We start from the raw sequence: 48,801 nt of genomic DNA, 5'->3' as shown, positions 1-48,801 counted from the left end.
CTCATGACGTATTTGAAACCTGTGATGCCTCAGCTTGCAGAGCGTGCCGAAGGATTCTTGAATGACACCCTGACTTGGGAAAGCATTGCTCAGCCACTGACAGGCCACGCTATTAACAAGTTCAAAGCGCTGTTTAGCCGTATCGATCCGAAAGCAGTGGATGCCATGATTGCCGACAGCAAAGAAGATGTCGCGGCGGAAGAGGCAGAAAAAGCGAAAGCGCAAGGTCCTTTAGCGGATGATCCTATCGCTGAGGAAATTGAGTTTGGCGATTTTGCAAAAGTCGATCTGCGTGTGGCTAAAATTTTGGAATGTGAATCCGTGCCTAAAGCGGACAAGCTGCTCAAGTTTAAGCTCGATATTGGTGGTGAAACTCGCCAAGTGTTCTCTGGGATTAAATCGGCTTACAAGCCTGAGGATTTAGTCGGTAAACACACGGTGATGGTCGCAAACTTGAAGCCACGTAAAATGAAATTTGGCATGTCAGAAGGCATGATCCTCGCTGCGGGACCGGGTGGCAAAGAGTTGTGGATCCTTGAACCACACGAAGGCGCCCAAGCCGGCATGCGTGTGATGTAAGCCAAGACTCACTGGCACCGCGCCACCTTGCGGTGCTGAGATGAGCGTAAAAGAGAGCCTTGATGGCTCTCTTTTTTATGCGCGCTTTTTATCAGGTATCAGTGAAACATTCGCCAATGCGTCAAAACAGTGCATCACTTCACCAGCACAGTGCGAAAACGGCGCAGTTTTCTTTCATTGTCGGCTGCCTAGCCCCTTGCTCAGGGCGTGATAAATCTCTCATTTTAGGCACGATTCCTGCTGGATAGGTCATATCAGCGACTGAAACGCAGGGAGCGACTATGGAATGGCTATTAATGGTAGGAACATTAGCATTGAGCATCGCGGTGGTGGTAGCGGTACAGCTTTTCCGTCAGCGCCCAGATTTGCATTTACACCAACTGCATGAACTACGTGTGCTGTTACAGCATGCTCAGCACTTAGCCACCCAACCCAGTATTAGCTCAGACGACTACCAAGTACTGTTAAGCCAAACACGTCACCTTCACCAACTGGCTCCTCAAGCGCAAAAGCCGATGTATCGACTCTTTTTTCACCACCTTCATGCCTTACCGTCTTACGACAACGACACCCAAACCCGTATGAAAAATCGGGCCCTGCAGCATATCGTCTACTTGGTGGATGAAGCAGTCCCGCCAGCATTGATTGCGCAACGCGACGACACCCGTTTGGAGAGCTATCAGCAAATCTGGTATGCGATTTTAGAACTACTGCAAGCAAGGCAGCGTTACAGCCATGCGGCATACCAAGAGCAACAATCCGCGCGCAACGCCCAGCAATCTCTCACCTTGCACCAGCAAATACTCGCGAAGCGCTTACGTCAACTACACGCCTTGTCATTGGCCGACGACATCCAAAAAGAAATCACCGAGGTGTTAAACCAGCTCGCACAGTCAGAACAACTGCCCTTTGAGCATAAAGTTGCGCTATCGCAGCGCGTAAACCGAATTATGCTTCACGTGCTCGACAGCTTTATCGCACGTGTACTGACGCGCTATCCCTGCCAACACGATGATGCACTTAGCCCCATCGCGCCGTTTCCTCAATCAGGTTCGGGGCAATGACCTGCCTCAACAGCGTGTCTTCACCCGAATAAAAAAGGGCCGGCAATCATGCCGACCCTTTGTTCTTTAACCCTGACTCACTTCATTAGCCAATGTGCGTTTGACCGCCCATGTATGGACGCAATACCTCAGGGATTTCAATACGGCCATCTGCTTGTTGGTAGTTTTCTAAAATAGCTACCAGAGTACGACCAACGGCCAAGCCAGAACCGTTCAAGGTATGCAGTAACTCAGGTTTTTTCTCACCTTTGCGACGGAAACGCGCCTGCATTCGGCGAGCTTGGAAATCCATGGTGTTTGAGCACGAAGAAATCTCACGGTAGGTGTTTTGTGCAGGTAACCAGACTTCAAGATCATAGGTTTTCGCCGCACCAAAGCCCATATCGCCGGTACACAGCAACACTTTACGATATGGCAGGTTAAGCAGTTGTAACACCTTCTCTGCATCCGCAGTGAGTGATTCAAGTGCTTGCATAGAATCTTCTGGCTTAACGACTTTGACCAGTTCAACTTTGTCAAACTGGTGCATACGAATCAGGCCACGGGTATCGCGACCATAGGAGCCTGCTTCTGAACGGAAACACGGTGTGTGTGCCGTCATGCACAGCGGCAAATCCGCCTCATCGACGATTTCATCACGCACCATGTTAGTCAGCGGTACTTCCGCGGTTGGGATCAAGGACATCCCTACCCCTTCTTCGGTGGCCGGTTTGGTGTTAAACAAATCTTCACCAAATTTTGGTAACTGACCTGTGCCATAAAGACTGTCTGCATTCACCAAATAAGGCACGTACATCTCAGTATAACCGTGCTCGTTGGTATGTAAGTCGAGCATAAACTGGGTCAAGGCACGATGCATACGCGCCATCTGCCCTTTCATCACGATAAAGCGTGAGCCCGACAGTTTCACCGCACTGGCGAAATCAAGCCCGCCAGAAAGCTCGCCCAAATCAACGTGATCTTTGATTTCAAAATCAAACTGACGCGGCTCACCCCAACGAGACACCTCGAGGTTTTCAGACTCGTCTTTACCCGTTGGGACTTCATCGGCTGGCAAGTTTGGCACCGCCATTACCACGTCGTTCACTTTCTGTTGCAGTTCAGCCAGCTCGGCTTTTGCAGCGTCCAGCTCGTCACCCAAGTTCGCGACTTCTGCTAGTAGTGGCGCAATGTCCTCACCCTTCGCTTTAGCCTGGCCAATGGACTTCGATCGGGAGTTACGCTCTGCTTGCAATTGTTCGGTGCGAATCTGCAGGGATTTACGTTGTTTCTCGAGTTCACGTATAGCGTCAACATCGAGCGTAAAGCCACGACGAGCGAGTTTTTGAGCCGTTTCTTCCAGCTCAGTTCGAAGTAATTTGGAATCCAGCATGCTAATCCTGTGCTTTTCGGGTTGATTAGTTGATTATCACTTGTCATCACGATTTGAAGACAAGCTGCGATCGTGCGTATTGTATAACGCGATTGGCCGAGGGTGACCGTGGATGTCACCACTACTAGGCGACTGCGCCTTGATGGTGCAGCCGCACTTTAAACCTTACCCAAAAAGGGTGAAGTTGCCTAGCGCTTTTGCGGGCTTTTTGCGTCAAGCTCGTCCAGAAAGGCGAGCTTTTCAGCGATTTTAATTTCTAGCCCGCGATTAACGGGCTGGTAATAACGCACATCACTGACTTCATCGGGCAAATAACGCTCACCGGCGGCGTAGGCATTCGGTTCATCATGAGCATAACGATACCCGTCGCCATGTCCCAAGCTTTCCATCAGGGCCGTCGGTGCATTACGAAGGTGCATAGGGACAGGTGCATTCGCCGTCGCTTTTGCATCGCGCAGCGCTTGTTTCCACGCGGTGTAGACTGCATTGCTTTTAGGGGCACAGGCAAGATACACCGCAGCTTGTGCGATCGCGCGCTCACCTTCCGCTGGCCCGACGCGGGTAAAGCAATCCCATGCGTTCAATGCAACCTGCATGGCACGCGGATCGGCATTACCCACGTCTTCAGAGGCAATCGCTAACAATCGACGCGCCACGTACAAGGGATCCCCTCCCGCGGACACGATACGGGCATACCAGTACAAGGCTGCATCTGGGTTAGAGCCGCGCACGGACTTATGAAATGCTGAAATGAGGTCATACCATGCGTCGCCTTGCTTATCGAACTGTGCCACCTTCTCCCCAGCGACATCTTTCAGCATTGCCATAGTCACCGCACCATCAGCCATATCAGCCAACATTTCCAGCAGGTTCAAAGCCATGCGCGCATCGCCACTACAGATGTCCGCCAGAGCGTCTTTCACCCCCGTATCAAAACGTAGCTCTCGCTCGCCGAGCCCACGGTTTTTATCCGCCAATGCTTGGTCAATCACCGCAATCAAATCATCTCGCTCAAGCGCACTCAGCCGGTACACCCGCGCACGAGATAGCAAGGCGTTGTTTAGCTCAAAAGAGGGGTTTTCAGTCGTGGCACCAATAAAGGTGACTGTCCCCGCTTCAACATGCGGTAAAAACGCGTCTTGTTGGCTTTTGTTGAAACGGTGAACCTCATCAACAAACAGGACAGTACGTACTCCGGCTTGTTTATTCTGCTCTGCACGCAAAATCGCATCGCGAATTTCTTTCACGCCCGAGGTCACCGCAGACAATCGTTCGATTTCCGCATTGGCTTGACGAGCAGCGATATCTGCCAAGGTGGTTTTGCCGGTGCCCGGTGGCCCCCAAAAAATCATTGAATGCAGACTGCCAGATTCGATGGCGCGGCGAAGAGGCTTGCCCTCGGCCAATAAATGCTGCTGGCCAATGTACTGATTTAACGAAACCGGCCGCATGCGAGCAGCAAGCGGCCGAAAGTCGTCAGCAAAATCTAGCGGTAGTGTCGACAATCTTCTCTCCCGTGATTAACGCGGCTGACGTTGATCATCCACCAGCACCGAGTCCGGTGGCGTAAATTCAAACAAGGACGCATCCGGTGCCTGACGACTAAACTGGCTGAGCGTGAACTGGCTTTGCTGCCCATCTTGCTCGGTCACCCGAAAATGGGTCAAGGTGCCATCCGGTTTTACCGTCACGGCAAACGTGCCAATGCTCCCTACCGTTTTGGGGGTCAAGGTAAAGGTGTCACCTTGCTGGGTAATAGTGTACATCTGCCAATCGTCTGGCTGATTGCGGGTCAACAACACGAACGGGGTTTGTGCGGTCGCATCGTCTAACCACATGGCAGTGACTTGCTCGACAAACGGGCTGTAGTACCACAATGTTTCCCCATCAGAGATCATGATATTTTCATCAGGTGTGGTCGTGGTCCAATTGAACAAGTTGGGACGTTCAATGGATAGTCGTCCTTTTGCAGCGTGGATCTGCTCCCCTTCAGGGCTGATCACAGCCTGCTCAAAATTGGCGCTAAAGGCATCCACTTTACTCAATCGGTCCATCAGCTGCTGCTGGGCAGTGGATTGCGCTTGAACAGCAACCGCAAACATCAACGTCAGCATCACGATTAGGTGGCGATAAAAAGCTTTCATTTTCATACAACGTCCATCTGATTACGCTTTCGGTGGCGGTGGCGCCAACACTTCTCGGTTACCGTTATGGCCCGGAGAACTTACGACACCGTGTGCTTCGAGTTGTTCCACAATTCGAGCCGCACGGTTATAACCAATTTTAAAGCGGCGTTGCACCCCTGATACAGAGCCGCGGCGGCTTTCGGTGACAAACTCAACCACTTGGTCAAACAACTGATCAAGCTCTTCGCCATCCGCACCTGTCGGGGTTTCTCCCGGCAATAAGCTATCGGAACCCTGATCGCCATGAGTGATCTCTTCGAGATACTGCGGCTTACCACGCGCTTTCCAGTTGTTCACCACACGGTGCACTTCTTCGTCACTGACAAACGCGCCGTGCACACGGATAGGATGGTTAGAGCCGTTGGGCATGAACAACATATCCCCCATGCCCAACAGCGACTCTGCGCCCCCTTGGTCCAAGATGGTGCGCGAGTCAGTTTTCGTGGAGACGGTGAAAGCCATCCGGGTCGGAATGTTCGCTTTGATAAGGCCGGTGATCACATCAACGGATGGGCGCTGGGTGGCAAGCACTAGGTGAATACCCGCTGCTCGGGCCTTTTGCGCCAAACGGGCGATCAGCTCTTCCACTTTTTTGCCCACCACCATCATCAGATCAGAGAACTCATCAACGACCACGACGATATAAGGCAGCTTTTCTAGCGTAGGAGCCGTTTCATCCATGCTGTCACTCGGTTTCCAGAGTGGGTCTGGAATCGGGTTATTCGCCGCCTCAGCGGCTTTGACTTTCTCGTTAAAGCCTTTGAGGTTACGAACACCTAACGCCGACATTAGCTTGTAGCGTCGCTCCATCTCGCCAACACACCAGCGCAATGCATTGCCCGCATCCTTCATGTCGGTGACCACTTCGGTGAGCAAGTGCGGGATCCCCTCATACACGGAAAGCTCCAGCATTTTCGGGTCGATCATGATAAAGCGGACATCTTCCGGCGCCGCTTTGTAAAGCATACTGACGATCATAACGTTCACACCCACCGACTTACCCGAGCCAGTCGTACCGGCGACCAGTAAGTGAGGGGCTTTGCCTAAATCGGTCACAATCGCTTCACCGGCAATGTCTTTTCCTAATACCACAGAAATCGGCGACTTGCTGTTCTTAAAGCGCTCGCTACCAACCACTTCCGACATAAAGACGGTCTGTGGTCGACAAAGAACGCGCTAAGTCTTTCGACAATCCAGAAATGCGCGACACTTTGACACCCGGCGCTAAGTCCAACTCAAAACGCGTAATCACGGGTCCGGGATAAACCCCCACAACACGCGCTTGGATTTTATAATCCTCAAGTCGTGCTTCGACTAACCGCGCGATTTGTTCAAGCTCTTCCCGTGTCGCCTGTGAAGCGGTTTTTCGCGCAGGATCGAGCAAATCTAAGGTCGGGAAAGGCTCCGCAGGTTTTGGCAAGTTTGGCTCATCTTTGACTAAGAAAGGATGATCAAGCCCAGCAGCCTGTTGCTGGGCTTGCTGCGCTTTACGAATCGTTTCTTGGAACGGATCCTCATCGTCCTCAGCCGCCCCAGCGGCTTGCTCGGCACGCTCTAACTCAGATAAACCGTCTTGATTGCCATAGGTGGTTTCATGAGATACCGGCTCACTCGCTACCTCTTCACTTTCGTCACGTCCTTCACTTCCAACACTTCCATCGCTGGAAGCATCGGTCTCTTGCCACGGCGGTAATGTTTCATCCTCCGGCGCGTCATCCGACAGGGGTGCGTTCGGTTGGGTTGGTTCGTCTTCTGGCTCGACAACCCCTTGCCACTGTCCCAAGTTAGGCTCAGGGTCATCCAGTGTTTTGCCATCGTCATCGGCGGGTAAGGCTTGTCCCCCAAAGATAATCGGCGTGCTTGGTGCGGCTGATGCCCTATCCTCTGGGACTTCTTGCACACTCGGAGACGGGGTGAAGCGGCGCAAATCACTTAATTCCATCGGCTCTGCCGCGTCAGTCACCTTGTCTGACTCAGTAACGGTTTGTGCAGCAGGCTTGCCAAGCTCAGTCACCTTATCGCCACGGAGGCGGTTAACCAACCAAGTAGTGGCCTTTAAGGTCACCGACCCTAGATTATCCACAATGCTTAGCCAAGAGATCCCAGTAAACAATGTAAACCCTGCTGCCCAACAAAACAGCATCACCAATGTGGTGCCTAGTACGTTAAGCAGTGGCAATGCCAAACTGTTGGTGACATCGCCCATCACTCCCCCAGAGGAGAAATGCCAAAAATCATCAAAATTGAGATCGGCTAGCGAACAACTGGTTAGGAATAGAACGAAAAGCCCTAAGATCCTCGCGGCTAAAATCGTGTAGTTGAGTGGCTCGTCGTCGCCACGGCGGCGCAAGAAAACCCACCCCCCCAGCATGGCAGCTGGCGGTAATGGGTAGGCCAAAATACCGAAGGAGAAAAAGAGGCTGTCGGCGACCCACGCCCCCAATGAACCTGCCGCGTTGTGCACATCACCGTGCCAAGCAGTTTGTGACCAAGAGGGATCAGCCGGATTAAAAGACAGTAGCGCAACCATCACAAAGACGGCCGCTGCCAGCACCAAGATAAAGCCACACTCTTTCAAACGCTGAGCGCCATCCAATCGCACCTTGGGCTGAGCCGATTTGGGCTCACGACGCAAAGAAAACTCCATCATCACCTGTTTAATACTTTTCGTTATTCGCATTCCCCACCATGGTTTGAGGTTTGCATTCGCCACTGCACTGACTTTACCACATTCGTGCCTGAACGGCAGGCATGATGCGAGTCAGCGATGAATCTTTACCGAGATATCACATAATTGTTGCTGATTAAGACAAAAAAGAAACCGAGCACGGTGGCTCGGTTTCATCGTTTGGGGGATCGACACCAATGTGGCGATTGGCAAACAGGTTTAGCGGGTGCGAATCACCAAATGATTGCTCTGCTTCACCTCTTCCATTACCACGTAAGTGCGTGTGTCATTCACACCGGGCAAACGCAGCAAGGTTTCACCCAATAACTTGCGATATGCCGACATATCAGCTACTCGTGTTTTAAGTAAGTAGTCAAAATCACCGGAGACAAGATGACATTCTTGGATGTCTTCCAGTGTTTGAACCGCTTTATTGAATTGCTCAAACACATCTGGTGCGCCACGGTTCAAGGTGATTTCGACAAACACCAGCAATGATGCGTCGAGAAACTGGGGATTGAGCAGCGCCGTATAACCAGTGATATAGCCTTGGCGCTCCAAGCGACGGACACGTTCGAGACAGGGGGTAGGAGAAAGACCGACTCGTTTAGATAACTCAACGTTTGAAACACGCCCATCCTTTTGGAGCTCATTCAGGATGTTGCGGTCAATGCGGTCCAATTCCTTGGAGGGCTTTTTTTTGGTATCTACCATTTTTTATTCCACCTTGTTACTTCCTTGCAAAAAGATATACCGAATTAAATAACATCTTTATAAATTTTAGCATCAAATGCTGATTTTTTCCCTTTATACTAGCCTGAAAATTGACAATATCAACAACTAGCCAGCCGATAACACTGAATAAACAAGAGGTGACAGCATGATCATTGGCGTTCCAAAAGAGATCAAAAACCATGAATACCGCGTTGGTATGGTTCCAGCAAGTGTCCGCGAACTTATTTCTCACGGCCACTCCGTTTACGTAGAGACCAACGCTGGTAGCGGTATTGGCTTCTCTGACGACGACTATAAAGCCGCCGGCGCATCTATCCTTCCTACCGCGGCTGACGTGTTCGCCAAGGCCGAGATGATTGTTAAAGTCAAAGAGCCGCAAGCGGTTGAGCGTGCCATGCTCCGTGAAGGACAGATTTTATTCACCTATCTGCATCTTGCACCAGATTTTCCACAAACAGAAGACTTAATTAAGAGTAAAGCCGTCTGTATCGCCTATGAAACCGTAACAGATTCTAAAGGTCGATTGCCACTCCTTGCACCTATGTCTGAGGTAGCGGGCCGTATGTCTATTCAAGCAGGTGCACAAGCACTGGAGAAATCACACGGCGGCTCAGGCATGCTACTAAGTGGTGTTCCAGGCGTTGAACCGGCCAAAATTGTGGTACTCGGCGGTGGTGTTGTCGGTTCAAACGCAGCGCGCATGGCCGTTGGCCTACGTGCTGATGTGACTATTTTAGACAAAAATGTCGACACACTGCGTCGTTTGGATGAAGAATTCCAAGGTCGCGCAAAAGTGGTCTACTCCACAGAAGAAACACTGGAGCAGCACGTTCTCAATGCTGATCTGGTTATCGGTGCGGTACTGATCCCAGGTGCAGCCGCGCCAAAACTGGTTAACGAAGACCACATCAAGCGCATGAAACCAGGTGCGGCCGTGGTCGATGTTGCCATTGACCAAGGTGGCTGTTTCGCGACGTCACACGCGACCACCCATGCGGATCCAACCTACATTGTTGATGATGTGGTTCACTACTGTGTCGCTAACATGCCAGGCGCGGTTGCTCGCACCTCTACCGTTGCTCTCAACAACGCGACCCTGCCTTATATCGTGAAGTTGGCCAACAAAGGCTATCGCGATGCCTTGGTAGAAGATCAACACCTGCGCAATGGTTTGAACGTTATTCATGGTCAAGTCACCATCAAAGAAGTGGCTGAAGGCTTTGAACTTCCTTATGTGGATGCCATGGACGCATTAAAAGCAGCACATTAATGCTCGTTTTGTACCCTACAATCAAAGGGCACCGTCACGGTGCCCTTTCTTTACCCGTCCAATTTACCTACAATCAGGCCATTCAAAACGAACCTCTATCCTGCCCGGAGACGTGAATGAGTAACATTAAGCATGCTAACCTATTGATCCTTGGTTCAGGCCCGGCTGGCTATACCGCCGCTGTTTATGCGGCGCGTGCCAACCTGAATCCAGTTATGATCACGGGTATGCAACAAGGTGGCCAGCTAACCACCACCACCGATGTAGAGAACTGGCCTGGCGATCCAGAAGGCCTCACGGGTCCAGCCTTGATGGACCGCATGAAAGACCATGCGGAGAAATTCGACACCGAGATTATTTTTGATCACGTCAACGACGTTGATCTGTCTCAGCGCCCATTTCGTTTAAAAGGCGACAGTGGCGAATACACCTGCGATGCCTTAATTATTTCGACAGGTGCATCCGCACAATATCTTGGTTTGCCATCAGAAGAAGCCTTTAAAGGCCGTGGGGTCTCCGCCTGTGCAACCTGCGATGGCTTTTTCTATCGCAACCAAAAAGTGGCTGTGATTGGCGGGGGTAATACCGCGGTCGAAGAAGCCTTGTATTTGTCTAACATCGCCTCTGAAGTCCATGTTGTACACCGCCGTGATAGCTTCCGTGCGGAAAAAATCCTTGTGGATCGCATGATGGACAAAGTTGAGAACGGTAACATCGTTTTACACACTGACCGTGTGCTGGACGAGGTGCTTGGCGATGAAATGGGCGTCACTGCTGTGCGCTTAAAAGACACCCAAAGTGATGCGACAGAAACGCTGGATGTAATGGGCGTCTTCGTCGCTATCGGCCATAAGCCAAACACTGACATTTTTGCCGGTCAATTAGAGATGGAAAACGGATACATCAAAGTGGCTTCCGGCCTGAACGGTAACGCCACACAAACCAGCATTGAAGGCGTTTTTGCCGCTGGCGATGTGATGGATCATGTCTACCGCCAAGCGATCACGTCAGCCGGCACCGGCTGTATGGCAGCGCTCGATGCTGAGCGCTACCTTGACGGGTTAGCTGAGAAGTAACCCTCGCGCGATCCCACGCAGGCTGCCCCTGAGCAGCCTGCTCTGCCTCACTCGCAGGCCTTTCATAAAATAATAAGACGATATGGATAAATCTAAACAGCGGGCGCTAACGAAATGGCTCAAGTCGCAGAGCGTGTTAGCCAAACCCTGGTTAGTTGCGACGATTGGCATAGCCTTTACATCTGGACTGCTACTCATTGCTCAAGCAGCGCTCCTCGCCCATTTGCTTTATCAGCTCATAATCGAACAAGCCGATAAATACAGTTTGCTGCCCAGTTTCTTTGGTCTGGGGGCCGTAGTATTACTGCGTGCGGCCTGTAGTTGGGCTAAAGAGCGAACGGGCTATCGCTGTGGCCAAACCATTCGCCACCATATTCGCCAGTTGATCTTGAATCGTCTTCATGAACTCGGCCCCGAGAGTATTCAAGGTCGTCCGGCGGGCAGTTGGGCTAGCTTGCTCCTCGAGCAAGTCGAAGAATTACAGGACTTCTTTGCCCGCTATTTACCGCAGATGGCGATTGCCGTATTGATCCCCGTGGTGATTCTCGTCACCGTGTTCCCCATCAATTGGGCCTCCGGCTTGATATTCTTGATTACCGCGCCGCTGGTGCCCTTTTTTATGGCCTTGGTGGGGATCAAAGCCGCCGACGCAAATCGCAAGAATTTCAAAGCACTGCAACGACTGTCAGGCTATTTTTATGACCGTTTGCGTGGCTTACCGACACTGCGACTGTTCAATCGCACTGATGCAGAAGCCGAACAACTGCATCTAGCGTCACACACCTTCCGCAAACGAACCATGGAAGTGCTACGACTGGCTTTCTTGTCGTCCGCCGTACTCGAGTTTTTTACGGCCATTTCCATTGCAGTCGTGGCCGTCTATTTCGGTTTCAGTTTCATTGGTGAACTTAACTTTGGCCACTATGGTGCCCCGATATCGCTATTTACCGGCCTATTTGTGCTGGTGCTCGCGCCTGAGTTTTACCAGCCATTACGTGATCTTGGCACGTTTTATCACGCCAAAGCCCAAGCGATTGGGGCTGCCGAATCCATCGTCGAGTTTCTCGATGCGCAACCCGATACCGGCACACAAGGCCAAGAGACACCCGATCTCGAGGCTGTGACCATCACCGCGCGCGATCTCGAAGTGCTCAGCCCTGATGGCCATGTCTTGGCTGGGCCGCTCAACTTTGACGTCAAAGCCGGTGAGCATATTGCACTTGTCGGCGTCAGTGGCGCAGGCAAGTCGAGCCTGTTGAATGCACTGCTCGGCTTTTTACCCTATCGCGGCAGTCTGGTCATTAACGGTTGTGAGCGCCGAGCGCTCTCACTCACCCATTGGCGCCAAGCGATCAGTTGGGTAGGCCAAAATCCACAGCTATTTCATGGCTCTATTCGTGACAACATTGCGCTCGCCAACCCTGATGCCACGCCAGAGTCGATTAATCATGTAATGACACAAGCCTATGTCGATGAGTTTGTCATGCGTCTGACCGACGGACTGGCTCATCCCGTTGGCGACCGCAACGGCGGACTGTCAGTCGGCCAAGCACAGCGTATCGCGGTTGCACGTGCTTTATTGCAAGACGGTGCACTATGGGTATTGGATGAGCCGACGGCAAGCCTCGATGCCCACAGCGAACAACTGGTCAATTTGAGCTTACACACAGCGACCCAAGGAAAAACCTGTATTCAGGTGTCACACCGCCTCGATGCGCTCGACAACTGCGATCAGGTTTGGGTCATGGCTGATGGCGCCATCACTCAGCAAGGCAAATTCAAAGATATCGCCGCTCAAGGGCAGCTTGCTGACATGCTGGCCTCAGCAGACAGGAGAAATCTCGATGCGTGAACTACTCCCCTACTTACGCCTGTATAAGCGTCACTGGTTTGGTCTTAGCTTGGGCATGGTGTTGGCGTTTGCCACCTTGTTTGCCGCGATTGGCCTATTAACCTTATCGGGCTGGTTTATCGCTGCGGCGGCCGTGGCTGGACTCACTGGCATGGCCACCTTCAATTACATGTTGCCCGCTGCTGGCGTGCGTGGTTTTTCTATCGGCCGTACCTTTGGGCGCTGGGCAGAGCGCGTCGTCAGCCACAATGCCACGTTTAAATTGCTTGCCGACCTGCGGGTAGCGTTTTTCCGTAAGCTTGCGCCTTTGGTGCCGGATCAAACCCTGAATGTGCGTGATGGCGACCTGCTCAATCGCATGGTGGCCGATGTTGATGCGATGGATCACGTCTATCTGCGCTTGGTCAGTCCCATGGTTGTTGGCGCCCTCGGTGTCCTTGCTGTGAGTCTGTTTTTGGGTTGGTTCGACCCAACCTTAGGGCTAGCGTTAGGCGGCTGTTTATTGGCGTTACTGCTGGGGTTACCCGTTATTTTTTACCATCTTGGTAAGCAACATGGACGCGAGCAATTAGAACAAAATGCCGCTACCCGAATCGCCCTACTCGATTGGCTGCAAGGCCATGCCGAGCTCGCCCTTTTTGGCGCAGAATCCCGTTATCGTGCACGGGTTAATGACAGTGAAAAAGCCATGCTAGCCGCGCAAGCGAACATGGCAAACGTCACCGGCTGGGCGAATGCGGTGCTGATGGCGGCAACCGGTTTAACCTTAGTTTTGATGATTTGGTTAGCTGCCGATGGTGTGGGTGGTCGCTTGCCCGATCCGCTTATTGCAATGGTCGCGTTTACCACTATGGCAAGCTTTGAGTTGATGATGCCCATCACCGCGGCTTTCCAATATTTGGGGAAAACCCTGACCGCGGCTAAGCGGCTCAACCGGATTACCGAGCGTACACCCAGTGTCTATTTTCCGCCGCAAGGACATGCCGATGCGGTGCAAGGTGAGCTCAAGCTGGATAACGTCAGTTATCAATACCCAGAAACTGCAAACCCTGCATTAAACCACATTTCTTTGCACGTACATGCGGGGCAAAAAGTGGCGCTACTCGGTCGGACCGGATGTGGAAAATCAACCCTGCTTAGCTTGTTAACGCGCGCATGGGATCCAAGCAACGGTGAGATCCATCTTGATGGCAAGCCGTTACGTCAATGGTCAGAGCCGGCGTTACGCCAAGCGATTTCTGTCGTCACGCAACGGGTCGACATGTTTAATGGCACCTTGCGCGATAACCTGCTCTTGGCATGCCCGCAGGCCAGCGACGAGACACTGACGCAAGTGTTAACCCAAGTAGGCTTGCAAACCTTGCTGGCCGAGCCAGGACTCAATGCATGGATGGGAGATGGAGGCCGACAGCTTTCTGGTGGCGAACGACGACGGATTGGTATTGCGCGTGCCCTTTTGCATGACGCACCTATCGTTTTATTAGATGAGCCAACCGAAGGGTTAGATGTGCAAACGGAGGCGCAGATCCTATCCTTACTACAGCAACATTGTGCAAACAAAACCGTGGTGTTTATCACTCACCGCTTGGTCGGGCTTGAGCAAATGGACACCATTTGTCTCATGGATGCCGGTGAGATTGTCGAACAAGGCGATCATGCTGCACTCATGACGGCAAACGGACGCTATGCACAACTGCGACAACGCTTGTAACACATGGAGAGACTGCGGGTATGACCCTCTTTTTGCCGCCATTAGCGGCAGATGATTTTCGCTTTCCTCCGGTGAGCGATGCACTCGCTCATCCAGATGGCCTGTTAGCTATTGGCGGCGATCTCTCGGCTGCACGGCTCATGTCTGCCTATCGTAGCGGTATTTTCCCTTGGTTTGGTGAAGAAGACCCGTTGCTGTGGTGGTCGCCAAGTGAACGGGCCATCATTCGTCCCTCTGACTTTCACGTCAGCCGCAGCTTGCGCAAAGCGGCGCGCAAAAGCCAAGTGACCGTGACCATCAATCACGCCTTCGAGGCAGTGATTCATCAATGTGCCGCCATCAGGGGCCCTGAGCAAACTTGGATCACCGACCAGATGCGTGAGGCCTACCTCGCCCTTCACCAGCAGCACGATGCGCACAGTGTCGAAGTGTGGCAAGAGGATCAACTCGTAGGGGGATTGTATGGTGTCGCCGTAGGACAGTTTTTCTGCGGTGAATCCATGTTTTCGCTTATCGATAATGGCTCAAAATTCGCGCTTTGGCAGTTTTGTCGTCACTTTCAAGCTCAAGGTGGGCACTACATCGATTGCCAAATGATGACGCCCCACCTTGCCTCTCTCGGCGCCAAGGCATGGCCTCGGGATGAGTTTATTCACGCCCTATACGCGGCGCGAGACACGCGCTTAAAAACCGCATATATGCCGCACGTTATCGCGGACTTTCGTGAGAGGCAGTCATGAGCGTCGCGCTAAAAGTCGGCCTTACTCCAGCTTCTCGCTGCCAATATATATCGACAGAGAACGAACAGCTCGCGGTCGTGTTATCCCCCGACATGCACCACCCTGCGGGTTACCAGCAACTGATCAACGCCGGTTTTCGCCGCAGTGGTAACATGATGTATCGCCCGCATTGTCCTCACTGTAATGCGTGCCAATCCTTGCGCATTGATGTTGGCGCGTATCAACCAAGTAAAAGCCAAAAGCGCCATCGCAGCCAACTAAAACGGCTGCGGGTAAAGGTTAGCGACCAGCTCGACCCAAACTGGTTTTCACTTTACGATCAATACATCACCGCGCGCCATGCTGATGGCAATATGTACCCAGCTAAAGCGGAGGACTTTATTGCCTTCACCCATAGCGACTGGCTTCACCCCTGCTTTATTCATTTGTATGAGCCTAATAACGGTGAAGAGACCTTGGTTGCGATTGCCGTTACTGATGTGCTGAGTGACGGTTTAAGCGCCTTATACAGCTTTTTTGACCCGTTCCATCGTTTTTCATTAGGACGCGTCTGCATTCAAGCTCAACTTGAATATGCCAGCGCCGAGAAAAAATCGTGGCTTTATCTGGGCTATCAAATTGATGATTGTCCAGCCATGCGTTATAAAGCGGATTACTTCCCGCACCAACGCTTTATAAATCACCAATGGCGACCCTTTAGCTTGCCTATATCCACCGCTTAGTGGCTATTTTTTCTAGCAAGCTTGGCGTCAACAGGGTAAAATTCGCACCCGAACTTTACAGACTTTCAGAATAGAGGCATTATCTGTCGGTCAAAAAATTGGCTAAAACAGTAAGCCTAAGAGGATTCAATGGCAAAAGAAGACGTAATTGAAATGCAAGGTACCGTGCTAGACACGCTACCTAACACTATGTTCCGCGTTGAGCTAGAGAACGGTCACGTGGTGACTGCCCACATTTCAGGCAAGATGCGCAAAAACTATATCCGCATCCTGACCGGCGACAAAGTCACTGTTGAAATGACCCCTTACGATTTGTCGAAAGGTCGCATCGTTTTCCGTTCGCGTTAATCCTCATAACGCGATCAAAAAACCCGGCGCATGCGCCGGGTTTTGCTTATCAGACTTCTCCTACGCTCTATGCAGGTTCCATCTGGTCGCTGAATTGGAAATCCAAGCGGTTGTTTTTAAGCACAACACGCACTGTCCCACCGTTCACTAGGCAGCCAAACAACAGCTCGTTTGCCAACGGCTTTTTCAGGTTGTCTTGAATCACCCGGCCCATTGGACGCGCGCCCATAGCTTTGTCATAGCCCTCTTCGGCAAGCCAGCGCTTCGCTTCGGAGGTCACTTCCAAAGAGACCCCTTTCGCATCCAGCTGAGCTTGTAACTCAACAATAAACTTATCAACCACTTGCAGAATGACCGTTTCATCAAGGTGATTAAACCAAATGATGTTATCTAAACGGTTACGGAATTCCGGTGAGAACACCTTTTTGATTTCCGACATCGCATCGTGACTGTGATCTTGTTGAATCAAGCCAATAGACTTACGGACCGTCTCTGCCACACCGGCGTTGGTTGTCATGACCAAAATAACGTTACGGAAATCCGCTTTACGGCCGTTGTTATCGGTCAACGTCCCGTTATCCATCACTTGTAGCAACAAGTTGAACACGTCCGGATGCGCTTTTTCGATTTCGTCCAGTAGCACTACCGAGTGTGGATGCTTGATCACTGCATCAGTTAACAAACCACCTTGGTCGTAACCCACGTAACCTGGAGGCGCACCAATCAGTCGACTCACAGTGTGGCGCTCCATATATTCGGACATATCAAAGCGCTGTAACTCGATTCCCATGGCACGTGCCAGTTGCACCGTGACTTCGGTTTTACCCACACCGGTTGGCCCTGCGAATAAGAACGAACCCACAGGCTTGTTTTCCTCGCCTAGCCCCGCTCGGCTCAGCTTAATCGCTTCCGACAGCGCCGTAATCGCCTTGTCTTGACCGAACACCAGCATCTTCAGCTTATCTTCCAACGACTGAAGCACATCTTTGTCCGAGGAAGATACTGATTTTTCTGGGATACGCGCCATCTTGGCAATCATCGACTCGACGTCCGCAACATTCACGGTTTTCTTACGCTTGCTCGCTGGCGCCATCCGACAACGCGCCCCAGCCTCATCAATCACATCAATCGCTTTATCTGGCAAATGACGCTCATTGATGTATTTAGCCGACAGTTCAACCGCCGCACGGATCGCCTTGTTGGTATAGCGAACCTCATGGTGCGCTTCATATTTCGGCTTCAAGCCCATCAAAATCTTTGTGGTGTCATCGATAGACGGTTCAATGACATCGATTTTCTGGAAACGACGGGCTAACGCACGCTCCTTCTCAAAGATGGAGCCATATTCTTGGTAGGTTGTTGAGCCAATACAGCGTAACTTACCGCTGCTTAACAATGGCTTAATCAAGTTTGCGGCATCAACTTGTCCACCACTCGCCGCCCCTGCACCGATAATGGTGTGGATTTCGTCGATAAAGAGTACGGCATGATCTTCTTTCTCAAGCTGCTTCAAGATGGACTTAAAGCGCTTCTCAAAATCGCCACGATATTTGGTACCCGCAAGAAGCGAGCCGATATCAAGCGAGTAAATCACGCAATCTTTGATGACATCAGGGACTTGCCCTTCTACGATTCTCCATGCGAGGCCTTCAGCGATAGCGGTTTTACCCACGCCGGCTTCGCCGACTAACAGCGGATTGTTCTTACGACGGCGACATAGCACCTGAATGGTGCGTTCCAGTTCCTTGTCACGACCAATCAACGGATCAATGCCCCCGACCCGCGCGAGCTGATTCAGGTTGGTGGCAAAGTTTTCCAGTTTATCTTCACCGGGCTCGCCACTCGCCTCTTCAGCGCCCATGTCGCTACTCGGCAAATCGTCGTTGTCGTCTTTCGTTGTGCCGTGAGAGATGAAATTCACCACATCCAAGCGACTCACGTCGTTCTTTTTCAAAAGGTAAGCCGCGTGAGACTCTTGCTCGCTAAATATCGCGACCAATACGTTCGCACCACTCACTTCGCTGCGCCCTGACGATTGCACATGGAACACCGCGCGTTGCAGTACGCGCTGGAAACTCAATGTCGGTTGCGTTTCGCGTGATTCATCATCAACAGGGATAAGAGGGGTCGTTTGCTCAATAAACGCATCGAGCTCTTTACGCAGGCCATCTAGGTCTGCGCGACAAGCTGTCAAGGCTTCTTGAGCGGCGGCGTTGTCAATTAACGCGAGAAGCAGGTGCTCCACCGTCATGAATTCGTGGCGCTTTTCACGCGCACGTGCAAAGGCTCCGTTGAGACTCGCTTCAAGTTCTTTATTCAGCATAAGGCACCTCCCTCAATAACCGCGCTAAAGCGTGCCGGAGAAATCATGCTTTCTCCATGGTGCACAGCAATGGATGACCATGCTCTTTGGCGTACATCATCACTTGTGCCACTTTTGTTTCCGCTACCTCTGCGGTGAATACACCGCAAACGGCTTTTCCTTCGTAGTGCACCGTCAGCATGACTTGCGTCGCTTTGTCCACGTCCATGGCAAAAAACGTCTGGAGCACTTCAATGACAAACTCCATCGGCGTGTAGTCATCGTTGTTCAGCACCACCTTGTACATAGATGGCGGTTGTAGCTTCGTCTTCTCTGACGCTGCGATGTCAGCATCAGGGAGCGCCCACTCGTTCCAATTACTCATAACCACTTACAATGCATTGTTTGGGTGTCTAGGCTGTCGTTGTGGCGGGGCGTTGCTGCCATCCACTGATCCCGTCCACCTATCTTTAAAGTTAAGCCACAGATTGTATTCCAGCAACCCTTTCAATGCGAACAAAGTGTGTCTGTGCAATTGTTAGTCACTTACTGATATATCTAGGGGTAAAAGTGCTAAAACGTTCACCGTTCAATAAAAAACATCTCAGCCCTCACCATAAGCAATGTACAAAAATAAAGACATTTCACGGCTATAAAGTGGAAACAACTGTGTTGATGGGATTGAAAAAGGGATTTGCGCTAAATCTATCTCAGTATTTAGACGTAAGAAATTATTCATAAAACAACAAAGTTTATTACACCCAATGATTGCGATTTCATTCACGCTACTAGGTTATCTCATCTTGTATAGTGAGATAAATAACTCTAGATACAACACATAACTAGCTGAATTTATAACAATTAAGTGACATTCCACCTATAACAAATAGCGACGTACCGAGCATCCATAGTGAGAGGTGACTCGATAGATTCATGAAAATGACATTATTGTTTTTTATGCATTTATCGTCAGGCTCTCACACTTTTCCGGATTACTATGAAAATGTTGTTATAAGTTATTATCGATACTTGACTGCCTAAAAGTATCTACTACAGTGGGAATTGTGGTAGATAAACTAACCACTTTTTGATCGCACGCTCACCATCTTGAGCAAATGCTGTCTGATGCGTGCTAGCGCAGAGGTCATGAGTGGGCACTTAGTTTATTGCAAGGTATGCAAAAGTTTGATGCAAGAGGGATGTTTCGCATGGAAACTGGTACAGTAAAATGGTTTAACAATGCCAAGGGATTCGGCTTTATTTGTCCTGAAGAAGGAGAAGGCGACGTTTTTGCGCATTACTCAACAATCCAAATGGATGGATACAGGACGTTGAAAGCGGGTCAAACCGTCAGCTACGAGGTTCAAGAAGGACCGAAAGGCTACCATGCGAGCCAAATCGTCCCCGTTGAACAAGAAGCAGCGAAATAACAACGCGTTATTCGCGACGGTTACAAAGGAAAAAGCGAGCGCATTGCGTTCGCTTTTTTTCGTACTCGGCGCGCTCTACCTTATCGAGACACTCGCCCATCGCAGGCCATGCTCATAGTAAGCCAAGAGCTTCCTTATAGTGCAACCGGCAAACCGACACATAACGCTCGTTACCACCGATCACAACTTGATCGCCATCAGCGATCGCATTGCCATTCGCATCTTGGCGGATCACTCGATTGGCTTTACGACCACAATGACAAACCGTTTTTAGTTCTACTAACTTATCCGCCCAAGCGAGTAAGTATTGAGAGCCTTCAAATAGCTCTCCTCGAAAGTCTGTGCGTAATCCATAACACAACACAGGAATACGCAATTTATCGACCACATCAGTTAACTCAAGCACTTGCTGCTTGGTGAGAAACTGGCTCTCATCCAGTAACAAGCAGTCTACTTTTTCGTGTTCTTGAATGGCTGAAACATGTTCGAATAAATTGGTTTCATTGTGGTATAGGTGCGCCTCTGTCTCTAAACCAATTCGTGAGCTAATTTTTCCCTGACCATATCGGTCATCGATTGCCGCTGTATATAACAGGGGCTGCATGCCTCGCTCTTGATAATTAAAGGCTGATTGCAAAAGTGTTGTCGACTTACCGGCATTCATTGCGGAGTAATAAAAATAAAGCTGCGCCATTGTTATCTCGGATTATTCGGTCATCAGGCTTAAAATCAATCCAGCATGCTACCGGATCTCATCAAAAAGGAAAGCCCCGACCAGCGGGGCTTTGCGCTCAATCCTATTATGAGGTAGTTACGAGCGAGATTAGGCCATGGCTTTGCAAGGGCGCTTTTTCAGCCACAGTAGCGCAAAACAAAGCGCGACAAAGGCCAGTGTCGTGGCGGCAAATGCCAACCATAGTGATGCGGTAAAGCCAAGGACAAAAAAGCCAACCGCGGACACCAGAGCGCCACCAATCGCATAAGGTAACTGTGTCGAGACATGATCAATATGCCCACAGCGTGCCCCTGTGGATGACAAGATGGTGGTATCTGAGATCGGTGAGCAATGGTCACCAAACACCGCACCGGCTAATACCGCCGACAGCATAGGTAACATCAAGGAAATTTCCGTCGCCGCAGCCAGATCGCCCGCGATCGGTAGCATGATACCAAAGGTTCCCCATGAGGTGCCGGTCGCAAATGCCATCACTGCCGCGAGTGAAAAGAGCACAACAGGGAGTAGCTCAGATGGCATATTGCCCTGCACCAATGAAGACAGATATTTACCCGTTTGCAAGTCGCCGATGATATGGCCAATAGACCATGCAAACAGCAGAATAAGAATGGCCCCAAACATGGATTTCGCCCCGACCCATAAGGTTTTGCTGATCGCAGGCGCACCAATCCCTTGTTTGATCGTCATGGCTAAAGCAACGATAAGTCCAGCTGCGCCTCCCATCAGAAGGGACATGCCTACATCAGTATTCTCAAACGCGCCGAGTACTGAGAAAGATACATCGTCACCTGCCAACGCTTGTGCACCGGTGTAGAGCATCGCACTGATGGTCGCCACAACGAGGACCACAATCGGTAACACCAGATCAGAAACCGTGCCGTGCTCGCTTTCTTCAATCCCAAGATCGTCACAAAGATCGGCACAATTGTCGCTTTCATCCCCTAAGCGACTGCCTTTTTTTGCTTGGTATTCAAATTGACGCATGGGGCCAATATCAAGCTGAAACCAAATCACTGCAAAAACCAGCAGAAGCGCAAAGATTGCATAGAAGTTCATCGGGATCATGGTGACAAAGGCGCCGAGCGGCGTGTAATCAGTCACCCCATGTGCGACTAAAATCGAGCCGATGACGGTAATGATATAAGCGCCCCAGCTCGAAGCGGGGGTGATAACACACATAGGTGCGGCGGTCGAATCGAGAATATACGCCAGCTTGGCTCGAGACACATGGAAGCGATCGGTCACAGGGCGCGAAACAGCCCCCACCGCCAAGCTATTAAAATAGTCATCTACGAAAATAAATACGCCCAAGAAAGCCGCCAGTAGCTTTGCTCCTCGTTTGCTTTTAATTCGGCTCTGTGCCCAATTTGCAAACGCTCGTGTTCCTCCAGAGAGCGACAATAAAGCGGTGATCATCCCGAGTAGTACGAGGAAAGCAAGAATACTCATATTCCAGCTATTAATGCTGCCGTCAGCCACAAATAGGCCGGCAACCACATCAAAAAGGTATTGCGCCGATGTCCCTAGGGAAAAGTCAGCGAGTAGCAAGGTACCGAGTACAATCCCCATGCCTAGCGACAACAGCACGCGGCGTGTTGCAATGGCAAGGCCCAAAGCCAGCAAGGGTGGAAGTAACGATAAAGCGGATGAAGAAAAGTCTGTTAAGTTCATGATCTCAATATCAACCAATTGGTTGGAGATCTACTGCAGAAACGAAGACTGGTAAGGCGTGGTAACACACAGCAAACAACTTGCCTCCTACAGTAGCGCTCCATAGTGTGTCCTAATTACTATGGCAGTGCTGCCCCTATTCGGTAACAGCCCCAGCACAGTCGGCATGATGGCCTTACTGGCTTCGGCGTTGGCTCCTTTCATGTGCGGTCACTGGCATCACCCTCGTGCACATTACTTATAAACAACGCACCTCTACGTTAAGAGTGGAGCATTCTACACAAGATGTTCACTATCGCAACTGTTCACGCACAAAAAGCCACCACTTAAAACGTCACACTATCAAGTGTCGATGAAATCAGTCGCAACCACTCAAAATTTGGGCATATTTAAAAAAACACCCTTAAATATGGGTAACAAATATTGCGAACAGAAAATAAATAATGAAAAATAGGCACTAACTATTTTATGTAATATTGTATATTTCACTTATACTGTTACCATCCGTTCAATTAACATATAAATCAAATAGGAACCCAATAATGTCTGATGCAATGAAAGCGTTACTTAACCTACGCAGCTTACGTGCTGTCGCGAAAGAAATGACCGCCGAGCAACTTAAAGAAGCGTTAGAAAAGCTGCAAACCGTCGTTGAAGAACGTGAAGAGATTGAGCGTCAAGCGCAAGAAGAAGAAAAAGCACGCCTAGCGAAACTAGAAAAATACCGTGAGATGTTAATCGCCGATGGTATTGAACCTGATGAACTCATGAAATTATTAGGTGGTGCAAGCAAGTCTAAATCAACAGGCAAGCGCGCGGCACGCCCTGCTAAATATCAATACACTGATAGCGACGGCTCGGTAAAAACATGGACCGGTCAAGGTCGTATGCCGAAAGTGATCCGTGAAGCAACCGAAAATGGTAGCGCGAAATTAGAAGACTTCTTGATCCCTGGCCAACAAGCCTAAGTGTTGCACATAAAGATAAAAAAAGAGGCCGGACGGCCTCTTTTTTTTATCTGATTCGTAAAACTCTGTCATCATCCATTAACCAAACTTTATCCGGTCTGCCAAATGACTGACTGCTAACGCAAAGTAGTGCGAACGGTTCCATTTCAACAAGCTTTGATAATTGTTATAAACCAAATAAGCTCGTCCAAGTTCATCATCAGGCTGAATCAACCAAGCTTGAATATCGACATTCGGCAACGCTTGGCCATTAAGACGCGTTACACCTAATGCTTGCCATTGATTCAATGACAGCGCCTTATTACTTTCGACACCAAGTTTATTCCTATCTATATGCTTTGGTAATTTAACTTGGCGTCCCCATGTGTACGTATCGTCCCAGCCAGCTTGTTTTAGATAGTTCGCCGCAGAAGCAAAGACATCAGCTTCCGTTTGCCAAATATCTTTTTTACCATCTTGGTTCCCATCAACCGCATAATGAAGGAAAGACGTCGGCATAAACTGGCTTTGCCCCATTGCACCGGCCCATGAACCTTTCATGTTTTCAGGCGCAATATGCCCTTCTTGCAATATGGTCAGTGCTGCCATTGTTTGTTGGCGGAAAAAGGCTTCTCGACGCCCATCATAAGCCAATGTGGCCAGTGCTTCGATAACATTGTAGTTGCCTTGCAGTTTGCCAAAATTACTTTCCACGCCCCACAAGGCTACAATGAAACGAGGCTGAACCTGATATTCCTCACCGACTTTTTTTAGCGCCGCATAATGTTTTTTATACAGCGCTTTCGCCTGATCGACTTTCCAATCCGGTACGGCGCGGGGAATGTATTCATCCAAGGTTAAACGCCGCTCAGGTTGATTTCGATCGGCACTGACCGCCCGTTCATGATACTCAATGCCAGCAAACGCGCGTGCCAGTATATCGTCATCAATCCCTGCTTGACGCGCTTCCTCTTTCAATGATTCGACGTACTGATCAAACCCTTCTTTTGCAAATAGCGGCCCCGAGGTAAAAACTGAGGCTGCAACCAATGCTGAAATCAAACCTTTGCGCATACGCTTCCCTAATTACAATTTTTCATTCTTGTTTCGGATAGCCTGCAACGCCGCATCCGGTGGCGGTGGTAATTGTAGAAAGAACCCTTCGTTTTGCAGACTTTGTTTCACTTTCTCAATATCAACAACCGCAAGTCTTTCTCGCTTACCGAGATCAATCATCATGGCAAACTCTGGTTGTCCAAAACTGTTCATTAATGCTTCTGGCACATCATCGAATTTATCTCTCCCCGGTACATAAAGATAGGTGCCTTCTTTCTTTTTGCTACGATAAATTGCGCAATACATCTCAATGTCCTCATCAGCATGCCATAACGATGGCGAAATAGTGTCATCGACGAGTTAAGGTTTGTTAGGCTTTGCCGCAAAATGTGTCACACAATGCTCACTAAACGCGGCTCACATCGCGCACCATGACAAGAAATCGCCAAAATTAGGGGGCAATGTCCGCCGAATATCAAACCCTGCTTGCCGCATCGATGCTGTGAATATACCATGCTATCCAACGTCTGATAATGCGCGTTTGACTCGCGTTTCAACGATATAACCGGAATCAAACAACATGCACAAACACCCGGAGTTGAAAGGCTCAACTTTTACTTTGTCTGTTCTTCATCTTGTGGATGACAATTTTACTGAAGCGGCCGCCATTTTGGCTGATAAGGTTTCTCAAGCCCCCGCATTTTTTGAAGGCGCGCCTGTGGTGGCGGATATCAGCCGTTTAAAGCTATGCCCAGATCTCACCGCTTTAAAGTACTGTTTAAGTGAAACTGGGATGATTTTAGTCGGCCTTACTGGCGTCACGCATAACGATACCCGCCAGCAAGCCAAATCGGTGGGGCTTGCGGTACTCAAATCGAGCAAGCAATCTCGTGTTGCCGATCCGATTCAAACCCCCACTAAAGTGGTCACGAATCCCGTGCGCTCGGGACAGCAAATCTATGCCAAAAATGCTGACTTGGTGGTATTGAATCATGTCAGTGCCGGGGCGGAAGTCATTGCTGATGGCAGTATTCATATTTACGGCGTGCTGCGCGGCAGAGCCATTGCCGGCGCCAGCGGCCAGCAGCAAGCGCGTATTTATTGCCAGAATTTACAATCAGAATTATTGTCAGTAGCCGGTAGCTACTGGCTAAGCGACAAAATTCCATCTGAGTTTATTGAGCGCCCCGTCATGGTCTCGCTCAATCAAGAAAGCTTACAAATAGACCCCCTCACGCTATAACAGAATAAGGACGAGGAATGGCACGAATTATTGTAATTACCTCCGGTAAAGGCGGTGTTGGTAAAACCACGTCGAGTGCAGCACTCGCGACGGGACTCGCCATGGCTGGCAAAAAAACCGCAGTGATTGATTTTGATATTGGTCTTCGTAATCTCGATTTAATTATGGGATGTGAGCGCCGCGTGGTGTATGACTTTGTCAACGTGATCAACGGCGAAGCCAACCTTAATCAAGCGCTGATCAAAGACAAACGGGTTGAAAATCTATTTATTCTTCCAGCCTCACAAACTCGTGATAAAGATGCGCTCACCAAAGAGGGCGTCGAGCGGGTGTTAAAAGAGATGGATGAGCTTGGGTTTGAATACATCATCTGCGATTCGCCTGCGGGTATCGAAGCTGGCGCCCTCATGGCCCTTTATTTTGCCGACGAAGCCATCGTCACGACCAACCCTGAAGTCTCTTCGGTGCGCGACTCTGATCGCATTCTGGGCATTCTCGATTCAAAATCTCGCCGCGCCGAAAACGGTGAGGAACCGGTTAAGCACCACTTGCTCTTAACCCGTTATAACCCAAGCCGCGTCACCAACGGCGAAATGCTCAGCGTGTCGGATGTTGAGGAGATCTTACGTATCCCACTGTTAGGGGTCATCCCAGAAAGCCAGTCAGTACTGCATGCCTCAAACAAAGGCGAGCCTGTGGTTCTCGATCAAGAATCGGATGCGGGACAAGCGTATGAAGATGCCATTGCAAGATTGCTTGGCGAAGAGCGCCCATTCCGCTTTATTGAGGAAGAGCGCAAAGGTTTTCTAAAACGCTTATTTGGAGGCTAATGTGGCATTGCTAGAGTTCTTTCGGCCAGCCAAGAAAAATCCGCCAACATTGCAAAAGAGCGCCTGCAAATCATTGTTGCGGAGCGACGCAGTGCAGATAGCCCTGCCCCAACCTATTTGCCACAGCTCAAGCAAGATATCTTAGATGTGATCCGTAAATATGTGGATATCGGTCCAGAGCAAGTCTCCGTGAGCCTCGAGCAAGGGGACGACGATCTTTCCGTCTTAGAGTTAAATGTGACTTTGCCCGAAGAAGGGAAAGAGAGCTAAAGCGTGAGCCTCGTTCGCTGATTGTAGAAAAGCGGTGCTAAGCACCGCTTTTTTAATGCGTCACTGGCGCACTAGGAATCATCTCTATCAGGCGCTTGCCAATCAGAGTATATCGCCACCCTTGTGCGAGGTCTGGGCGTTTATCCTCCGCTTTATGCTCTCGCCATACCCAACTGATCAACTGATTCAATTGCTTCTTTGAGCCAATAAACTCTGGTACAAAACCCTGCTCATCCGCACACTGTTGAACGCTTTCTTTGAGCGTCTTAATCACGGCTTTGTAACCCGGCTCATCGACTAAACGCGTGATGGGTTGTGGCCACTTCGCTTTAGGAAGCTTCTCAGCTTGCTTCGCCAGCGTGATCAAAGTTTGGGCATGATAGCGAATCTCAAATTTATCAAAATCATGCGCTTGCATTTGCTCAACGCTACGAATTCCAAATCGCGCCATTTTCCAAAGGTGAAGCTCTTTCACTATGAAATTAAGCGCAATATCGCGACGTCGTGCCTCTTTCGCGCGCCACTTTGCAAGCGATTGAAGTACCGCCAATTGATTCGGCTGCAGCTGCCACGCGTATTTAATATCAAGATATGCCAGCGAATCCTCTTTGGGTTGGCGCTTTTTGTCACATAAGCGGGTACATTCTTCTTGCAACGCCGCTTGCCACTGTGTTTTTGCCAAGGCTTTCTCAAGCGCTTGGTACAGAGGCATCAAATAATACACATCCGCCGCCGCATAATGCTTTTGCTTATCGGTTAGTGGGCGCGCACACCAATCAGTGCGTGATTCGCCTTTATCAAGCGCCACTCCCACATAGGTATTCACCAAACTCGCAAACCCCTCTGATACACCGTGCCCTAAAAAAGCAGCCATCAGCTGGGTATCCACCATAGGGGTAGGTAAGGTACCAGCATAGTGTTGGAACACATCTAAGTCTTCACTACTGGCATGCAATACTTTGGTGACATTGGTGTCAACCAGCAATGCCCACAACGGGGAAAGATCCTCGATTTCAATCGGATCGATGAGTACAAGTTGCTCACCATCATACAATTGCACCAACCCAAGTTGCGCGTAAAACGTACGGGTACGCACAAATTCGGTATCGACCATCACAGCAGGTTTCTGGCGCATTTTTGCGCATACGTCGACAAGTTGTTGATGTGATGTGATTAGTTGATAATTCACAAGTTAGCCTATAAAGAAAATGCCGGCAATGCCGGCATTTCGTGATTCGTTACGCTCCAGTTTACCCTTTTCGCGGGCAGCACGCATCAAGCAGAAGCTTTTTGCGGCGCCTTAGGGGCTTCATCGCGTAACTCTCGGCGCAAGATTTTACCTACATTGGTTTTCGGTAGCTCATCGCGGAATTCAACCACGCGAGGCACTTTATAACCGGTCAGGTGCTTACGGCAGTGCGCTATCAGATCATCACGGGTCAGCGACGGATCCTTTTTCACCACACAAATCTTAACGACTTCGCCTGAGTTTTCGTCTGGCTGACCAATCGCGGCCACTTCCAATACCTTATCATGCAGGGCGACCACATCTTCCACTTCATTGGGATAGACGTTAAAGCCTGATACAAGGATCATGTCTTTTTTACGATCGACGATGTGTAAGAAGCCGTCATCATCAAACTGCACCACATCACCGGTTGCCAACCAACCGTCTTCATCGATACTTTCACGCGTCGCCTCTGGTCGGTTCCAATAACCTTGCATCACTTGCGGACCACGCACCAACAATTCGCCCGGTTGGTTATCGGCGACATCTTCACGATTCTCATCCACAATACGGACTTCCGTAGATGGGACGGGCAAACCGATCGACCCGTTGTAATCACGCAAATCATAAGGGTACGCCGCCACAAGCGGTGAGCACTCGGTTAAGCCATAGCCTTCTAGGAGGTGCTTACCGGTCAGTTTTTTCCAGCTTTCTGCGACAGCGCGTTGTACCGCCATGCCACCACCAACAGTAAGGCGTAAGTTGGAGAAATCTAACTCATGAAAATCTTCGTTGTGTAGCAAAGCGTTAAAGAGGGTATTCACCCCTGTAATCGCCGTAAATGGATATTTTTGTAGCTCTTTGATAAAGCCCGGAATATCACGCGGGTTGGTGATCAACAGGTTCTGTCCACCCATTTCAATAAACAGCAGGCAGTTTACGGTTAGCGCAAACACGTGATAAAGCGGTAGCGCGGTCACTACCAACTCTTCGCCCACGTTTAGCACCGGTTGATAGGTGCCTTTCGCTTGGTAGACGTTGGCCAACATGTTGCGGTGCGTCAAGATAGCGCCTTTCGCCAATCCAGTGGTACCACCCGTGTACTGGAGGAAAGCGACATCATCACCTTTTAAGAAAGGTTTTACATACTGCATACGGCGGCCACGGCGGAGCGCATTACGCATCGACGTTGCGTCCGGCAAATGGTATTTCGGTACCATTTTCTTGACGTACTTGACCACAAAGTTCACTAACGTGCCTTTCGCACGAGGGAGCTGGTCCCCTAAACTCGTAAGGATCACGTGCTTAACGGGTGTATTCTCCACCACCTTTTCCAAGGTGTGAGCAAAATTGCTGACAATCACAATCGCTTTCGCACCTGAGTCAGTCAACTGGTGCTCCAACTCTCGCGGCGTATATAAAGGGTTGACGTTAACCGCCACACAGCCTGCTCGCAAAATACCGAACAACGCAATCGGATACTGCAGCAAATTCGGCATCATGATCGCCACACGATCGCCTTTTTGTAATTTCAGCTCGTTTTGCAGGTACGCCGCAAATGCGCGGCTACGCTCTTCGAGCTTACGGAAGGTCATGACCTGGCCCATGTTAATAAAGGCTGTTTGGTCAGCGAACTTTTGCACTGAGTGTTCAAACATCTCAATCAAAGAGCGATGGGCATCTGGATCTATTTCCGCCGGCACATCCGACGGGTAACGATTAAGCCAAACCTTTTCCACTGGCTTTCTCCTATGTTTTAGCTTGCAGGCTATACTGCCCGCTTCGATCGACGCGAGATTCTATTCAAACAGGTGTTTAACCCGTCCACCATAGCGTTAACATTATTTTTACACGAGCATTTTAAGTGCGCGTTTGAATTTTGGTCACAAAATCTGTTACCCACGATGCAGCCTGTTGCGGTTGTTGAAGGTGACAGTGATGCGTACCCGGCAGGTCCACCACCTGTAATTGGCGAAACCCATGCATCCGTTGCTGAGCATCCTGCGAACGCAATGCAGGATAGCCATCCGTTCCTCGAATGGCGAGAGCAGGACAGTGAATTGCCCGAATAATCGATTCACAATGCGCGGGCGACATCCGATAAAGCGCATCCCCGCGCAAATGAGGATCGTGTCGCCAAGTGATACCTTGAGGAGTCTCCATCAATCCGCGAGCGACTAATGGCAAAAGCGGTTCAGCTGCCACTTTATTGATGGAGGCGCGTAATTGTAGCGCCTGAAATGCAGAATCAAAGTAGCGTTGGCGCTTTTGACGCTGCTTTAAGCGTTGATCAAGACTTTTCGCCAATCGGTTGGTTATCTGTTGAGCAGGTTCAGCCATCGGGCCGAGCGCTTCTATCATTACCAGTGCAGCAATGCGGTCTGGAAAAGCAGCGGCATAGCAACTCGCCACCAGCCCACCGAGTGAGTGGCCAACCAAGATCAGTGGGCCGGAGAAGTGCTGTTGATAGAGCACTTGGTGTAAATCATCCAAGTAGTCGTAGAAGGGGTAGTAGTAGTCGCCCGGTTTATGTTCTGACAGACCGTGTCCGGGCCAATCAAACAATAATAATCCCCACTCGCTGGGTAAATAAGGCACCAGAGCATGAAAACTGGCTAGGTTATCTTGCCAGCCGTGAAGCATGACCAAAGTAGGCGCACCGCTTGCCGCCGGACGGGCAGCTCCCGCGACACGCGTTGAGGCCAGTGAGAGCGTGAGTGGTTCTAATCCACTCGACAGGCCGATCATCGCTGGATTTGCCTGAAGTGCCTCATCAAGTTGCGCCGACAGTGGAGAATGCATCATTGGTTAGGGTAAAGTGATCACGCTTTGTACTCGCCCAGTCCCGACGCCTACCCGAACGCGCGAGCAATATAGCCCATAACAATAAGGGCGGTCGTCATCGATAACCTTTTGCTCAATGTTCCACAGCTGGTGTCCTTTGACTGACAATACAGGGTAAGCATATTCATAGTCCCCGACTTTACCCATTTGCTGTTCAACAAACTCACCCAGCACCGTAATAGGACGCCCTTTCGCATAGTCTGCAGGATCGACAAAACCGCTAAAAACCGCTTTAAATCGACCCAGTGATGATGCACCAATATCGGGGCGCCCCGCACTGGAGGTGGGCAACGCGACGATTTCGACTACCGAGTCCGTTTCGCGGTTTTCAACACTGGCGATCATGCCGCCCATGCGCACTTCTTCACCCTGATTGGCTGCGGTCATACTGGCTACGACTGGGTACTCGGTTACCGGCTGATCCATACGACCTTTTAAACTGTCAGGCAAGGTACTGCAACCGGTTAACAGTAGCGCCCCGATCATCAGCAATCCGGTTGGCATTAACTTCATCACACGTACTCCTCTCTCGACGTCATACATAGATATCGACCCCGACGAGGTTAAGCAGTTCCTCTCGCCGCGCATGGTTAAGCACCGCTAAGTAAGACGACATTGCCTGACGACCGCGGCCATCGGGTAAATCATACTGAATATGTTGTTTAGCTTGCTCTGCCTCTGAGACAGAGACATGTTGCACCTTTTGCCGCACTGCCTTGGCAACTTGGCTCGCTTGCGGGGTTTGTTTACGCGACGCTTTCTCCGAGGATGAAGGGCGCCGCGTTTGATTCGGCCGGTTAGGCGGTGAAGAAGGAATTCCGTTAATCGATACCATACTTGCTTCCTATGCGAGGCAAACCGACCCAAACAGACTATTACTCGCGTCCGGGGAGCTTCTTCCACGTGACCTTGTCACGCAAGTAGGTGGGCGTCGCGAGCTCAGCGGCGACAGCCTCACCACGCTGGTAGGCGTATTTGGCAATAGCCAGCATGTCTTGTGCTTGTGGATACAACACGCCTGATTCTGTGGTGGTCAGATCCAACCCTTTCGCTAATTCAGGATAGGCAGGCCAGCCGGTTCCTGCCAGTGCCCACGTACCGTCGGTCGATTCAAGGCACAATGCGTCAGGGGCCACAACCGCTTCATCAGCCAACGCATGCCAATCGCCATTTTCTTGACGTTCATACTGGGCAAAGTATAGCTCTCCCATTCGCGCATCAATCGCCGTGAGTACTTGCGTTGCGCCATGAGTACGGTGCGCTTGCTCGGCCATCGCCGCGAGCGTCGATACGCCCAGCACGGGTAAATCAGCACCAAACGCTAAACCTTGTGCAATCCCAATGCCAATTCGCACACCAGTAAAACTCCCTGGCCCCCGGCCGAAGGCGAGTGCATCGAGTTGCGTGAGTGATACGCCCGCCTCCGCGAGTACCTCATCGACCATGGGTAAGATTTTATTGGTGTGTTCACGCGGCGCAATGTCACTGCGCACCATCATCTGATCGCCGATACACAGCGCAACAGAGCAGTTTTCCGTGGCCGTATCCACGGCAAGCATTTTTAGCGTCATTTAACCCTCAATCGGTGATTGCAATGCAGGCACCTCTGCATCGGTATGGTCAGCATTTATGGCTGATAAAAAGTCGTCAATATTATTTAGATCGCGCGTACGCGGTATGGGCGGTAAGCTGCGTAAAAAGGTGGCGCCATAAGGGCGCGTCACTAAGCGGTTATCACAAATGATCAACGCGCCTTGGTCACGCTTATCGCGAATCAAACGCCCTACCCCTTGCTTGAGCGTGATCACCGCTTCTGGAATTTGCACTTGCGAGAAGGGGTCGCCGCCTTGCAACTTACAATCTTCAATACGCGCTTTGAGCAAGGGGTCATCGGGTGAGGCAAACGGCAGTTTGTCGATGATCACGCAACTGAGTGCCTGCCCACGCACATCTATCCCTTCCCAAAACGCGCCGGTTGCCACCAGCAACGCGTTCCCCAGTGATAAATATTCTGCCAACAGGCGCTGTTTAGGCATTTCGCCTTGCATCAGCACCGGGATCTCGAGCTGGTCGCGAAACAACGCCGTTAGGTCTCGCACCATTTGATGCGACGTACATAAAAAGAAGCAGCGCCCTTGGTTGCGCTCAATCACAGGCCCCAACAAGGTTGCCAGCTTATCGGCTCGCCGATAGCTATTGGTTTCAGGCACATGGCGTGGCACACATAGTCGCGCTTGTGTGGGGTAATCAAAGGGGCTTTCTAATGTCATCTGCCGTTGTGCTGAAATGCCAAGTCGGTGACTAAAGTGGCTAAAATCACCTTCCACGGCAAGTGTCGCCGAGGTAAAAATCCATGCCCCACCTTGTTCATCCATTTGTTCGCGGAAACGATCGGCCACCGAGAGCGGCGTAATATTGAGGCTGAAGTGATGGCGCGTACATTCATACCAGTACGAATAGCCTGTGATCGACGTATCACGCAGTCGCGATAAACGTGCCTTAAATAAGGTGATGCGATCAAACGCCGCATCCAATAGTTGGCTGCGACCCAATGACAGTTTGACCACGTCATGGGCCAACTCCAGTGCATCGGTTAAGCGTACTAATTCTTTCTCGACAGCCGGTGAAGCTTGAAGCTCTCGCCAATTGCCACGAAAGCCGGGATCGAACACCATGATATCCGCATCTGGGATCAATTCCCCAAACCCAGTTTCTTTGATCGCCACATCAGCCAAGAACAAATGGTGGTTCACGACCACTACATCCGCCTCCATCGCACGACGGCGCGCCTTGACGACATAGCAGTCTTCATAGCTTGGACAGTCTTTACCAAGGCAATTGTCGTTGGTCGACGTGATCACGGGAATGAGCGGACTGTCTTCCGCCAACGCGTCACACTCACTCAAATCCCCCGACTCTGTATACGAAGACCATTCGCGGATTTTGACCAGTTGGCTTAATTGGCTCGGATCACTATCTGGGCGATGACACTCACTGATCTGACGACTCAAGCGCTCTGGACAAAGGTAGTTCACTCGCCCTTTCAACAGCGCCGTGGTACCAGTGAACCCCAACGCCGATTTCATCAAGGGTAAGTCGCGATGATAAAGCTGCTCTTGCAGGTTCTTTGAGCCCGTGCTGATGATGGCTTTTTTACCACTCAACAATACAGGGGCAAGATAGGCATACGTTTTCCCTGTTCCTGTCCCGGCCTCGACCACCAACTGTCCTTGCTCGCGGATCGCGGCATCGACCGCCATCGCCATATCGGTTTGCGGCTGTCGAGGCACAAAGCCATCAATTGCTTTTGCCAGCGCACCGGCATCAGAGAAAACCTTTCGGATCATTGGATAAATACACAGGGGAAAGCGGGCATTATGCCAAAGCCCCCAAGAGGATGAAACCACTTCCCCTCGGATGTTCGGCGATCAGGGTAAATTCACTTTGACCTTGGGGTGTAGACAGGGTAAAACCGAAGGACTATTAAGCAACATAACATCAACATGGAACGAAAAACATTACTCACGGATTGTCCCGATGCCCAAGGCCTGATCGCCAAGATCACCAATATTTGTTATAAGCACCAACTCAACATCGTCCATAATCGCGAATATGTCGACAATGCCACGGGTCGATTTTACATGCGCACCGAATTGGAAGGGATTTTTAATGACCACACGCTGTTGTTAGATCTCGACCAAGCGCTTCCTGCTGGAAGTCACCGTCAGCTTATCAGCTCACGACGAAAGCGCGTTGTGATCATGGTGACCAAAGAGTCGCACTGTTTGGGCGACATTTTAATGAAAGCCTACGATGGCTCTTTGGATATCGAGATTGCTGCCGTGGTGGGAAACTATGACAAGCTACAGACGCTGACTGAGCGCTTCGATATTCCGTTCCACCATATTTGCCATCAAGATTTATCGCGTGAGGCACACGAGCAGGCAATGTTAAAGGCAATCCAGCCGTACCAGCCCGACTACATCATACTGGCCAAGTATATGCGCGTGCTCACCCCCGACTTTGTCGCGCAATATCCTCACAGAATCATTAATATTCACCATAGCTTCTTGCCGGCATTTATTGGCGCACGCCCCTATCATCAAGCTTTTGAGCGTGGTGTCAAAATCATTGGTGCGACCGCTCACTTTGTTACCAACGACTTGGATGAAGGCCCCATTATTGGTCAAAACGTGATTCATGTTGACCACAGTTTTAATGCGCAAGATATGGCCAAAGCCGGACGTGATGTGGAAAAAAGCGTGCTGAGCCAAGCGATTGCCCGAGTGGTGGATGACAAGGTATTTGTTCACGGCAATAAAACCGTGATCCTATAATCACATATCGCACTCCCGACAGCTCCATGAAGCCAGTGCTTAGTCACTGGCTTCGCTTGCAATAATCTCAGCCAGCGGAAAAGGGTGAAACTTCACGCAAACATCTTGATACTTAAAAGCGATGGTCGGATTAGGTAACCGCTCGCCTTTCACACAAGGTTCGCTGCACTTCACCGTGATGGTATGTTGCTGTTCTGCACGCGCAAATATGCCTGGAAACACGCGCTTCAATGCTTGCTTTAGTCCTGCCATGTCAGCGGTGGCACAGGGCAGCACAAACTCAACATGCTCCCAGCTTTGCCGCGGATACCGTTTGTGGTTAGGAAACGGAAGCTCAACCCAATGCGTTTGCCATTGACCAATGGTTAATGCCCGGTCCAGTGCATAAATGTGGATTGGCCGACCGTTGACGATCGCCTCAGAGCACAACTTACCTTGCGACGCGAGCTCACTGGCCAAAGATTCGGTTACCGCGATATCGTGGGTGCGTATCGCGACATGATCCAGTGTCAGCTCCGCGCAATCGATCGCAAGCAAATCAAGCAACTGATTGATTTTATCTGCAAAAGCTGCTTTATCTCGCATCAGGGTAGTTAGGTTCGTGGCATCATGCATGGTGACCTCTTGAAGGTTAAACGTCGCCCGTTTCATTTCAGCGCGTAAAGATATCAGTGTTGACGGTGAATAACTATTGCCAACCCCTGCTAGTTTATGGGTATCATTAGGGTTTACCCGCGTCAGTTGACGCCACGGTTCGCAACAATACAGCATCCCGCCAACACTGTGCTTGTACGCCCAAGGCTCAGTGCAGTGTTGGCGGATTCTTGTATCTGTAAGCTGGAAGCCCACACAACGGGCAGTTAACAATCGGCCCGGTTAGTAGTAAAGGTAAGCAAGTGAATATTCAAAGTCTTCTTAACGAGAAAGTTTCTGCCGCCATGGTTGCGGCGGGTGCGCCTGAAGGCACACCGGCGGCGGTACGTCAGTCTGCTAAACCTCAATTTGGTGATTATCAGGCCAACGGCGTGATGGGCGCAGCAAAAAAATTAGGGTGTAACCCTCGCGAGTTCGCACAAAAAGTACTGGATGCCCTCGACCTTGGCGATATGGTCAGTAAAACCGAAATCGCTGGCCCTGGTTTTATCAACATTTTCTTAAACGACCAATGGCTAGCGACGCAAGCTGACCAAGCGCTCGCGGATACGCGGTTAGGTGTCGCCACTGAAGCGACCCAAAACATTGTGGTCGATTACTCTGCACCAAACGTTGCCAAAGAAATGCACGTGGGCCACCTGCGTTCAACCATCATTGGTGATGCCGTTGTTCGCACCTTGGAATTTCTAGGCCATAAGGTCACCCGCGCCAACCATCTCGGCGACTGGGGCACGCAGTTTGGTATGTTGATTGCCAACTTGGAACTGCATGAATCTCGCGGTGATGACATCTCGATGGAACTGGGCGATATCGAAAACTTCTATCGTGAGTCCAAGCGTCGTTACGACGAAGACGAAGAATTTGCTGCCACAGCGCGCCAGTATGTAGTGCGTCTTCAGCGTGGTGATGCATACTGCAAAGAAAAATGGGAAAAATTAGTGAAAGTGACGTTGGAACAAAACCAACGTAACTACGACCGTCTCAATGTGTCATTGACTGACAAAGATGTCATGGGTGAAAGTCTTTACAACGATATGCTGCCAGGCATTGTCGAAGACTTAAAAGCGAAAGGCATCGCTGTTGAAGATGACGGCGCCCAAGTCGTGTTCTTGGATGAATACAAGAACAAAGACGGCGAGCCTATGGGTGTGATCATTCAAAAACGTGATGGTGGCTTTTTATACACCACCACCGATATTGCCTGTGCCAAATACCGCTATGAGCAATTCAATGCCGATCGCGTCTTGTATTTTATTGACTCACGCCAGCATCAGCACCTGATGCAAGCGTGGACCATTGTGCGTAAAGCCGGTTACGTGCCTGATTCTGTCAGCCTCGAGCACCATGCGTTTGGTATGATGCTTGGCAAAGATGGCAAGCCATTTAAAACGCGTGCAGGTGGCACGGTTCGTCTTGCTGACTTACTCGACGAAGCTGAAACCCGCGCCAAGGCACTGATCGCCAAGAAAAATCCAGACATGGATGAAGCTGAGCAGCGTGAAATCGCCACCACCGTAGCAATGGCGGCGGTGAAATATGCGGACCTGTCTAAGCACCGCACCACGGACTACATCTTCGACTGGGATCATATGCTGGCATTTGAGGGCAATACAGCGCCTTATATGCAGTACGCCTACACCCGCGTTGCTTCTGTGTTTGCAAAATCAGGCGTTGACCGTGATGCACTTGAGGGTGAAATGGTCATTGAGCATGAGAAAGAAAAAGCATTGGTTGCCAAGCTATTGCAATTCGAAGAAGCGGTTAAGTCTGTTGCTCGCGAAGGCCAACCACACCTGATGTGTAGCTACTTGTTCGATTTGGCGGGACTTTTCTCTAGCTTCTATGAAGCGTGCCCAATTCTATTGGCTGAAGGTCAAACCCGTCAAAGTCGCCTGCGTATGGCGGCACTGACAGCAAAAACGATCAAACAAGGTCTTGCGCTACTGGGTATCAATACCCTTGAGCGCATGTAACCTTACCTTGTTCAACCGATAGCTGATATGAAAGCCCACCTTAACCGGTGGGCTTTTTAATGGTTAGCCTTGCCCGAAACGCTGTTCGGTTTCGCTTAGCCAAAGCCGCTCCTCTGGGGTGGATAAGCGTCCCATAACGGCATTGCGATGTGGAAAACGGCCAAAGGCCTCGATGATGTCATAATGCTGACGCGCGTAATCGTAGCATTGTTCAAACCAAGCTTGATTCTCTGGTTCAACCGCTTGTCGAAGTTGATTAAAGCGAAAAAGAGCCTCTTGCTGATCGTCTTCACCCTCTGCGTGCTCGAGCGGCATGTAAAAGAAAACACGCTGTAAAGGCGTCAGCGCCTGATCATCCCCTTTCGCTAACCCCGACTTACAAATGGCTAATGCTAATGCATCATAACGATACGCCGCCGCTAACCCTCGGTATAAATTGCGTGGGAATTGGTCCAGCAAGATAATCAATGCAAGGCGGCCTTGTGGGGTCTGCGCCCACGCATTTAATTCTCCCGCTCCCGCTGCGCTAACCCATGTTTGAAATATTGCTCGAATCTGTTCATCAGTTTCTGGATTGCCACCAAACCACAACGCATTGCACTCTGGCGCTGGCGCTTGCTCAGCGCTTTGACCAAACCAAAACGAAAGGACTTCTTGATAGTGCATCTTGCCTCCTACCCGCAGCCTTAATCGTTATCACGATCAAGCCATTCAATATTCTTCTCTATTCAAGCGTACTTGGTTTTGGTTGTCCCCGGTTCAAATCAAACAATCTCATCGGTACTTTGTGACCCATCAGTAAGTTGTGATGTAAGCTAGAGCAATACATTTCATTAAGGAGCCACCATGTCTTTTTCTCTTCATGATCGCCTCGCCGCAGATAGTGCCTACGTGGGCGACTTTGATTTATGCCAATTACGTCTTGCCCATGCAGATTTTGGCCCTTGGCTAATCCTGATCCCACGTAAAAACAATATCCACGAAGTGCATCACCTCAGTTATGAGGATCAGCAACAGCTATGGCGAGAGTCTGCTGCCGTCTCGCAATGTTTGGAACACGGTTTCCACCCCGATAAGCTCAACATCGCGGCGATCGGCAACCTCGTTCCACAACTTCATGTCCATCATGTCGCACGCTACCAAACCGATAGTGTGTGGCCGAACCCTATCTGGGGACATCTTAATGTGGGCCCTCGCGCTGACGATAAACAAACAGCCTTGATTCAAACCCTACGAACCACGCTGATGCCAGATGGATTGCATGTCAATCCGGCATAAAACGCTTCGTTATTTTCGTCAAAATAGAAAAACATAGCGATAAAAACCATGAATTTCAGTTATTTAAAAAGCATTGCGCTTTTAACGAAAGATGGCGGAATTCTCCTAACCCTTCCTGAACCACACAGGCTACATTAGTGACTCTTTCATAACCTTTTCAACCGGGTGGAGTGTCCGCTCCGCCCCCGGCAGCAAGCGAAGGTGTCGTTGACACCCGTGGTATGGTCTCCCCGGTCATACCACGTTCCTTTTTCCTTTAGGTATAAATTCCAATACAGGTCACTGCCAGACAGGCACAGGCATGTATATACCTTGTTGGCGTAGCAGATTTAATCGGTTGGGCTAGTGAGTACTTGAGGGAGGATGCGATCACGATACTGTGAGGGGCTCACACCAAAGTATCCTTTAAATCGCTGACTGAAATACGCCGGGTCACGATATCCGCACGCTTCGGCGGTCTCAGTAATACTCATCCCTTGTTTTAACAACCCGCTCGCATAGGTCAATCGCTTTTGGGTGATATAGCTGGTGACCGTGATATGAAAATACTGGCGACATTTGCGTTGTAAGTTCCGTTCCGACATCGCTAACGCGGCAGCCAGCTCATGGGTAGAAAAGTCAGGATTGGTAAAGCCGTTTTCCACCGCTTGCATAAAACGCGATATCCATGCGGAACGCAGCTGTTGACACTGAGCGCGGCGTTTAGCGTGATGCCCCTTCATCTCGACGACAACAGCGTCAGGTTGAGCCGCGATGGGACCAAAAACTGGCTGTGTTGTGCGATGTTGTTGAAGACGCTTGCTTTGTTGTCGGGCCTGATAGCGCTGTTTAAACGCTAATCCAACCGCTAACAACACAATACTCACAAAGACAGCAAGGATGGCCCCACTCATCATGTGTGGCAACATGGGAAGAGAAATATCAAGATTCAACACCGTATGCGACGCACCATCGCGAGGAATGGCAATGCGCAGCTGATACTCTCCCCCTGCCATATTCGCCAGCGTAATGGTATCGCTACTGGTTTGTTGCCATGCGGCAAGCTGGCCAGCCATTGGGTTTCCCGGATGGCGCTTCGCGATCAGCTGATAGTGGACACGACTGACCTGCCGCTCGGGTGGCCAACTTCCCCATTCAAGCTGAGTCGGATTGTTTTCTAGCAATGTCATTGCCGTTTGCTGGCGCGGTGCAATACGCCAACGTCTGTCCTGTTGCCACACAGCGCCAATCACAACCTTCGGCGGTTTTCGTAGTGAGAACGCAAGTTGATCAGTATTAATCACAAAACGCTCAGCGCCGGAAAAAATGGTCAACTGATGCGGATTGGATACGCGACACACCACCTGTCCCATTGGCGTAGGTAGTCGGAATGTGCGCACAACGCCTCTTGGTGCTATATGGACGATAGCTTGATTGCTGTACGCCCAAACACCGTCCTTATTACCGGTAATACAATGAAACTGCTCATTGTTTAACGACAGATAGGCCGCCGACACCGTATCCGGTGTGGTATGGTCATACTGATAAATGCCTTGCGCACTGGCGAGCCAAAGGCGGCCCCGTTCATCGCTATACAAATCAGACAACGGCAAGAGAGAGACAGGTAACCGAATCGCTTGAAACTGCCCATCTCGATAACGTGTCAAACCTTGCTGCTGACGGATCCAAACGCTACCGCGGCCATCATCATAAAACCCTTCAACGTCACCCTCGTCCACTTGCCATCCGGTTCCGTAGTCAACAACCGTTTCTGAAGCCGGCCAGTAACGGATTAGCTGAGGCCCTTTTGCCAACCAAAGCGTCCCTGCCGCATCGGTATACAAGTGCTCAGCAGCGAAGTTGGCAACAGGTTCTGGGAGCGTTAAACGCGAACCGGTTCGGGTGTCTAAGCCAGCCACACCATTTTCTGTCGACCACCACAACTGTGTCGCTTGTCGTGCAGCACTCTTGATCTTATCGCCGTTTTGATCTGGCATACGCGCCAACCAACGACCATTCAAATCACGCCAATGACGACCTCTTAGCAGCCAAGGGTCACTGGCCTTTGAAAAGCCTTGGGTGATCGCTTGTGGAAATGGACCATGCTGATGCGCAATCCAGCGCTGTCCGGCTGCGCGATAACGTAATGACTGGTCGGTGGAAAACCAAATTCCCCCTTCGGCATCGGCGCGTAAAAAGGTCACCCGTGTGCCATCTATTGTACTCTGACCCGGCGTCCATACCGGTGATGCACTCCCATCGAGTGACAGGAGAAAAAGCCCTTGCTCATTAGCAGCCCAAACGCCTCCCGCCCCTGAGGCAAGATAATGAAACCCACCCTGCTGCGTCAGTATATGCTGCCCCGTCACTGAGTCTTCATCGAGAGCAAGTAAATACACCGCATTGTGGGTGCTCACCCAAGCCCGCGAGTCTTGCCCTGTGATCGCAGTTATCGGAGAGTTGAAGCGGCGTATCTGGTGAATGCCTTGCTCACTGACTTGGTAGAGCGCTTGGCCGATGGCAATCAAGCGATGCTCGTTCGTCATCCAAGTCAGCTCTGCTCGCCATTGTCCTGCGCGCCAAATTGAAAAGCTGTTATCTTCCACCACATAGCGGCTGAGTTGACCGTCACTAATATGCCAAAGTTCACCGTTTATATTTGCAAGTCGTGACTGTGCATCCGATTGGCGAGCCAACACTGTCTGTGGCAGGCGATAACGTGTGACAATATGCTGTCCCGATTGGTAGCGATAAATAAAGTTCTGCCCTGCCATCCAAAGGGCATCATGCGCAAAGGCAATCGCCGTTACTTTTTCTTCGGGCAGACTGAGCACATCACTGAGTGGATGGGTTTGGTGACCGTCAAAAAAAACGACCTCTCCTTGATGATTAAGCAACCAGACGCCACCGCCCGGCTGGTAGGCGATGTCACGCACGTTCGCGACCGCCTGCAAGCCCGGATAGGCTTGGAACGAGGTTTCCAACCCATGATGTGCCTGCAAAGGCAGACAGAAAAAAGTGCTAATTACCCAAATCAGGCAGAGCAATAGGCGTTTCATGCAACTAAGAGAGGAATAAGGGTCGCAAAATTAAGACGGGTATCATCCTGTGTAACCATACAAAATGGAACCCTGCGACCCTCAATGTGAGCTAGGCCTCACATTCTTGAGATTTATTAGCTGTTAAGAACTTGAGACAGCTGCTGATGAGCGCGTCTTGCTTGACGCTTGAAGTCGTCTTGCTCGCTACGCGGCACCGGATGCGCTTCAGGTAAAGGCACCTTCATGGCATTCACTGGATGGCCATATTTAATCAGCTCAAAATGCAAATGAGGGCCGGTCGAGCGTCCAGTGTTACCACTCAATGCGATTTTTTGCCCCATAGAGACGTGATCACCCGGCTTCACTAAAATACGGTGAAGGTGCAAATAGCGAGTCGAGTATTCGCGACCATGTTTGATCACGACATAGTTGCCTAACTATGGCCCTGCTCATCATAGAAGCGACCATCGGTGTGACGGTAGACAAAGATATCTCGATCGCCCGCTTGATAAAGCATCGCCATCACTTCGCCAGACGATACCGCTTTATTATCGATAAACTCTTTGTTGACCAATACTGAAAAGCGATCCCCACGATGAGACTCAGCACCAAAGTCAAAGCGCCATTGCAGGGCTGAGACTAAGTTCTGAATTTGGTTAGGCGTCAACCCTGCTTGTCGCGCTTGCTGGTAAAAACTACTTGTGACGCGGCCCGACAGAGTGACTTGCTCGTAGACTCCGGTCGTTTCAAGTTGCTCGTAGCTCACCCCATCCGCACCGAAGACATATTGATCCCGATATTTAATCGATTGATAGACAGTGAGTGACGAAAGCTGTCCCTCATCATCAATTTGCCAATCAATTTTTTGTCCAAGCCGAAGATCGCCTGCTTTCTGATTCACATCGAGGATCTGGTACATCTGACGGAGCGGTAGACCATACTGTGAAAAAATCGCACCCAAGGTATCACCAGAGGCAACCGTGTGGGTGTGAATGCGGGCCGCTTCTGAAGTGATATCTTGCTCGAGAGCATCTTCAGGCACTGTCAGTGCGGGATCATCAGCGTCTAGACCAACTTCAATCGGCTCACTGTTTTCTAGCGGCATCGATGCCTGTTGCTCATCGATTAGCGGTAATGAGCGACGTTCATCGTGATGTGTAAAAGGATGTGGCTGCCACATGAGTGCGGCAGCAACGAGTAACGATAATGAGGCGAGCGCCAGCTTGTGCTGGCGAGGTAGCCGAGCGGTCGCGGCTAACCAGTTAGTGAGTAGTTTCATGCTTTAAACAACGTGCGAAGCGGTTTCCCATATCTTTCAAAAAAACCTGATAACCATCAGGCGCAACTCGAATAGCAGTTGCCAACGGATCCAAAGCAATCACAGTAACGTCATCGTTTCGGGTCACAGCATCGACCAGTGAGGGATTAAACTGCGGCTCGGTGAAGATACAGGTCGCGTCATGATTTAGCAATCCTCTCCGGATAGTTACTAAGGTCTTTGCGCCCGGTTTTTGGCTGGGATCGACGGTAAAGTGGCCCGTTTTCTTCAAACCAAATGCTTGTTCAAAGTAACCGTACGCATCATGAAATACGAAATATCCACTTTGCTGGCGTTGTGCCAATGCCGCATGAATATCGGTTACTGTCTCATCCAGCTGGGCGTTAAAAATGGCTAATTTAGCGCGGTATTGGTCAGCCTTTTCGGGCGCAGTTGTTATCAAGGCTTGAGTAATCGCCCGCGCTGCGACACGTGCCGACTCGGGACCCAGCCAAATATGAGGGTCGATACCATGGTGGTCATGGTCGTGGCCATGATGGTGGGTTTCTGCTTCCCCGTCATAATGACGAAGCGGGATCCCCTCTACTTGAGTGAGGGTTAATACATTGGGCTGCTCTTGCAAAAGTTTACTCAAGAATAATTCAAGCTCCGGTCCCACCCAAACTGTCAAATCAGCCGCTTTCAAATTGCGAATATCAGAGGGTTTTAGCGCATAACCGTGTGGTGATGCACCAGGCGGGAGTAACACCTCTACCGTATCGTCATCTGCGACTAACCCTTTTGCAATCAGCTGCACCGGCTTAATCGTGGTCATCACAGTGACAGCCTGCGCTGGCAAGGCCAGTAACAGCGCAAAAAATAGTCCAATAACACGCACACCCATGGTTTACCCCAATTAATCAGTTTCATCAGCGATGCGAAATGTTATAATATAACAATTCCAATTCACAATGCTTTTTTCACTATGACTGACTCGCTAGTCACCCTCGATGCGGTGACGGTGACCTATAACGGCCGCCAGGTTCTGGATAATGTGTCGCTAGACTTAAAACGCGGCAATATCACCACATTGATTGGCCCTAATGGCGCGGGAAAATCCACCCTTGTAAAAACACTGATTGGCTTGGTTAAACCCAGCCAAGGCGCTGTGAGGCTTAAAAAAGGATTAAAGATCGGTTATGTGCCACAAAAGCTTCAGCTTAACCAAACACTACCCTTGACGGTCGACCGATTTATCCGCTTAGGGACGCGCTACACCAACGCGCAAATTACGCAAGCGCTAAGCACCGTCAATGCGGCCGCACTGCAATTTTCTAACATGCATACCTTGTCCGGCGGGGAAACCCAGCGGGTATTGCTTGCCCGTGCGATCCTTAAATCCCCCGATCTTTTGGTACTGGATGAACCCGTGCAAGGTGTGGATGTCAGTGGCCAGCTTGAAATGTATAGCCTTATCGCGACGCTGCGCGACACACTCAGCTGCGCCGTTTTGATGGTCTCACACGACCTGCATTTAGTGATGGCGAAAACCGATGAGGTGATCTGTTTGCAGCACCATGTGTGTTGCTCAGGGGCGCCTGATGCGATTTCTCAACATCCCTCTTATGTCGCGATGTTCGGTCGCCAAACCAGCGAACAGCTTGCTTTGTATCACCACCATCACAATCACGATCACGATTTATCTGGACAGCCCGTTAATGGCTGCCAACATCAGGAACACCAGCATGATTGAGTTTTTAATGGCACCAATTCTAGGAGGAGTGCTGATTGCCGCCATTGCAGGTCCACTGGGCTCTTTTGTGGTATGGCGTCGAATGGCCTATTTTGGTGATACCCTCGCCCATGCGTCGTTGCTTGGGCTCGCCGTCGGCTTTTTGTTGCAAATTGACCTTAATCTTGCGCTTATCGCAACCTGTCTGTTACTTGCTATTGTGCTAGTTGGTTTACAGCGCCAGCATTTGGTCGCCACTGATACTCTGCTCGGTATTTTGGCGCACAGTGCTTTATCGTTAGGGCTCGTTGCAGTCAGCTTTCTTGATACGGTGCGCGTGGATTTAATGGCGTATCTGTTTGGGGACTTATTGGCCGTAACCTATACCGATTTAACCTGGTTAGCGATTGGTGCTTGCTTCACATTTGCGGTGTTGGCCTATTACTGGGAACCTTTACTCTCGATGACCGTCAGCGAAGAGCTGGCTCAAGTTGAGGGTATTGATGTAGAACGCTTACGGCTGCTGCTCATGCTGCTTATCGGGCTTGTGATTGCACTGGCGATGAAATTTGTTGGCGCCTTGATCATTACGTCGATGCTAATCATTCCCGCAGCGACAGCGCGACGTCTCTCTGCCACGCCCGAGCAAATGGCATCATTGGCGAGTTTAATTGGTATGGGCGCCGTTTTTCTCGGTATGGCGGGCTCTTGGTTTTACGATACGCCGGCTGGTCCATCGGTCGTGGTTGCGGCCGCAGGTGTATTTATGCTGAGCCAACTGATCCCTATTCGGCGCCGCTAGCGACTCATCCATTCTGTTAGCCTTGTGCTCAGACAATACAAAAAAGCCGCTCAACTGAGCGGCTTATCATCATGCTACAACGGCGTTTTTACCATCCAGTTTTGTCGCGCAATGCTTGACCGATTTCTGCCAAACTTTTCACTGTGGTGACGCCTGCAGCTTCAAGTGCTGCAAATTTGTCATCGGCGGTTCCTTTACCACCAGAGATGATCGCACCCGCATGGCCCATGCGTTTACCCGGAGGTGCGGTAACACCGGCAATGTAAGAAACAACAGGTTTGGTGACATGCTCTTTAATGTAAGCCGCCGCTTCTTCTTCAGCGGTACCACCGATTTCACCAATCATGACAATCGCTTCAGTCGCTGGATCTTTTTCGAACATTTCGAGGATGTCGATAAAGTTAGAACCTGGAATAGGATCGCCACCAATCCCCACACAGGTTGACTGGCCAAAGCCTTCGTCCGTAGTCTGCTTCACCGCTTCATAGGTCAAGGTACCTGAGCGTGACACGATACCGACCTTACCCGGCTTATGGATATGACCTGGCATGATGCCAATCTTACATTCACCCGGGGTGATCACGCCTGGACAGTTTGGACCAATCATGCGAACGCCAGCTTCATCAAGCTTCACTTTCACTTCCAGCATATCCAGCGTTGGGATCCCTTCGGTGATACACACAATCAGATCAATACCCGCATCAACTGCTTCGAGGATCGCATCTTTACAAAATGGTGCTGGCACGTAGATCACCGATGCCGTTGCACCCGTTGATTCCACGGCTTCTGCCACTGTGTTAAACACCGGCAAACCAAGATGGGTGGTTCCCCCTTTACCAGGAGATACCCCGCCAACCATTTGCGTACCGTATTCGATCGCCTGCTCAGAGTGGAAGGTACCCTGTCCACCCGTAAAGCCCTGACAGATGACTTTGGTGTCTTTATTAATCAGCACTGACATTGTTATTTACCCTCCGCTGCAGCAACGACTTTCTGTGCGGCTTCTGTGAGTGAGGTGGCCGCGATGATGTTCAAGCCGCTATCGGCTAGTTTCTTCGCACCTACTTCGGCATTATTGCCCTCTAGGCGAACGACAACAGGCACTTTCACGCCCACTTCTTCTACTGCGCCAATGATGCCGTCAGCAATCAAGTCACAGCGAACGATGCCGCCGAAGATATTCACCAATACTGCCTTCACATTGCTGTCAGACAGGATAATCTTGAATGCTTCAGTCACACGCTCTTTCGTCGCGCCACCGCCGACATCCAAGAAGTTAGCAGGGCTACCGCCGTGCAGATTAACAATATCCATGGTGCCCATCGCAAGACCTGCACCATTGACCATGCAGCCAATGTTTCCATCGAGAGCAACGTAGTTCAGTTCCCACTGTGCCGCATGCGCCTCACGGGCGTCTTCTTGGCTTGGGTCGTGCATCGCGCGAACCTGTGGCTGGCGATAGACCGCATTGCTATCAATCGACAGTTTTGCATCCAAGCAGTGCAGGTTACCCTGATCCGTAATCACCAATGGGTTCACTTCAACCAATGCGACGTCTTTATCAAGAAACAGCTGTGCAATCCCCATAAAGATCTTGGTGAACTGTTTGATTTGCTCACCTTCAAGACCCAATTTAAATGCCAGTTGACGGCCTTGATAAGGCTGAGGTCCAACTAAAGGATCAATCGATGCTTTGTGTATTAATTCAGGCGTCTCTTCCGCCACTTTCTCAATTTCCACACCGCCTTCTGTTGACGCCATGAAAACCACGCGACGTGAGCCACGGTCAACGACCGCACCGAGATATAGCTCTTTGGCGATATCAGTGCAGGATTCAACAAGAATTTTGCTAACCGGTTGGCCATTCGCATCTGTTTGGTAAGTAACGAGGTTTTTACCTAGCCATTGTTGTGCGAACTCGCGAATTTGTTCTTTAGAGGAAGCCAGTTTTACGCCGCCCGCTTTACCGCGACCGCCCGCGTGGACCTGACATTTGACGACCCATTTGTCGCCACCAATTTTGTCGGCTGCTTCGGCAGCTTCTTGTGGTGTGTCGCAAGCATAGCCCTCTGAAACTGGTAGACCATATTCAGCGAACAGCTGCTTTGACTGATATTCGTGCAGATTCATGATGTTCTATCCGTGTTAATGTCCATTATTGTGTCTTTGTGCTTTCCAAATGAGGGGACTCCGTCCCCTCGGCTGACAGCCAGTACATCACGTACTGGCCAATCAGTTAAACGTCCAATAGCAGACGTGTTGGGTCTTCAAGAAGCTCTTTGATGGTAACCAGGAAGCCAACCGATTCACGGCCGTCAATCAGACGGTGATCGTAGGAAAGCGCCAAGTACATCATTGGTAGGATCTCTACCTTGCCATCTACCGCCATTGGGCGGTCTTGAATTTTGTGCATACCAAGAATGGCTGCCTGAGGTGGGTTAATAATTGGCGTCGACATCAGCGAGCCAAATACCCCACCGTTAGTGATCGTAAAGTTACCCCCAGTTAGCTCATCAACGGTTAGCTTACCGTCTCGGCCTTTGACCGCGAGATCACGGATCCCTTTCTCGATATCTGCGAAGCCTAGCTTATCGCAATCACGCAGCACTGGTGTGACCAAACCGCGTGGTGTTGATACTGCCATGCTCACATCGAAGTAGTTGTGATAAACGATATCATCACCGTCGATAGACGCATTCACTTCAGGGTAACGCTTGAGCGCTTCAACCACTGCCTTCACATAGAAAGACATAAAGCCAAGGCGAATATCATGGCGTTTTTCGAAGCTATCACGATACTGCTTACGCAGTTCCATAATCGGCTTCATGTTGACTTCGTTGAACGTGGTCAACATCGCGGTACTGTTT

At 50.4% G+C, this 48,801-nt stretch carries 44 protein-coding genes, 2 pseudogenes and 1 riboswitch (1 of these 47 cut by a window edge); of the genes and pseudogenes, 19 read left to right on the top strand and 27 right to left on the bottom strand.

The annotated features are described in order from the left end of the window. Both metG and BZJ17_RS11700 read left to right on the top strand, forming a co-directional pair. The coding region (gene metG / locus BZJ17_RS11710) for a methionine--tRNA ligase subunit beta (protein WP_077640831.1) at window positions 1–579 on the top strand (579 nt) is incomplete at its 5' end. A 281-nt stretch (window positions 580–860) separates the two neighbouring features. Then, window positions 861–1,643, top strand: a complete 783-nt coding sequence (locus tag BZJ17_RS11700; RefSeq protein ID WP_077640828.1) for a hypothetical protein — start codon at window positions 861–863, stop codon at window positions 1,641–1,643. An 85-nt stretch (window positions 1,644–1,728) separates the two neighbouring features. Here the strand turns inward: BZJ17_RS11700 and serS are convergent, their stop codons facing one another. From serS to lrp, 5 genes and pseudogenes are all read right to left on the bottom strand, one after another. Then, entirely contained in the window at window positions 1,729–3,015 is a 1,287-nt protein-coding gene (gene serS / locus BZJ17_RS11695) for a serine--tRNA ligase (protein ID WP_077640827.1), read from the bottom strand. Window positions 3,016–3,203: 188 nt separating this feature from the next. Further along, a complete protein-coding gene (locus BZJ17_RS11690; protein ID WP_277868802.1) occupies window positions 3,204–4,466 on the bottom strand; it encodes a replication-associated recombination protein A in 1,263 nt (420 codons plus the stop codon). Between the two features lie 69 nt (window positions 4,467–4,535). Then, a complete protein-coding gene (gene lolA / locus BZJ17_RS11685) occupies window positions 4,536–5,129 on the bottom strand; it encodes an outer membrane lipoprotein chaperone LolA (protein WP_069588930.1) in 594 nt (197 codons plus the stop codon). 51 nt (window positions 5,130–5,180) lie between these two features. Beyond that, a pseudogene (locus tag BZJ17_RS11680) lies at window positions 5,181–7,848 on the bottom strand (DNA translocase FtsK 4TM domain-containing protein). Between the two features lie 240 nt (window positions 7,849–8,088). After that, complete coding sequence (lrp, locus tag BZJ17_RS11675; RefSeq protein WP_069588819.1) at window positions 8,089–8,583, bottom strand: leucine-responsive transcriptional regulator Lrp; 495 nt, start codon at window positions 8,581–8,583, stop codon at window positions 8,089–8,091. A gap of 166 nt (window positions 8,584–8,749) precedes the next feature. Between lrp and ald the strand changes: the two genes are divergently transcribed. The 7 genes from ald to infA all read left to right on the top strand — a co-directional run bounded on the left by ald (window position 8,750) and on the right by infA (window position 16,323). Beyond that, entirely contained in the window at window positions 8,750–9,874 is a 1,125-nt protein-coding gene (gene ald / locus BZJ17_RS11670) for an alanine dehydrogenase (RefSeq protein WP_077640825.1), read from the top strand. Window positions 9,875–9,990: 116 nt separating this feature from the next. Next, window positions 9,991–10,950 (top strand): thioredoxin-disulfide reductase, encoded by a 960-nt coding sequence (gene trxB, locus BZJ17_RS11665; RefSeq protein ID WP_069588816.1) that lies wholly within the window; start codon window positions 9,991–9,993, stop codon window positions 10,948–10,950. Between the two features lie 82 nt (window positions 10,951–11,032). Then, window positions 11,033–12,802, top strand: coding sequence for a cysteine/glutathione ABC transporter permease/ATP-binding protein CydD (gene cydD / locus BZJ17_RS11660; protein WP_077640824.1), 1,770 nt, complete (start codon window positions 11,033–11,035; stop codon window positions 12,800–12,802). After that, entirely contained in the window at window positions 12,795–14,513 is a 1,719-nt protein-coding gene (cydC, locus tag BZJ17_RS11655; RefSeq protein ID WP_077640823.1) for a cysteine/glutathione ABC transporter ATP-binding protein/permease CydC, read from the top strand. The genes cydD and cydC overlap by 8 nt, the downstream gene beginning before the upstream one ends. A 20-nt stretch (window positions 14,514–14,533) precedes the next feature. Continuing rightward, window positions 14,534–15,253 (top strand): leucyl/phenylalanyl-tRNA--protein transferase, encoded by a 720-nt coding sequence (aat, locus tag BZJ17_RS11650; protein WP_077455189.1) that lies wholly within the window; start codon window positions 14,534–14,536, stop codon window positions 15,251–15,253. Continuing rightward, window positions 15,250–15,975, top strand: coding sequence for an arginyltransferase (locus BZJ17_RS11645; RefSeq protein ID WP_077640822.1), 726 nt, complete (start codon window positions 15,250–15,252; stop codon window positions 15,973–15,975). The genes aat and BZJ17_RS11645 overlap by 4 nt, the downstream gene beginning before the upstream one ends. Window positions 15,976–16,104: 129 nt before the next feature. After that, window positions 16,105–16,323 carry a translation initiation factor IF-1 gene (gene infA / locus BZJ17_RS11640; protein WP_069588804.1) on the top strand — a complete coding sequence of 73 codons (219 nt, stop codon included), beginning with the start codon at window positions 16,105–16,107 and terminating at the stop codon, window positions 16,321–16,323. A gap of 67 nt (window positions 16,324–16,390) precedes the next feature. Here the strand turns inward: infA and clpA are convergent, their stop codons facing one another. After that, window positions 16,391–18,646: an ATP-dependent Clp protease ATP-binding subunit ClpA gene (gene clpA, locus BZJ17_RS11635; RefSeq protein ID WP_077455191.1), complete on the bottom strand. Its 2,256-nt coding sequence runs from the start codon at window positions 18,644–18,646 to the stop codon at window positions 16,391–16,393. A 43-nt stretch (window positions 18,647–18,689) separates the two neighbouring features. Continuing rightward, window positions 18,690–19,010 (bottom strand): ATP-dependent Clp protease adapter ClpS, encoded by a 321-nt coding sequence (gene clpS, locus BZJ17_RS11630; RefSeq protein WP_069588801.1) that lies wholly within the window; start codon window positions 19,008–19,010, stop codon window positions 18,690–18,692. Between the two features lie 823 nt (window positions 19,011–19,833). On the opposite strand from clpS, the gene cspD reads away from it, so the two are divergent. Beyond that, on the top strand, window positions 19,834–20,055 hold the full coding sequence (gene cspD, locus BZJ17_RS11625) for a cold shock domain-containing protein CspD (protein WP_069588926.1): 222 nt from the start codon (window positions 19,834–19,836) through the stop codon (window positions 20,053–20,055). Between the two features lie 112 nt (window positions 20,056–20,167). On the opposite strand, the gene BZJ17_RS11620 is transcribed toward cspD, so the two are convergent. Continuing rightward, window positions 20,168–20,749: a thymidine kinase gene (locus BZJ17_RS11620; RefSeq protein ID WP_069588799.1), complete on the bottom strand. Its 582-nt coding sequence runs from the start codon at window positions 20,747–20,749 to the stop codon at window positions 20,168–20,170. Between the two features lie 129 nt (window positions 20,750–20,878). Beyond that, entirely contained in the window at window positions 20,879–22,462 is a 1,584-nt protein-coding gene (locus BZJ17_RS11615; protein ID WP_077640821.1) for a Na+/H+ antiporter NhaC family protein, read from the bottom strand. 85 nt (window positions 22,463–22,547) lie between these two features. Continuing rightward, window positions 22,548–22,728: riboswitch (Lysine riboswitch) on the bottom strand. Window positions 22,729–23,004: 276 nt separating this feature from the next. On the opposite strand from BZJ17_RS11615, the gene BZJ17_RS11610 reads away from it, so the two are divergent. Then, entirely contained in the window at window positions 23,005–23,430 is a 426-nt protein-coding gene (locus BZJ17_RS11610) for an H-NS family nucleoid-associated regulatory protein (protein ID WP_069588796.1), read from the top strand. Between the two features lie 78 nt (window positions 23,431–23,508). Here BZJ17_RS11610 and BZJ17_RS11605 read toward each other — a convergent pair whose 3' ends face one another. Then, a complete protein-coding gene (locus BZJ17_RS11605; RefSeq protein WP_069588794.1) occupies window positions 23,509–24,483 on the bottom strand; it encodes a lytic murein transglycosylase in 975 nt (324 codons plus the stop codon). A 12-nt stretch (window positions 24,484–24,495) separates the two neighbouring features. Beyond that, window positions 24,496–24,771: a YcgL domain-containing protein gene (locus tag BZJ17_RS11600; RefSeq protein WP_077640820.1), complete on the bottom strand. Its 276-nt coding sequence runs from the start codon at window positions 24,769–24,771 to the stop codon at window positions 24,496–24,498. Between the two features lie 274 nt (window positions 24,772–25,045). On the opposite strand from BZJ17_RS11600, the gene minC reads away from it, so the two are divergent. The 3 genes and pseudogenes from minC (at window position 25,046) to minE (ending at window position 26,808) form a co-directional block, all read left to right on the top strand. Continuing rightward, window positions 25,046–25,708 carry a septum site-determining protein MinC gene (gene minC / locus BZJ17_RS11595; RefSeq protein ID WP_077640819.1) on the top strand — a complete coding sequence of 221 codons (663 nt, stop codon included), beginning with the start codon at window positions 25,046–25,048 and terminating at the stop codon, window positions 25,706–25,708. 17 nt (window positions 25,709–25,725) lie between these two features. Beyond that, window positions 25,726–26,538, top strand: coding sequence for a septum site-determining protein MinD (gene minD / locus BZJ17_RS11590; RefSeq protein ID WP_077455195.1), 813 nt, complete (start codon window positions 25,726–25,728; stop codon window positions 26,536–26,538). A gap of 1 nt (window position 26,539) precedes the next feature. Continuing rightward, window positions 26,540–26,808 (top strand): annotated as a pseudogene (gene minE, locus BZJ17_RS11585) (cell division topological specificity factor MinE). A gap of 52 nt (window positions 26,809–26,860) precedes the next feature. On the opposite strand, the gene rnd reads toward minE, so the two are convergent. The 7 genes from rnd to BZJ17_RS11555 form a co-directional block, all read right to left on the bottom strand. Continuing rightward, entirely contained in the window at window positions 26,861–27,997 is a 1,137-nt protein-coding gene (rnd, locus tag BZJ17_RS11580) for a ribonuclease D (protein ID WP_077640818.1), read from the bottom strand. Between the two features lie 86 nt (window positions 27,998–28,083). Further along, entirely contained in the window at window positions 28,084–29,775 is a 1,692-nt protein-coding gene (gene fadD, locus BZJ17_RS11575) for a long-chain-fatty-acid--CoA ligase FadD (RefSeq protein ID WP_069588781.1), read from the bottom strand. A gap of 121 nt (window positions 29,776–29,896) precedes the next feature. Then, entirely contained in the window at window positions 29,897–30,841 is a 945-nt protein-coding gene (locus tag BZJ17_RS11570) for an alpha/beta hydrolase (protein WP_241824900.1), read from the bottom strand. A gap of 3 nt (window positions 30,842–30,844) precedes the next feature. Then, entirely contained in the window at window positions 30,845–31,393 is a 549-nt protein-coding gene (locus tag BZJ17_RS11565) for a Slp family lipoprotein (protein WP_241836795.1), read from the bottom strand. 22 nt (window positions 31,394–31,415) lie between these two features. Next, window positions 31,416–31,715, bottom strand: a complete 300-nt coding sequence (locus BZJ17_RS17150; RefSeq protein ID WP_131826808.1) for a hypothetical protein — start codon at window positions 31,713–31,715, stop codon at window positions 31,416–31,418. A 40-nt stretch (window positions 31,716–31,755) separates the two neighbouring features. Next, window positions 31,756–32,451, bottom strand: a complete 696-nt coding sequence (gene tsaB / locus BZJ17_RS11560; RefSeq protein WP_069588773.1) for a tRNA (adenosine(37)-N6)-threonylcarbamoyltransferase complex dimerization subunit type 1 TsaB — start codon at window positions 32,449–32,451, stop codon at window positions 31,756–31,758. After that, a complete protein-coding gene (locus tag BZJ17_RS11555) occupies window positions 32,452–34,227 on the bottom strand; it encodes an ATP-dependent DNA helicase (protein WP_077640816.1) in 1,776 nt (591 codons plus the stop codon). Window positions 34,228–34,383: 156 nt separating this feature from the next. Here BZJ17_RS11555 and purU point away from each other — a divergent pair, with 156 nt between their 5' ends. Beyond that, window positions 34,384–35,217: a formyltetrahydrofolate deformylase gene (gene purU, locus BZJ17_RS11550; protein WP_077455201.1), complete on the top strand. Its 834-nt coding sequence runs from the start codon at window positions 34,384–34,386 to the stop codon at window positions 35,215–35,217. 39 nt (window positions 35,218–35,256) lie between these two features. Here purU and BZJ17_RS11545 read toward each other — a convergent pair whose 3' ends face one another. Continuing rightward, on the bottom strand, window positions 35,257–35,868 hold the full coding sequence (locus tag BZJ17_RS11545) for a VOC family protein (RefSeq protein WP_206744522.1): 612 nt from the start codon (window positions 35,866–35,868) through the stop codon (window positions 35,257–35,259). A gap of 245 nt (window positions 35,869–36,113) precedes the next feature. On the opposite strand from BZJ17_RS11545, the gene argS reads away from it, so the two are divergent. Next, window positions 36,114–37,844, top strand: a complete 1,731-nt coding sequence (gene argS, locus BZJ17_RS11540) for an arginine--tRNA ligase (protein WP_077640814.1) — start codon at window positions 36,114–36,116, stop codon at window positions 37,842–37,844. A gap of 63 nt (window positions 37,845–37,907) precedes the next feature. Here the strand turns inward: argS and BZJ17_RS11535 are convergent, their stop codons facing one another. Beyond that, window positions 37,908–38,510 carry a DUF924 family protein gene (locus BZJ17_RS11535; protein ID WP_077640813.1) on the bottom strand — a complete coding sequence of 201 codons (603 nt, stop codon included), beginning with the start codon at window positions 38,508–38,510 and terminating at the stop codon, window positions 37,908–37,910. Window positions 38,511–38,690: 180 nt separating this feature from the next. Between BZJ17_RS11535 and BZJ17_RS11530 the strand changes: the two genes are divergently transcribed. Next, a complete protein-coding gene (locus BZJ17_RS11530) occupies window positions 38,691–39,122 on the top strand; it encodes an HIT domain-containing protein (protein ID WP_077640812.1) in 432 nt (143 codons plus the stop codon). A 329-nt stretch (window positions 39,123–39,451) separates the two neighbouring features. Here BZJ17_RS11530 and BZJ17_RS11525 read toward each other — a convergent pair whose 3' ends face one another. From BZJ17_RS11525 to znuA, 4 genes are all read right to left on the bottom strand, one after another. Beyond that, window positions 39,452–42,160 carry an AraC family transcriptional regulator gene (locus BZJ17_RS11525; RefSeq protein WP_077640811.1) on the bottom strand — a complete coding sequence of 903 codons (2,709 nt, stop codon included), beginning with the start codon at window positions 42,158–42,160 and terminating at the stop codon, window positions 39,452–39,454. A gap of 116 nt (window positions 42,161–42,276) precedes the next feature. Beyond that, window positions 42,277–42,564: a peptidoglycan DD-metalloendopeptidase family protein gene (locus BZJ17_RS17675; protein ID WP_347230981.1), complete on the bottom strand. Its 288-nt coding sequence runs from the start codon at window positions 42,562–42,564 to the stop codon at window positions 42,277–42,279. 11 nt (window positions 42,565–42,575) lie between these two features. After that, window positions 42,576–43,421, bottom strand: a complete 846-nt coding sequence (locus BZJ17_RS11520) for a LysM-like peptidoglycan-binding domain-containing protein (protein WP_347230980.1) — start codon at window positions 43,419–43,421, stop codon at window positions 42,576–42,578. Beyond that, window positions 43,405–44,304 carry a zinc ABC transporter substrate-binding protein ZnuA gene (gene znuA / locus BZJ17_RS11515; RefSeq protein WP_077455207.1) on the bottom strand — a complete coding sequence of 300 codons (900 nt, stop codon included), beginning with the start codon at window positions 44,302–44,304 and terminating at the stop codon, window positions 43,405–43,407. Before znuA ends, BZJ17_RS11520 begins: the two co-directional genes overlap by 17 nt. Window positions 44,305–44,385: 81 nt before the next feature. On the opposite strand from znuA, the gene znuC reads away from it, so the two are divergent. After that, window positions 44,386–45,153, top strand: a complete 768-nt coding sequence (znuC, locus tag BZJ17_RS11510; protein WP_077640810.1) for a zinc ABC transporter ATP-binding protein ZnuC — start codon at window positions 44,386–44,388, stop codon at window positions 45,151–45,153. Beyond that, window positions 45,146–45,934, top strand: coding sequence for a zinc ABC transporter permease subunit ZnuB (znuB, locus tag BZJ17_RS11505; RefSeq protein WP_077640809.1), 789 nt, complete (start codon window positions 45,146–45,148; stop codon window positions 45,932–45,934). Before znuC ends, znuB begins: the two co-directional genes overlap by 8 nt. Window positions 45,935–46,022: 88 nt before the next feature. Here znuB and sucD read toward each other — a convergent pair whose 3' ends face one another. The 3 genes from sucD to odhB all read right to left on the bottom strand — a co-directional run. Further along, window positions 46,023–46,895, bottom strand: a complete 873-nt coding sequence (gene sucD / locus BZJ17_RS11500) for a succinate--CoA ligase subunit alpha (protein WP_077640808.1) — start codon at window positions 46,893–46,895, stop codon at window positions 46,023–46,025. 2 nt (window positions 46,896–46,897) lie between these two features. Then, window positions 46,898–48,064: an ADP-forming succinate--CoA ligase subunit beta gene (gene sucC / locus BZJ17_RS11495; protein ID WP_069588378.1), complete on the bottom strand. Its 1,167-nt coding sequence runs from the start codon at window positions 48,062–48,064 to the stop codon at window positions 46,898–46,900. Between the two features lie 106 nt (window positions 48,065–48,170). Then, window positions 48,171–48,801: the 3' portion of a 2-oxoglutarate dehydrogenase complex dihydrolipoyllysine-residue succinyltransferase gene (gene odhB / locus BZJ17_RS11490; RefSeq protein WP_077640807.1), read on the bottom strand. It continues 578 nt past the right edge of the window; the window shows 631 of its 1,209 coding nt (coding positions 579–1,209); the start codon falls outside the window, past its right edge; its stop codon occupies window positions 48,171–48,173.

Source organism: Salinivibrio sp. IB574, from assembly GCF_001996205.1.
Taxonomy (GTDB): Bacteria; Pseudomonadota; Gammaproteobacteria; order Enterobacterales; family Vibrionaceae; genus Salinivibrio; species Salinivibrio proteolyticus.
The sequence above is the reverse complement of the archived record's forward strand: the minus strand, read 5'-3'. Positions and strand labels throughout refer to the sequence as shown.

What these genes read in the sequence shown, in the direction of transcription:
- BZJ17_RS11700 (WP_077640828.1), top strand. Translation starts at nt 861, where the DNA reads ATGGAATGGCTATTAATGGTAGGAACATTAGCATTGAGCATCGCGGTG.
- serS (WP_077640827.1), bottom strand. Translation starts at nt 3,015, where the DNA reads ATGCTGGATTCCAAATTACTTCGAACTGAGCTGGAAGAAACGGCTCAA.
- BZJ17_RS11690 (WP_277868802.1), bottom strand. Translation starts at nt 4,466, where the DNA reads ATGCGGCCGGTTTCGTTAAATCAGTACATTGGCCAGCAGCATTTATTG.
- lolA (WP_069588930.1), bottom strand. Translation starts at nt 5,129, where the DNA reads ATGCTGACGTTGATGTTTGCGGTTGCTGTTCAAGCGCAATCCACTGCC.
- lrp (WP_069588819.1), bottom strand. Translation starts at nt 8,583, where the DNA reads ATGGTAGATACCAAAAAAAAGCCCTCCAAGGAATTGGACCGCATTGAC.
- ald (WP_077640825.1), top strand. Translation starts at nt 8,750, where the DNA reads ATGATCATTGGCGTTCCAAAAGAGATCAAAAACCATGAATACCGCGTT.
- trxB (WP_069588816.1), top strand. Translation starts at nt 9,991, where the DNA reads ATGAGTAACATTAAGCATGCTAACCTATTGATCCTTGGTTCAGGCCCG.
- cydD (WP_077640824.1), top strand. Translation starts at nt 11,033, where the DNA reads ATGGATAAATCTAAACAGCGGGCGCTAACGAAATGGCTCAAGTCGCAG.
- cydC (WP_077640823.1), top strand. Translation starts at nt 12,795, where the DNA reads ATGCGTGAACTACTCCCCTACTTACGCCTGTATAAGCGTCACTGGTTT.
- aat (WP_077455189.1), top strand. Translation starts at nt 14,534, where the DNA reads ATGACCCTCTTTTTGCCGCCATTAGCGGCAGATGATTTTCGCTTTCCT.
- BZJ17_RS11645 (WP_077640822.1), top strand. Translation starts at nt 15,250, where the DNA reads ATGAGCGTCGCGCTAAAAGTCGGCCTTACTCCAGCTTCTCGCTGCCAA.
- infA (WP_069588804.1), top strand. Translation starts at nt 16,105, where the DNA reads ATGGCAAAAGAAGACGTAATTGAAATGCAAGGTACCGTGCTAGACACG.
- clpA (WP_077455191.1), bottom strand. Translation starts at nt 18,646, where the DNA reads ATGCTGAATAAAGAACTTGAAGCGAGTCTCAACGGAGCCTTTGCACGT.
- clpS (WP_069588801.1), bottom strand. Translation starts at nt 19,010, where the DNA reads ATGAGTAATTGGAACGAGTGGGCGCTCCCTGATGCTGACATCGCAGCG.
- cspD (WP_069588926.1), top strand. Translation starts at nt 19,834, where the DNA reads ATGGAAACTGGTACAGTAAAATGGTTTAACAATGCCAAGGGATTCGGC.
- BZJ17_RS11620 (WP_069588799.1), bottom strand. Translation starts at nt 20,749, where the DNA reads ATGGCGCAGCTTTATTTTTATTACTCCGCAATGAATGCCGGTAAGTCG.
- BZJ17_RS11615 (WP_077640821.1), bottom strand. Translation starts at nt 22,462, where the DNA reads ATGAACTTAACAGACTTTTCTTCATCCGCTTTATCGTTACTTCCACCC.
- BZJ17_RS11610 (WP_069588796.1), top strand. Translation starts at nt 23,005, where the DNA reads ATGTCTGATGCAATGAAAGCGTTACTTAACCTACGCAGCTTACGTGCT.
- BZJ17_RS11605 (WP_069588794.1), bottom strand. Translation starts at nt 24,483, where the DNA reads ATGCGCAAAGGTTTGATTTCAGCATTGGTTGCAGCCTCAGTTTTTACC.
- BZJ17_RS11600 (WP_077640820.1), bottom strand. Translation starts at nt 24,771, where the DNA reads ATGTATTGCGCAATTTATCGTAGCAAAAAGAAAGAAGGCACCTATCTT.
- minC (WP_077640819.1), top strand. Translation starts at nt 25,046, where the DNA reads ATGCACAAACACCCGGAGTTGAAAGGCTCAACTTTTACTTTGTCTGTT.
- minD (WP_077455195.1), top strand. Translation starts at nt 25,726, where the DNA reads ATGGCACGAATTATTGTAATTACCTCCGGTAAAGGCGGTGTTGGTAAA.
- BZJ17_RS11570 (WP_241824900.1), bottom strand. Translation starts at nt 30,841, where the DNA reads ATGATGCATTCTCCACTGTCGGCGCAACTTGATGAGGCACTTCAGGCA.
- BZJ17_RS11565 (WP_241836795.1), bottom strand. Translation starts at nt 31,393, where the DNA reads ATGAAGTTAATGCCAACCGGATTGCTGATGATCGGGGCGCTACTGTTA.
- BZJ17_RS17150 (WP_131826808.1), bottom strand. Translation starts at nt 31,715, where the DNA reads ATGGTATCGATTAACGGAATTCCTTCTTCACCGCCTAACCGGCCGAAT.
- tsaB (WP_069588773.1), bottom strand. Translation starts at nt 32,451, where the DNA reads ATGACGCTAAAAATGCTTGCCGTGGATACGGCCACGGAAAACTGCTCT.
- BZJ17_RS11555 (WP_077640816.1), bottom strand. Translation starts at nt 34,227, where the DNA reads ATGATCCGAAAGGTTTTCTCTGATGCCGGTGCGCTGGCAAAAGCAATT.
- purU (WP_077455201.1), top strand. Translation starts at nt 34,384, where the DNA reads ATGGAACGAAAAACATTACTCACGGATTGTCCCGATGCCCAAGGCCTG.
- BZJ17_RS11545 (WP_206744522.1), bottom strand. Translation starts at nt 35,868, where the DNA reads ATGAAACGGGCGACGTTTAACCTTCAAGAGGTCACCATGCATGATGCC.
- BZJ17_RS11535 (WP_077640813.1), bottom strand. Translation starts at nt 38,510, where the DNA reads ATGCACTATCAAGAAGTCCTTTCGTTTTGGTTTGGTCAAAGCGCTGAG.
- BZJ17_RS11530 (WP_077640812.1), top strand. Translation starts at nt 38,691, where the DNA reads ATGTCTTTTTCTCTTCATGATCGCCTCGCCGCAGATAGTGCCTACGTG.
- BZJ17_RS11525 (WP_077640811.1), bottom strand. Translation starts at nt 42,160, where the DNA reads ATGAAACGCCTATTGCTCTGCCTGATTTGGGTAATTAGCACTTTTTTC.
- BZJ17_RS11520 (WP_347230980.1), bottom strand. Translation starts at nt 43,421, where the DNA reads ATGAAACTACTCACTAACTGGTTAGCCGCGACCGCTCGGCTACCTCGC.
- znuA (WP_077455207.1), bottom strand. Translation starts at nt 44,304, where the DNA reads ATGGGTGTGCGTGTTATTGGACTATTTTTTGCGCTGTTACTGGCCTTG.
- znuC (WP_077640810.1), top strand. Translation starts at nt 44,386, where the DNA reads ATGACTGACTCGCTAGTCACCCTCGATGCGGTGACGGTGACCTATAAC.
- znuB (WP_077640809.1), top strand. Translation starts at nt 45,146, where the DNA reads ATGATTGAGTTTTTAATGGCACCAATTCTAGGAGGAGTGCTGATTGCC.
- sucD (WP_077640808.1), bottom strand. Translation starts at nt 46,895, where the DNA reads ATGTCAGTGCTGATTAATAAAGACACCAAAGTCATCTGTCAGGGCTTT.
- sucC (WP_069588378.1), bottom strand. Translation starts at nt 48,064, where the DNA reads ATGAATCTGCACGAATATCAGTCAAAGCAGCTGTTCGCTGAATATGGT.